The sequence below is a fragment of the Oceanobacter sp. 3_MG-2023 genome (genome assembly GCF_030688925.1).
Lineage (GTDB): Bacteria > Pseudomonadota > Gammaproteobacteria > Pseudomonadales > Oceanobacteraceae > Oceanobacter.
The window spans coordinates 57,672-115,342 of record NZ_JAUYVX010000001.1 but is presented as its reverse complement, the minus strand read 5'-3'; the positions used below and the strand labels follow the sequence as shown (position 1 = coordinate 115,342).

At 51.9% G+C, this 57,671-nt stretch carries 48 protein-coding genes and 9 tRNA genes (2 of these 57 cut by a window edge); 22 read left to right on the top strand and 35 right to left on the bottom strand.

Going from position 1 to position 57,671, the window contains the following annotated elements; genetic code table 11:
- Positions 1-1,502, top strand: the 3' portion of a protein-coding gene (locus Q8W32_RS00535) for an efflux RND transporter permease subunit (RefSeq protein WP_305413204.1). 1,750 nt of this gene lie to the left of the window's left edge; the window shows 1,502 of its 3,252 coding nt (coding positions 1,751-3,252); its start codon lies off the left edge, out of view; it ends in the stop codon at positions 1,500-1,502.
- Positions 1,503-1,729: 227 nt separating this feature from the next.
- Here Q8W32_RS00535 and Q8W32_RS00530 read toward each other — a convergent pair whose 3' ends face one another.
- On the bottom strand, positions 1,730-2,104 hold the full coding sequence (locus Q8W32_RS00530; protein ID WP_305413203.1) for a hypothetical protein: 375 nt from the start codon (positions 2,102-2,104) through the stop codon (positions 1,730-1,732).
- A gap of 130 nt (positions 2,105-2,234) precedes the next feature.
- Here Q8W32_RS00530 and Q8W32_RS00525 point away from each other — a divergent pair, with 130 nt between their 5' ends.
- A complete protein-coding gene (locus Q8W32_RS00525; protein WP_305413202.1) occupies positions 2,235-2,627 on the top strand; it encodes a DOPA 4,5-dioxygenase family protein in 393 nt (130 codons plus the stop codon).
- A gap of 78 nt (positions 2,628-2,705) precedes the next feature.
- On the opposite strand, the gene tmpT is transcribed toward Q8W32_RS00525, so the two are convergent.
- Positions 2,706-3,347 carry a thiopurine S-methyltransferase gene (tmpT, locus tag Q8W32_RS00520; protein ID WP_305413200.1) on the bottom strand — a complete coding sequence of 214 codons (642 nt, stop codon included), beginning with the start codon at positions 3,345-3,347 and terminating at the stop codon, positions 2,706-2,708.
- A 388-nt stretch (positions 3,348-3,735) separates the two neighbouring features.
- Between tmpT and Q8W32_RS00515 the strand changes: the two genes are divergently transcribed.
- From Q8W32_RS00515 to feaR, 3 genes are all read left to right on the top strand, one after another.
- Positions 3,736-5,418 carry a GMC family oxidoreductase gene (locus Q8W32_RS00515; protein ID WP_305413199.1) on the top strand — a complete coding sequence of 561 codons (1,683 nt, stop codon included), beginning with the start codon at positions 3,736-3,738 and terminating at the stop codon, positions 5,416-5,418.
- Positions 5,411-6,910: an aldehyde dehydrogenase family protein gene (locus Q8W32_RS00510; protein ID WP_303434326.1), complete on the top strand. Its 1,500-nt coding sequence runs from the start codon at positions 5,411-5,413 to the stop codon at positions 6,908-6,910. Before Q8W32_RS00515 ends, Q8W32_RS00510 begins: the two co-directional genes overlap by 8 nt.
- A 261-nt stretch (positions 6,911-7,171) precedes the next feature.
- Positions 7,172-8,119, top strand: a complete 948-nt coding sequence (gene feaR, locus Q8W32_RS00505) for a transcriptional regulator FeaR (RefSeq protein ID WP_305413197.1) — start codon at positions 7,172-7,174, stop codon at positions 8,117-8,119.
- Between the two features lie 249 nt (positions 8,120-8,368).
- On the opposite strand, the gene Q8W32_RS00500 is transcribed toward feaR, so the two are convergent.
- The 11 genes from Q8W32_RS00500 to Q8W32_RS00450 form a co-directional block, all read right to left on the bottom strand.
- Positions 8,369-9,553: an alpha-hydroxy acid oxidase gene (locus Q8W32_RS00500; RefSeq protein WP_305413195.1), complete on the bottom strand. Its 1,185-nt coding sequence runs from the start codon at positions 9,551-9,553 to the stop codon at positions 8,369-8,371.
- Between the two features lie 32 nt (positions 9,554-9,585).
- Positions 9,586-10,572, bottom strand: a complete 987-nt coding sequence (locus Q8W32_RS00495; RefSeq protein ID WP_305413194.1) for a dienelactone hydrolase family protein — start codon at positions 10,570-10,572, stop codon at positions 9,586-9,588.
- A 57-nt stretch (positions 10,573-10,629) separates the two neighbouring features.
- On the bottom strand, positions 10,630-11,853 hold the full coding sequence (locus tag Q8W32_RS00490; protein ID WP_305413193.1) for an OprD family outer membrane porin: 1,224 nt from the start codon (positions 11,851-11,853) through the stop codon (positions 10,630-10,632).
- A 219-nt stretch (positions 11,854-12,072) separates the two neighbouring features.
- Positions 12,073-12,570 (bottom strand): flavin reductase, encoded by a 498-nt coding sequence (locus Q8W32_RS00485; protein WP_305413192.1) that lies wholly within the window; start codon positions 12,568-12,570, stop codon positions 12,073-12,075.
- Between the two features lie 22 nt (positions 12,571-12,592).
- Positions 12,593-13,552 carry a PDR/VanB family oxidoreductase gene (locus Q8W32_RS00480; RefSeq protein WP_303434333.1) on the bottom strand — a complete coding sequence of 320 codons (960 nt, stop codon included), beginning with the start codon at positions 13,550-13,552 and terminating at the stop codon, positions 12,593-12,595.
- A gap of 126 nt (positions 13,553-13,678) precedes the next feature.
- The gene (locus Q8W32_RS00475) at positions 13,679-14,428 is read right to left on the bottom strand and encodes an SDR family NAD(P)-dependent oxidoreductase (RefSeq protein ID WP_305413190.1); all 750 of its coding nucleotides are present in this window, start codon (positions 14,426-14,428) and stop codon (positions 13,679-13,681) included.
- Between the two features lie 145 nt (positions 14,429-14,573).
- The gene (locus Q8W32_RS00470; protein WP_305413189.1) at positions 14,574-15,056 is read right to left on the bottom strand and encodes an aromatic-ring-hydroxylating dioxygenase subunit beta; all 483 of its coding nucleotides are present in this window, start codon (positions 15,054-15,056) and stop codon (positions 14,574-14,576) included.
- Positions 15,057-15,059: 3 nt separating this feature from the next.
- The gene (locus tag Q8W32_RS00465) at positions 15,060-16,373 is read right to left on the bottom strand and encodes an aromatic ring-hydroxylating dioxygenase subunit alpha (protein ID WP_305413188.1); all 1,314 of its coding nucleotides are present in this window, start codon (positions 16,371-16,373) and stop codon (positions 15,060-15,062) included.
- Between the two features lie 84 nt (positions 16,374-16,457).
- Positions 16,458-16,970 carry a nuclear transport factor 2 family protein gene (locus tag Q8W32_RS00460; RefSeq protein WP_303434340.1) on the bottom strand — a complete coding sequence of 171 codons (513 nt, stop codon included), beginning with the start codon at positions 16,968-16,970 and terminating at the stop codon, positions 16,458-16,460.
- A 10-nt stretch (positions 16,971-16,980) separates the two neighbouring features.
- A complete protein-coding gene (locus Q8W32_RS00455) occupies positions 16,981-17,343 on the bottom strand; it encodes an IacB protein (RefSeq protein WP_303434342.1) in 363 nt (120 codons plus the stop codon).
- A gap of 52 nt (positions 17,344-17,395) precedes the next feature.
- Positions 17,396-18,541 carry an acyl-CoA dehydrogenase family protein gene (locus tag Q8W32_RS00450; RefSeq protein ID WP_303434344.1) on the bottom strand — a complete coding sequence of 382 codons (1,146 nt, stop codon included), beginning with the start codon at positions 18,539-18,541 and terminating at the stop codon, positions 17,396-17,398.
- Positions 18,542-19,306: 765 nt separating this feature from the next.
- Between Q8W32_RS00450 and Q8W32_RS00445 the strand changes: the two genes are divergently transcribed.
- The 9 genes from Q8W32_RS00445 (at position 19,307) to Q8W32_RS00405 (ending at position 29,209) form a co-directional block, all read left to right on the top strand.
- The gene (locus Q8W32_RS00445) at positions 19,307-20,452 is read left to right on the top strand and encodes an ABC transporter substrate-binding protein (protein WP_305413187.1); all 1,146 of its coding nucleotides are present in this window, start codon (positions 19,307-19,309) and stop codon (positions 20,450-20,452) included.
- Positions 20,453-20,485: 33 nt separating this feature from the next.
- Positions 20,486-21,469, top strand: a complete 984-nt coding sequence (locus Q8W32_RS00440; RefSeq protein WP_305413186.1) for a TauD/TfdA family dioxygenase — start codon at positions 20,486-20,488, stop codon at positions 21,467-21,469.
- A 113-nt stretch (positions 21,470-21,582) separates the two neighbouring features.
- Positions 21,583-22,620: a branched-chain amino acid ABC transporter permease gene (locus Q8W32_RS00435; RefSeq protein ID WP_305413184.1), complete on the top strand. Its 1,038-nt coding sequence runs from the start codon at positions 21,583-21,585 to the stop codon at positions 22,618-22,620.
- Positions 22,617-24,449 (top strand): branched-chain amino acid ABC transporter ATP-binding protein/permease, encoded by a 1,833-nt coding sequence (locus Q8W32_RS00430; protein ID WP_305413183.1) that lies wholly within the window; start codon positions 22,617-22,619, stop codon positions 24,447-24,449. Before Q8W32_RS00435 ends, Q8W32_RS00430 begins: the two co-directional genes overlap by 4 nt.
- Positions 24,449-25,246: an ABC transporter ATP-binding protein gene (locus Q8W32_RS00425; protein ID WP_303434350.1), complete on the top strand. Its 798-nt coding sequence runs from the start codon at positions 24,449-24,451 to the stop codon at positions 25,244-25,246. The genes Q8W32_RS00430 and Q8W32_RS00425 overlap by 1 nt, the downstream gene beginning before the upstream one ends.
- Before the next feature lie 64 nt (positions 25,247-25,310).
- Positions 25,311-26,285, top strand: coding sequence for a ketopantoate reductase family protein (locus tag Q8W32_RS00420; RefSeq protein WP_303434351.1), 975 nt, complete (start codon positions 25,311-25,313; stop codon positions 26,283-26,285).
- Positions 26,286-26,350: 65 nt separating this feature from the next.
- Positions 26,351-27,112 (top strand): class II aldolase/adducin family protein, encoded by a 762-nt coding sequence (locus Q8W32_RS00415; RefSeq protein WP_305413182.1) that lies wholly within the window; start codon positions 26,351-26,353, stop codon positions 27,110-27,112.
- A 333-nt stretch (positions 27,113-27,445) separates the two neighbouring features.
- A complete protein-coding gene (locus Q8W32_RS00410; RefSeq protein WP_303434354.1) occupies positions 27,446-27,928 on the top strand; it encodes a MarR family winged helix-turn-helix transcriptional regulator in 483 nt (160 codons plus the stop codon).
- A 342-nt stretch (positions 27,929-28,270) separates the two neighbouring features.
- On the top strand, positions 28,271-29,209 hold the full coding sequence (locus Q8W32_RS00405) for a nucleoside recognition domain-containing protein (protein ID WP_303434355.1): 939 nt from the start codon (positions 28,271-28,273) through the stop codon (positions 29,207-29,209).
- 524 nt (positions 29,210-29,733) lie between these two features.
- On the opposite strand, the gene Q8W32_RS00400 is transcribed toward Q8W32_RS00405, so the two are convergent.
- Positions 29,734-32,643 carry a hypothetical protein gene (locus Q8W32_RS00400; protein WP_305413180.1) on the bottom strand — a complete coding sequence of 970 codons (2,910 nt, stop codon included), beginning with the start codon at positions 32,641-32,643 and terminating at the stop codon, positions 29,734-29,736.
- A 273-nt stretch (positions 32,644-32,916) separates the two neighbouring features.
- Here Q8W32_RS00400 and Q8W32_RS00395 point away from each other — a divergent pair, with 273 nt between their 5' ends.
- On the top strand, positions 32,917-33,786 hold the full coding sequence (locus Q8W32_RS00395) for a 6-carboxytetrahydropterin synthase (protein ID WP_305413179.1): 870 nt from the start codon (positions 32,917-32,919) through the stop codon (positions 33,784-33,786).
- Between the two features lie 81 nt (positions 33,787-33,867).
- Positions 33,868-34,227 carry a RidA family protein gene (locus Q8W32_RS00390; RefSeq protein WP_305413178.1) on the top strand — a complete coding sequence of 120 codons (360 nt, stop codon included), beginning with the start codon at positions 33,868-33,870 and terminating at the stop codon, positions 34,225-34,227.
- A gap of 16 nt (positions 34,228-34,243) precedes the next feature.
- Here the strand turns inward: Q8W32_RS00390 and Q8W32_RS00385 are convergent, their stop codons facing one another.
- Positions 34,244-34,807 carry a DedA family protein gene (locus Q8W32_RS00385; RefSeq protein ID WP_305413176.1) on the bottom strand — a complete coding sequence of 188 codons (564 nt, stop codon included), beginning with the start codon at positions 34,805-34,807 and terminating at the stop codon, positions 34,244-34,246.
- A 247-nt stretch (positions 34,808-35,054) separates the two neighbouring features.
- On the opposite strand from Q8W32_RS00385, the gene purB reads away from it, so the two are divergent.
- A complete protein-coding gene (purB, locus tag Q8W32_RS00380; protein ID WP_305413175.1) occupies positions 35,055-36,419 on the top strand; it encodes an adenylosuccinate lyase in 1,365 nt (454 codons plus the stop codon).
- Positions 36,420-36,538: 119 nt separating this feature from the next.
- Here purB and Q8W32_RS00375 read toward each other — a convergent pair whose 3' ends face one another.
- Entirely contained in the window at positions 36,539-37,525 is a 987-nt protein-coding gene (locus tag Q8W32_RS00375) for a cytochrome-c peroxidase (RefSeq protein WP_305413174.1), read from the bottom strand.
- 274 nt (positions 37,526-37,799) lie between these two features.
- On the opposite strand from Q8W32_RS00375, the gene Q8W32_RS00370 reads away from it, so the two are divergent.
- A complete protein-coding gene (locus Q8W32_RS00370; protein ID WP_305413172.1) occupies positions 37,800-38,957 on the top strand; it encodes a cupin domain-containing protein in 1,158 nt (385 codons plus the stop codon).
- 28 nt (positions 38,958-38,985) lie between these two features.
- A complete protein-coding gene (locus Q8W32_RS00365; protein ID WP_305413171.1) occupies positions 38,986-39,948 on the top strand; it encodes a GNAT family N-acetyltransferase in 963 nt (320 codons plus the stop codon).
- An 84-nt stretch (positions 39,949-40,032) separates the two neighbouring features.
- Here the strand turns inward: Q8W32_RS00365 and kdsB are convergent, their stop codons facing one another.
- From kdsB to Q8W32_RS00325, 8 genes are all read right to left on the bottom strand, one after another.
- Positions 40,033-40,806: a 3-deoxy-manno-octulosonate cytidylyltransferase gene (gene kdsB, locus Q8W32_RS00360; protein WP_305413170.1), complete on the bottom strand. Its 774-nt coding sequence runs from the start codon at positions 40,804-40,806 to the stop codon at positions 40,033-40,035.
- A 113-nt stretch (positions 40,807-40,919) separates the two neighbouring features.
- Positions 40,920-41,927 (bottom strand): NAD-dependent epimerase, encoded by a 1,008-nt coding sequence (locus Q8W32_RS00355; RefSeq protein ID WP_303434365.1) that lies wholly within the window; start codon positions 41,925-41,927, stop codon positions 40,920-40,922.
- Complete coding sequence (locus Q8W32_RS00350) at positions 41,924-42,493, bottom strand: HAD family hydrolase (RefSeq protein WP_305413168.1); 570 nt, start codon at positions 42,491-42,493, stop codon at positions 41,924-41,926. Before Q8W32_RS00350 ends, Q8W32_RS00355 begins: the two co-directional genes overlap by 4 nt.
- Positions 42,494-42,785: 292 nt before the next feature.
- Positions 42,786-42,861 (bottom strand) — tRNA-Glu (locus tag Q8W32_RS00345).
- Between the two features lie 15 nt (positions 42,862-42,876).
- A tRNA-Ala gene (locus Q8W32_RS00340) sits at positions 42,877-42,952 on the bottom strand.
- Positions 42,953-43,060: 108 nt separating this feature from the next.
- Positions 43,061-44,581: a glutamate--tRNA ligase gene (gene gltX / locus Q8W32_RS00335; protein WP_303434368.1), complete on the bottom strand. Its 1,521-nt coding sequence runs from the start codon at positions 44,579-44,581 to the stop codon at positions 43,061-43,063.
- Between the two features lie 95 nt (positions 44,582-44,676).
- The gene (locus Q8W32_RS00330) at positions 44,677-46,053 is read right to left on the bottom strand and encodes a hypothetical protein (RefSeq protein ID WP_305413165.1); all 1,377 of its coding nucleotides are present in this window, start codon (positions 46,051-46,053) and stop codon (positions 44,677-44,679) included.
- A 948-nt stretch (positions 46,054-47,001) separates the two neighbouring features.
- Positions 47,002-47,089, bottom strand: a tRNA-Ser gene (locus Q8W32_RS00325).
- 375 nt (positions 47,090-47,464) lie between these two features.
- Between Q8W32_RS00325 and Q8W32_RS00320 the strand changes: the two genes are divergently transcribed.
- Complete coding sequence (locus tag Q8W32_RS00320) at positions 47,465-48,925, top strand: adenylate/guanylate cyclase domain-containing protein (RefSeq protein ID WP_303434913.1); 1,461 nt, start codon at positions 47,465-47,467, stop codon at positions 48,923-48,925.
- A 30-nt stretch (positions 48,926-48,955) separates the two neighbouring features.
- On the opposite strand, the gene queF is transcribed toward Q8W32_RS00320, so the two are convergent.
- From queF to Q8W32_RS00305, 3 genes are read right to left on the bottom strand one after another with little or no spacing between them, the layout of a single operon-like run.
- Positions 48,956-49,780, bottom strand: a complete 825-nt coding sequence (gene queF / locus Q8W32_RS00315) for an NADPH-dependent 7-cyano-7-deazaguanine reductase QueF (protein ID WP_305413163.1) — start codon at positions 49,778-49,780, stop codon at positions 48,956-48,958.
- 5 nt (positions 49,781-49,785) lie between these two features.
- Entirely contained in the window at positions 49,786-50,562 is a 777-nt protein-coding gene (locus Q8W32_RS00310; protein WP_305413162.1) for an ABC transporter permease, read from the bottom strand.
- Complete coding sequence (locus Q8W32_RS00305) at positions 50,559-51,479, bottom strand: ABC transporter ATP-binding protein (RefSeq protein WP_303434909.1); 921 nt, start codon at positions 51,477-51,479, stop codon at positions 50,559-50,561. The genes Q8W32_RS00310 and Q8W32_RS00305 overlap by 4 nt, the downstream gene beginning before the upstream one ends.
- A gap of 26 nt (positions 51,480-51,505) precedes the next feature.
- Here Q8W32_RS00305 and Q8W32_RS00300 point away from each other — a divergent pair, with 26 nt between their 5' ends.
- On the top strand, positions 51,506-51,814 hold the full coding sequence (locus tag Q8W32_RS00300; RefSeq protein ID WP_303434908.1) for a PA2817 family protein: 309 nt from the start codon (positions 51,506-51,508) through the stop codon (positions 51,812-51,814).
- Positions 51,815-51,941: 127 nt separating this feature from the next.
- On the opposite strand, the gene Q8W32_RS00295 is transcribed toward Q8W32_RS00300, so the two are convergent.
- The 6 genes from Q8W32_RS00295 to Q8W32_RS00270 form a co-directional block, all read right to left on the bottom strand.
- Positions 51,942-52,017: transfer RNA gene (locus Q8W32_RS00295), tRNA-Gly, on the bottom strand.
- A 39-nt stretch (positions 52,018-52,056) separates the two neighbouring features.
- A tRNA-Glu gene (locus Q8W32_RS00290) sits at positions 52,057-52,132 on the bottom strand.
- 53 nt (positions 52,133-52,185) lie between these two features.
- Positions 52,186-52,261 (bottom strand) — tRNA-Gly (locus Q8W32_RS00285).
- Between the two features lie 45 nt (positions 52,262-52,306).
- Positions 52,307-52,382, bottom strand: a tRNA-Glu gene (locus Q8W32_RS00280).
- Between the two features lie 54 nt (positions 52,383-52,436).
- A tRNA-Gly gene (locus Q8W32_RS00275) sits at positions 52,437-52,512 on the bottom strand.
- A gap of 41 nt (positions 52,513-52,553) precedes the next feature.
- Positions 52,554-52,629 (bottom strand) — tRNA-Glu (locus Q8W32_RS00270).
- A gap of 552 nt (positions 52,630-53,181) precedes the next feature.
- Between Q8W32_RS00270 and Q8W32_RS00265 the strand changes: the two genes are divergently transcribed.
- Positions 53,182-54,399 carry a glycosyltransferase gene (locus Q8W32_RS00265; RefSeq protein ID WP_305413161.1) on the top strand — a complete coding sequence of 406 codons (1,218 nt, stop codon included), beginning with the start codon at positions 53,182-53,184 and terminating at the stop codon, positions 54,397-54,399.
- 260 nt (positions 54,400-54,659) lie between these two features.
- On the opposite strand, the gene Q8W32_RS00260 is transcribed toward Q8W32_RS00265, so the two are convergent.
- Positions 54,660-55,811: a glycosyltransferase family 2 protein gene (locus Q8W32_RS00260; protein WP_303434426.1), complete on the bottom strand. Its 1,152-nt coding sequence runs from the start codon at positions 55,809-55,811 to the stop codon at positions 54,660-54,662.
- Positions 55,812-55,814: 3 nt separating this feature from the next.
- Positions 55,815-57,671, bottom strand: the 3' portion of a protein-coding gene (locus Q8W32_RS00255; RefSeq protein ID WP_305413160.1) for a glycosyltransferase family 2 protein. 351 nt of this gene lie beyond the right edge of the window; the window shows 1,857 of its 2,208 coding nt (coding positions 352-2,208); its start codon lies off the right edge, out of view — the gene reads right to left on this strand; the stop codon is at positions 55,815-55,817.

Here is a 57,671-nt window from a genome sequence, read left to right as displayed (position 1 = left end):
AGTCAGAATTCCAGGTTGTCGTCGATATGCCTGAAGGCACCCCGGTTGAAGAAACCCTGATGGTTCTCGATGCCCTCGCCGATGAATTAATGACCGTGGAAGAAATCCGCGATGTACAACTGTATGCCGGTACCGCAGCCCCCATTAACTTCAACGGACTGATACGCCAGTATTACTTGCGCAGCTTGCCTAACCAGGGCGATATCCAGGTTAATCTGGTCGACAAGCACCATCGCGACCGTAAAAGCCATGACATTGCCCTGTCCGTACGAGAACCGCTGCAAGTCATTGGCGAGCGCCTGAACGCCAACGTCAAAATCATCGAAGTACCACCTGGCCCACCCGTGATGGCACCGATTGTGGCGGAAGTCTATGGCCCGGAATACAGCCGCCAGATCGAAGCCGCCAAGGCCTTGCGTGGCCAGTTTGAAACCACGGCCGATATCGTCGATGTCGATGACTACATTGAAGCCGACCAACAACAGTGGATCATTCGTATCGATCGCCAGCGCGCCGCCATGCTGGGAGTCGCACAAGCCAGCATCGTCCAGGCCATCAACACCGCATTGGGTGGCGAGGATGTCAGCTATTTACACACCCACACTGAAGAAGGAGATCTCTCCAGTGCCAACAGCAAATACCCGCTCCCCATTCGTCTTGAACTGAACGAAGGCGACAAGGTGGGCCTGAACCAGCTGTTGGTGATGAAAGTGAAAGCCGCCGATGGCAGCCTGGTTTCACTGGCTGACCTGGTCAGCATTCGTAAAACCATCGCCGACAAAACCATCTACCATAAAAACCTGCAACCGGTCGTTTTTGTCACTGCTGATATGGCCGGAGAACTCGACAGCCCGCTGTACGGCCTGTTTGGTATCTCGTTTGGCATGGAAGACGCCGGACTCAACTGGCAACAATGGTTTATTCAGCAACCACCGCTGACTGACGATATCAGCATGAAATGGGACGGCGAGTGGCAAATCACTTACGAAACCTTCCGCGATATGGGGATTGCCTATGGTGTCGGCATGATCCTGATTTACCTGCTGGTGGTCGGTCAGTTCCGCAGCTACCTGGTGCCGTTGATTATTATGGCTCCGATTCCACTGACAGTGATTGGTGTTATGCCGGGTCACGCCCTGTTTGGTGCCCAGTTCACCGCCACCTCCATGATCGGCATGATCGCCCTGGCAGGGATTATCGTGCGGAACTCCATCTTGCTGGTCGACTTTATCAATCAGCAACTAGAAGAAGGAATGCGCTTTGAAGAAGCCGTTGTAACTGCCGCAGCCGTGCGCTCCCGGCCGATTGTACTGACCGCTGTCGCAGCCATGATCGGGGCATTCTTTATTCTGGATGACCCGATCTTTAACGGCCTGGCGATCTCACTGATCTTCGGCATCATGGTCTCTACCCTGTTGACGCTGATCGTAATCCCGCTGCTGTATTTCTCGCTGATGCCTAAGAACCTGGGCGAAAAACTGCGGGGAGAAATGGCAGGCTGAGATCAGCCCACCGGCAAATAATGCAACCCGACAATCAGCCCCTCATCTGAGGGGCTGATTTATGTTCAGCAGAACCTCATGTCTCCTGATCCACCCAGCTGACCACCGGTGTATTGTCATTTCGCTGCATTCGTCGCCTTGCCCTGAACAACGGCAACACTCGCGCAGAGCCGTGCAGGATTAAATATATGCCCCCTTCAGGGCAATTTACATTTACCCAAGCCGCCTTATTTACTCTTCCAGATCTGCGCCACTGCCCGGTCACTGCCCAAAAAGCCGACAATCAGGCACACAATGCTAACGGTGAAAAAAACGATTCCTGGCAACAAACCACCCCAGATTGCCGCCTTGATGGCAACGTATAACGAACCGCTGGAAATCACCAGAAACAGGCAGCCAACGGCCAGCAGAATTTTACGAAAGGAAGGTTTATAGGCGTATTCACCGGTTCCTTTTTCAAACAGATTCAGAAGCGGGGCAAACAGTTTTCGTAATTGGGTTTTCATAAACGCGATGGCGCCCTGTGTCAGATAATCGGTGGCAAAGCCGGTGCGGTAAGGTTTCAGGCTACTCCGCTCACGAGACCAGCCAAGACTGACCATCGTTTGACCCGACCAAAAAGCGCTACAATATCAACCTTTACCGCCATAAACCAACACGGCACCCGGCTGCACTTGCCCAAGGTGTCTTTTCTTAATGCCCGTTGTCCGGGCTGTACAACAGGAATTCGACGTGACTCACTGGATCGATACTCGCCATATCAAGGGCTGGCATGCCCATGTCTATTTTGATGCCGCAACCCAAGGGCAAGCCCGCGAGCTGTGCCAGGCTCTGACGGAAGCATTGCCGGGTATCCAGCAGGGTCGCATGCATGAAAAAGCCGTTGGCCCACACCCGGACTGGAGCTGCCAGCTGGCTTTTGGCCATGATCTGATTGCCGATGTCCTTGGCTTTTTGAGCCTGAACCGCCAGGGCCTGACGGTGTTTATTCACCCGATTACCGGACAAGACCTGATCGATCACCGGGACAGGGCTATCTGGATGGGCGCAATACGCCCGCTCAAGCTGGAAAACTTGCCGGATTTTGGGGTTGTCTATGACCTGTTATCCGACTCCCCTGCCTGAGCCTAGCCCTCCTGCACTCTCTATGTAATGTAGCCAGAGCCAGTGCCAGTTTATAGCCAGTGGTCAGAACACCGCGGATCAAGACAGGGGCTGTAATATCCACACAGACTCTGTTGCACTCAGCCGGTTTTTCATAACGCCGTCAATCTCTTCGGTTTCCAGCAACAGCAGTCGATAATCCTGGTCGTAATGCTGATGCAGTTCTGCACGAGGCACAGAGAATGGCGGGCCTTTTCTTTTTTCCTGATCGTATTCGTAGCTCACCAGTAACTGCCTGGCCGTATCCGTCAACTGACGCAGGTGCTCACTGTAACGCTGGCGCAACGCCGGCGGTAACGCCACCAGTGCTGCGCGGTCATAGATGGCATCCACCTCACCCAGTACGTCGGCACTGAGGTCAAAGATATCCCCCACAAAAATATCCAGGCCATCGGCCTGATACTGCAACAAAGGCCCGATCTGACGAATCTCTGGCGTCACTCCCAGCTCTGCAAACAAGGCCTGAATCGCGCTTTCGTTTAACTCGGCACCGGCAACCTGCACGCCCTGCCCCAGCAGCCAGCCAATATCCAGTGTTTTGCCACACAAAGGCAGAAATACCCGCTGCTCTTCCTTTAGTGCCAACCGCTCGTAGTATTTGACCAGCACCGGGTTGGTCTCATTTTGGTGGAAACCAATTTCGCCGCGCTCCCATTTTGCATGCCAGAAACTTGCGTCCATTGTCTTACTCCAGAACTGATATATCGCATTGCCCGCCATCATACACGGTGGCGTGGAATTTCAGAGCGCCGGAACAGCAGGCCGAACACGTCCCGACCCTGGTCATAGCGCCTTCCACAATAACGACGTTCAAACCAGGTACGTCAAATGCCTGATACACCACTCGCACCACTCACGCCACTCACGCCCAATACCTGCGACATCGATTCCCGCCAATCTCAGCCAATGCCGGTTAATGCCGGTTAATGCCGTCGCCATGACACAAACCAGCGCATACACGGCACTGGGTGCCAAGAACCGCAACAGCCCAACAGCGTTTAATCAATGCAGCCATGAAGAAACCACCTGGTCTCTTCATAAGAATCATCAGCAAATGATCGAGGGACTCATGTCTGCTACTGAATACGACTACATCATCGCCGGAGCCGGATCGGCCGGTTGCATACTGGCCACCCGACTGATTGAAGCTGGCCAAAGCGTACTGCTGCTGGAAGCCGGTGAAAAAGACGACAGCATGTTTCATAAAATTCCAGCCACTGTGGTGAAAGTTTTCCAGCAAAAATCATGGCCTTACATGACCTTGCCGCAAGAGCATTGCGACAATCGGCAAATGTTAATCGCCCAGGGTAAAGTACTGGGTGGAGGCAGCTCGGTGAATGGCATGATCTACATTCGCGGCCAGCATCAGGACTACGATGACTGGGCAACCCAGTGGGGTTGCACCGGCTGGGGCTACACCGATGTACTGCCCTACTTCCGCAAAGGCGAAGCCAACGAAAGTCTGGGTGACCGGTATCATGGCGAAACCGGCCCGGTGCATATTGGCGAAAACCGCTACCGTCATCCGCTGACCCAGGCCTGTATCCGTGCTTGCGAACAAATGGGCCTGCCGTATACCAACGATTTTAACGGCGCATCCCAGGAAGGCACCGGTTTTTACCAGACCAACATCAAGAATGGCGAGCGCCAAAGCACCTCACAAACCTACCTGAAAAGCGTCAAGGACAACCCGCGGCTCAAGGTCGAAACCCACGCACTGGTCCACAAGGTTAACCTGACCAACAGCGTGATTGGCAACCGCGCCAGCGGTGTGATCTACTCAATCAAGGGTGGCGCGGCACAAACAGCAAATGCCAAAAAAGAAGTGATTATCAGCGCCGGTGCGTTTGGCAGCCCTAAAATCCTGATGCTCTCTGGCATTGGCCCCAACGAAAACCTCAGCAAGGTCGGTATCAAAACCGAGGTGGAATTGCCGGTTGGCAAGAACTTCCACGACCACCAGCACATGTCGATCAATGCCACCACCAAAGATCCGATTTCTATCTATGAAGAAGACAAGGGGCCTTCTGCCATCAAGCACATGCTGCAGTGGCTCTGGACCCGCTCTGGCTTGATGACGTCCAACATTCTGGAAGGTGGCGCGTTTATCGACTCCGAAGGCGTAGGTCGCCCGGATGTGCAATTCCACTTTTTGCCACTGCTCGACAACTTCGATAACACACCCGGAGAAAAACCAGAAGCCGAAGCCCATGGTGTCTCTATCAAGGTGGGTCATCTGCGCTCCAAATCCCGGGGCGAAGTACGCCTTGCCAGCAGTAACCCCAGTGATCTGGTCGAGATTGACGCCCAGGTGTTATCGCACCCGGACGATCTGAAAAACCAGGTTCGCGCCGTCAAGGTCGCACTAAAAGCCATGGAACAACCGGCACTCAAGCGCCTGATCAAACGCGTGATCGAACCCGACAACATTGCCATTGACGACGACAAGGGGCTTGAAAACTTTGTCCGCAAAAACATCAAGACGGTCTATCACCCAGGGGGTACCTGCAAGCTGGGCACCAACCCGCAAGACGCCGTTGTCGATCTGGAACTGCGTGTTCACGGCGTTCCCAACTTACGTGTGATCGATATGTCGATTTGCCCGCAAGTGCCCAGCGGCAACACCAACGCCGTTGCCATGATGATCGGTGAACGTGGTGCCGATCTGATTCTGAACCCCGGCCAGATCCTTGCCACGACCACCAGCCAGCTCACTACTCCAAGTACAAAAAAGGAACCCGCCCATGTCTGATATTCAACTGCTGCCAGAAACCCTCGCCTTTCTGGAACGTCAACACGGACAGTTCATCGATGGTAGCGCCGTGGCGCCTGCCGCCGGTACAGAAGTCATTGATATTACCAACCCGGCAACCGAGCAGGTTATTGGCCAGGTCACCAGCGCCTCGACCGACCAGCTGAACCAGGCGGTCGACAATGCCAAGGCCTGTTTCAAAAGCACCTGGGCCAACTTCAATCCCTACGCTCGCGGCCAGCTATTGAACAAACTGGCTGATCTGATCGAAGCCAATGCCGAACAGATTGCGCAGCTGGAAACCTTGTCCAGTGGTAAATCAATCAACCTGTCACGGATGTTTGAAGCCCAGCAAAGCGCCATTTTCCTGCGTTATTACGCTGGCTGGACCACCAAAATCACTGGCGACACGCTACAACCTTCGTTCCCGTCCATGGCCGGAGAGCAGTACAGCGCCTTTACCCGACGCGAACCCATCGGAGTGGTAGCCGCCATTGTGCCGTGGAACTTCCCGCTGATGATTGCCGTCTGGAAACTCGGCGCGGCGCTGGCCTGTGGTTGCACCGTGGTGTTGAAACCCAGTGAATTTACGCCACTCACCTGTCTGCGTCTGGCCGAACTGGCCAAAGAAGCGGGCTTGCCGGATGGCACGCTGAACGTGATTAATGGCAAAGGGGATGTTGGTGCGCAGCTGATCCAACACCCGGATATCGCCAAGGTGTCCTTTACCGGTTCGGTACCAACGGGCAAAAAAGTGAATCTGACAGCAGCAGCCGACCTGACCCGTTGCACCCTGGAACTGGGGGGCAAAAACACCGCCGCGCTATTAAAAGATGCGGATATCGACCGTGCAGTCGGTGGTTTGCTGCAAACCGGCTACATTCACCAGGGCCAGGTTTGTGCTGCGCCAGAACGTGTGTACGTCCACGCCTCGCGACTGGATGAACTGACCGCCAAACTCGGTGGCGCACTCAGTGCGGCACCGATGGGATCACCCCTGGATGAACAAGTGGTTTTTGGCCCGATTTCCAACAAGCCACAATATGAAAAAGTGTGTCATTACCTCGACATCGCCAACCAGGAAAGCCGCATTCTGACCGGTGGCAAGGCGGTACCAGGGCCGGTCAATGGCAAGGGGTATTTTGTTCAGCCCACCATCGTGCAAGTCAATAGCGCCAACGACACCCTGATGCAGGAAGAAACCTTCGGGCCTATCCTCAGCTTTATGGCGTATGAAGAAGAAGATGAACTGATCAGTCTGATCAACAACACCCCTTACGGCCTCGGCACCAGCTTGTGGACCAACAATCTGTCGGCCACCATGCGTATGATTCCACAAATTGAGTCCGGCACTGTCTGGGTCAATCTGCATACCATGGTGGACCCTGCGGTGCCTTTTGGTGGCGTCAAACACTCCGGTATTGGCCGTGAATTTGGCAGTGCGTTTATCGATGAGTACACAGAAACCAAATCGGTCATTATGGCGTATTAAGCTCTGATCCCGGTGTTGGTCTCTCCCATGACTCCCTGTCAGGCGCAGATGAGACCAACACCGGCCTGCGCGCCCATACCGTCCATGCTTATACCTTCCGCGCCATATCTGCCCCCTGATCCATCCTCCCGGCTTGCCGGACAGCTGCCTGCAGAAGTCGCTGTTTTCATTTCCTGTAGCCACTGTCTCGGGTTTTGAGCAGACTGGTTCAATTCTTGCTTTTTTAATTGAATATTCAAGTTTTAAAAAGTGAGATTTTGCATGCATCCACAATCTGACCTCGCGCATTGGGAATCTTCTGTACACGCAATTTGCGGCAATTTTTCGACCCACCCCCAGCGCCATATTCCTTTTTTGGGCAGCATCCAACTAAGCAATCTCGGCGGACTTGAAGTCGCTCATATAGAAACCAACGCCCATCGCGTTGAACGCGGCTATAAAGCCACCCAGGACGATCGCTACTGCTTTTTGATCCTGCAGACCGGGGGCGTCATGGGGTTCAGCGCCTGCAACGGTGAAGAGCTGGCCCTGAAGCCCGGAGAAATCGTTCTGATTGACTCTTCCTGGCGCTTCAACATGCTGCCACAAGGGCTGATCCAGCAAACGTCGGTGCACTTGCCACGCACACTGGTGCAGAACCTTTTACCGGGCAAACAGCCCTTTCACAAGCTATCCTCCAACGGCATCAGCACACAAATGTTACGCAATATGATGCAGCAATTACGTTACTCAAATACTCATTTTGGTGCAGCAGACAGCGAAGGTATGGCGTTACAACAGGCGCTGGCCTCCTTGCTGCAACCGGCACTAAACCTGCACGAACAAGCCCCTTCATCTTTGCGGGCACTGGCGGAACAGCATATTGTACGGCTCCTGCAAGATCATCGTTTGTCACCGGAACGGCTGGCCGATGAAATGCATATTTCCCGCCGCACTCTCTACCGGCTGTTTGAGTCCGAGGGTCAAAGTATTGCCCACCGCATCCTGACCTTGCGACTTGACCGCTGCAGCGCCGAACTGGAATGGCCTGGCAACGATGCCCTGTCGATCACGGATATTGCCTTCAAATGGGGGTTTTCAGATGTGTCGCAGTTTTCACGTGCTTTCAAGCGGGAACGCGGCATCTCGCCACGGGAATATCGGCAACTGTCACTGCAAGCCGCCAATATCGCTCAGGACACCAGCAGCCATGCGCCCGAGTTTTTTTAGCGGGAATGCTTGCGTCTTAACGCAGGGGTATCCCGCGATGCTTCCTGATAACAAGGCAGCCGGAAAAAGCCGGTAAAACCAATAAAAAAAACCAACCAAATGGCACCAATAAGCAGTATTGCTGTTGCAGTCATAACCTATGCTTCTCTGTTTTTTTATTATGGCTCCAGTCTGGCACAGACGTTCCCTACCGGTATGGCAAGACGCCATGTTTACGCCCGGCAAGGGCCGGATGGCTCAGATTGTCCTTTACTGCGAATCACCTTGTGCCAGTAACCAGCGACGATCCAGAGACGTAATGCCCCGGCATCCCATCAGGTTCAGCGATCGCCCGAGTTCTTCCTGAACAATCGTCAAGACCCGATCCACCCCGGCACCCCCATAAGCTGCCACGCCATACAAGGTGGTACGAGCCAGCAAAACGCCTTCAGCCCCTAACGCCAGCGCTTTGATAATATCGGTGCCACGCCGTACCCCACCGTCCAGCAACAGACTGATACGACCATCAACAACCGGTGCAATACGCGCCAGGGCGTCCAGACTGCTGCTTGCCCCATCAAGCTGGCGGCCACCATGATTGCTGACGACCACCCCATCCAGACCGAGGCTGATTGCCATCCGCGCATCGTCTGGATGCAGCACGCCTTTCAGAATCATCTTGCCGGGCCAGTTGGCACGAATCGCCGCCAACCGCTGCCAGTCCAGTCGGGTATCCAGTTGCTCGGCGATAAACTGCATGGCACCCAATGCCGTGCGCTCACCATCAGGCAAATAGGCATTCAGATTACCCATGGTCGGCAGGCCTGCGGGCACCATCACCCGCCACAACCAGCCAGGACGGGTCAAGACATTCAGCTTGTTGGCCAGGGTCAGCTGGCGTGGCGAAGCAAAATTGCGCCGGTCCCACTCACGATTACCAACCACCAGGGCATCACTGGTTACCACCAGCGTTGAGCATCCGGCTTTTAAGGCCCGCTGGAGCAAATCCTGCTCCAGCGACGGGTCTTTCAAGGCATAGAGTTGAAACCAGAGATCGGCATCCGGGACCTGCTGGCGAACCTGCTCCAGGGAGGCGTTGGCAACCGTACTGAGCGTAAAGGGCACGCCATGCGCAGTGGCTGCACGCGCCAGTTCGACATCCGCATTGGGCCACAACATGCCGTTAAAACCACTGGGGCCAATGGCCAGCGGCAGCTGGCTGGCCGAGCCAACCAGTGAGCCAGCCAATATGGGCGGGTCATTCGGAACCAATGTTTTGCTGTGCAAACGGTACTGCTGAAAAGCACTCCGGTTACATTGCAAAGTGCTTTCGTCTTCCGCGCCACCTTGCAGATATTCCCAGGCAAAACCAGGCAGCCGATGGCGGGCTACATGGGCCATTTCGGCCACACTGAGAATACGTTGCGGATCATAACCGCGGTAATACCGTCGCATGGTCGGCTTCCTGTCTGGTCTGGCCGGGGCGACTAGTGAGTCGCCACCCGTGCTGCAGGCACCGGCTCTTCAAGATCGAAGACCTGCGTGAAAAATTGCGGAAGCTTCAGCCGTACATCGCTGGCAGCAGCAGGGTTATAAACCCACGGCCCCGATGGCTGGACACACTCATCGCCCATGCGGAACATCCGGCCCGTTGCCTGATTCAGCAAGATGCCCTTGATGCCCTCCCGAATCGTGCAATCCCGTAATGAGCGTTCCAGGCCACTACGAACCTTTTCCGAGTGGACCAGGTCGAACGCATGTCCGGCATCCGGATAGCTGGTAATCTGGATATTGGCTCCGGTACTGGCGCTGCGACTGACGTAATCACGGCACTGGTCGACCGCATTCACCTGATCATTGGCACCGTGGTAAATCCGGATTGGTGCCTGTATCAGCTTGTCATCTTCACGATATTGAAAACTGCAATCAGGATAAAACGCCGCAATGGCAGCAAACGACAAGCCCGCCTGTCCGTACAAGGATTGCATCCGTTCCATGCCTGCGTACAGGGTCGCCTGCCCGGACTGCGTAAAGCCAATCAGTCCGATACGTTTGGGGTCAATACCCGGATATTTTGCCAGCTGTGCCAGCGCCGCGTAGGCATCCCGAATCAGCGCCATCCGCCGCAGACTGCTGGTGGACTCAATCCGGCCGTTGGTACTGTCGACCATAAAGGTGCCGATACCCCGTTGATTCAGTAACTCAACCCAGTCTTGCAGTTCGTAGGTATAGCCACTGGCACCGTACAGCAGGATCACCACCGGATTGTTGTCACCTGGTGGCAGTCTTAAAGCACCGACGATACCGGCCTGCTCGCCGCCCTTGCCCCGCAACAATTGCTGGTCGGACATGGTCACGGTCGTAAACGTTATGACATGAGAAGAAACTGCCGCCCGGACGCTGGTCGCATACAACACCAAACATCCCAGCAGCGTGATAGCCAGGCTCAGTCGCCTTGTTATTGATATAGCCATAGTGGTTCGCCACTGCCGGACTGTCTGTGGCAATCACAGCCAGCCCGGCATCAAGGCTCAGAAGTTAACAGTATAGGTAGTGGTTACCCGATACTCATCGTATCCAGCGGCAAAGCTGCGATCGATAAAGATACCGCGTACATCAAACGTCAGTCCTTTGAATGCACCTTCCTGCAGGCTGTAGGTCACGTACAGGTTTTTCTCGGTTTCATTTTCATCCGTCAAATCGCCCACATCAATGTCCGTACCCTTGATCATACGGGCGAACACTTTCAGGCCTGGCAAGGTGTCTTTGGCGTTATACATGTACACCAAACCAAGGGATTTTTCGTCTGGACGAACAAACGCCAGGTTTGACCACTGCACCAGATAAGGCTGCGGGATATAACCATTCAGGGTTGGGAAGAACTTGTCGTTGTTCATCTTCTGATAGTTAATCATCACCGCGTGATTACCCATGCTCAACGACTCACGTACACCAAATGCCTGGGTATCGTATTCGCCATTGCGGGCTTCACCGTCATCGCTGACGCGGAACAAACGCACGTCGGTGCGCGAACCCACATCGCCGAAGCGGGTTTTGTAGGTCAGGCCAGCGTACTGTTGCTTGTAGTAGTCGTTCAACGTCCCCAGGAAGTAGGTCACGTTCAACGCTTTGTTAACGTCATAGCTGGCACCAAAAAAGTCCAGGCCATCGGAACGTTCTTCATCGTTACCAAAGAAAATGGACATGCCTTCCTTGTCGGACGATTCACGGGTTACCACAGACCAGTAACGACCAGCGGTCAACGTCAGTCCGTCAATCTCCCTGGACTGCAGCATCGCACCTTCATAGATGGTATCCAGCTGACGGCTGGTGTCATCCCAGGCGATCGGCAGATGCGGACGATGATCACCAATGGTCAGTTCGCTTTTGGAGTATTTGGCCTTGAACGTGGCACCGGTACGGCCATAAGTGTCTGGCGCTTCACCGTCAGCGTGGATAGGCACAGAACCATCGTCACCATCGGCACTCATGATATAGGCCAACTGGGAAGACGCATCCAGACCCACCTGAATGGTCGTGTCGGTGTAACCGGAAGTGAACTGCAGGTCGCCACTTTGAGACCAGCTACCTACGTCGTCGGCATCAGTATCGTAGCTACGAGTCAGATAAAAGTTTTTCAGGTCCAGTTTAACGGTGCTGTCCGCAACAAAATCCGCCAGAGCGGTGGTTGGCAGAGCCAATCCCGTCACGGCTGACAGTACGATTCCGACTTTACACAGATTGCTTTGTTTCATTATATGTTCCCTTCTGCTTTTCATTGAGTACCAGTGACTGCTGGCGTGTGGTTGTACCGGCCACTCCTTCCCTTGCGGTGAAGAAACCGGCCTTACTCGCCTGGTAACAGAACGTCTTGCGCTCTGTCGCCCCCCTGTTGCCGACGCGGTCAAATCCCTGCCGCGTTCTTGTTATGGGTTACTCGATTACTGCACAAAAAATCGCAAGGTCACGTACACTCAAGACGCAACCGATTTGTCATTCAAGCAATGGTAAGCCCGGTTGAAATACACCAGACCGTCATCTGCATTACCGATGCGTACATCAGCAATGCGGCAATAAAATACGGTGTGGGAGCCCATTTCATGGCTCTCATGGATCACGCAATCGAAGTTCACCAGCGCTTCATCCAGTGCCGGAGCACCGGTTTTCAGACAGCTCCAGCGGTGCTTGGCAAAACGCTCTTCGCTGGTCAGTTCGCGGTTGGCAAAATCCCAGGAAACTCCCTGGTGCTCGCTGGTCAGCACGTTGACGCACAACGTCTTATTGGTTTTGAAATGTTCATGAGCGTAGGAATTGCGGTTCATGCAAACCAGCAAGGTCGGTGGCTCATCGGTGACACTGCTGACGGCGGTGGCGGTAAAGCCGAAGCGCCCGGCGTCACCATCGGTAGTGATAACGGTGACAGCTCCACCCAGCAACGACATGCCATTGCGGAATAATTGAATATCGACCATGGTATGGTTCCTCTAATGGTAGTTAGATGTCGAGTACTAGACGTGGGGATTTGGCGCGCGAACAACACAGCAGCATCTGGTCGTTGTCCTCTTTTTCTTCGTCGGTCAGGAACACATCGCGGTGATCCGGAATGCCTTCGATGACATCGCACAAACAGGTGCCACAGGTACCTTGCTCACACGATACCCTGACCTTCAGACCGGCTTCGGTCAGTGCCTGGGCAATGCTCTGGTTTTCGCCAACAGTCACGGTGATGTCACTGGCTTCGGCATACACTTCAAAGCTGCTGCCACCGGTTTCAACCTCGACCTGGAAAAATTCCTTGTGAATGCGTTCGTCGGCAAAGCCTTTGCTGGCGGCACTGGCCATCACCCATTCCATAAACCCGGCAGGGCCACAGGTGTACATATGGCTACTGTCATCGGCACCATCAAACACCCGATCCAGATCGACACCGGCACCGTCGTGTTCATCGTCAAAATGCAGGTGCACCCGATCGGCAAAAACGCTATTCAGCAGATCATCAACAAAGGCACAACTACTGCGCGAGCGACCGCAATACCACAAATCAAACGGCTTGCCTGCGGCGTGCAGGGCATACGCCATGGCGATCATCGGCGTCACACCGATACCACCACCAACAAGAATCGAACGACCGTCGGTAGCCGCCAACGGGAACAGGTTGCGAGGCGCGCTGATTTGCAGCTCGGTGCCTTCCAGCAACCGTTCGTGAACGGCGATCGAACCACCGCGGGAATTCGGGTCTTTCAAGACACCAACGCGATACGCACTGTTGTCGGCCGGGTCATTACACAGGGAATACTGACGAATCAGGTTATCACCCAGGTGCAGGTCAATATGGGCACCGGCTTCAAACGCCGGTAATGGCTGGCCTTGCGGGTCGACCAGCTCCAGGGCAACTACGCCTGCGGCGTGTTGTTCGCGCTTGCGAACCACGACGGTCAAGAGTTCGTCTGTCATACGCTATCTCCATCCGGTCAATACCGGCGTTTCTTCTACTGTGCAGCCACAAAGTGGCGGGCTGAATCGGGTGATCGTGCGGATTTATGCGGCGCCGTGGCGCTGACCGGAATCAGCGCCTGGCGACTACCGCATAAACAGGCCACCGTTCACATCCCAGGTCGTTCCCGTGGTGAAATAGGCTTCGGGGCGTGCCAGCTGCACGACCATGTCACCAATAAAGTCAGCATCACCAAGCTTGCCCGCCGGAATATTGGCCAGCAGGCCAGGCAAGCGCTCAGCAGGCACCAGCGCCTTCACCATGGGTGAATCGATCGGCCCTGGCGCAATGGCATTAACGGTGACGCCGCCAGCAGCAAGCTCTTTGGCAAACACCTTGGTCAGGGTCAGGATGCCGCCCTTGGACGCGGCATAATGGGCGCCGGTTGAGGTGCCGCCGTTTTGCCCGGCCAGCGACGACATATTGATCACGCGCCCATAACCCTGGCTGGCCATATAGCCGCCAATCACCTGACAACCGGCAAAGGTGCCGCCGAGGTTGATATTGACGACCTCATTAAATTCTTCGAGAGAGATATCCATCACTGGCGTCGCCCGGGTCACGGCGGCATTGTTTACCAGCACGTGCAAGGCACCCCATTGCTCCAGTACGGCAGCCAGGGCACTCTCGAAGTCGCCTTTGTTGGCCACATTGAGAACAACCGCCATGGCGGTATCGCCACTGGCATCCAGTTCGCGGGCGGCGGCTTGAGCGGCATCCAGGTTGATATCACTCAAAACGACGTTGTAACCCGCGCCATGCAGACGCCTGGCGATGTGGTTGCCCAGCCCCTGCGCGGCGCCAGTGACCAGTGCTACCTGTGTTGATACGGTCATGAATTTCTCCTCGGTACTGCTTGTTACTGTCGGTTGGTTGCTTGTTTACAAGCGACTGTCACACGGTTCTCAAATGGCTTTTAACGGCTTTAACAGCTTTAACGGCATCAAACGCAATCAGGGCGGCATGCCGCCCTGACAGCCGTTAGAAAATAAAGCTGACCGTGCGCAAGAAGCCGTCGGCATGCAGCAATTTCACCACTTTCCGATCAACCAGAAAGCCTTCATCCGTCGGAACCAGGCGGTATTCAATATTGGCTGGATAAGTCACCAACTTGCCGTGGCGCAGCTCGTTCAGCGTCATGGCACAACGGACAACCACAACGTCATCGCTGGCTTCCAGTACACGAATACGGGACATCATACGAACGGTGTAACCCACGGAATCAGCAGAAACCGATTCACCATTAATCAGGCGCGCGACTCGCATACGGCGCATGTCCGCATCGTCCAGAGCCAGGTTCAGGGTGTTGAGGTAATCGGTTTCATTCAGATCGGTCGGAACGATATACAGACCGCTGTCCGTCCACAGCGACAACCACTCCTGATAGCCTTTGTGATCCAGCAGGTCGGCTTCGTAGCCAATAAACTCGGTGACTTTGGCGAGTAATTCGGTATTGGATTTCATCGCTTACTTCTCCTCTGCCGGCGCAGTGTTGGTTGTGCTGCCAGCAGCCATCATTTTCTTGTATTGCTGATACGCACCACGCATACCGGTTTCAGAGCAGACGGCACCTTGTGGGTTACCATCAACCGAAGTCCGCAGCCTGGTCATGCCCCGGTTCACCAGAATCCAGCCATCTTTACCGGACTGAGAGCCCTTCTGTACCCGCTCCCATGCTTCGCCATCATCTGGCGTACCAAAGCCCATCGGGCCTTGAAAGTGTTCGTGCAAGCGCATGCGTTTGCGGTTAAACGCCTGAGGCGCACCTTCACCACCCAGTGCAACGTGCTGGATTTCGGTCTCGCCCACACTGACAGGACGCAGGACGCGGAAAAACGCCATGGAGCACGACACATTCGGGAACAGGTTGAGGTTGAAGCCGGTACCGTGTGCTGCACGCACCAGTTTTTTCACTTCATCTTCGGATTTGCCTTCTTCACGCAGCTCCGCTGCCAGAGCTTCGAAACGGGCAGGAATTGGCTGATCCAGGTCGGCTTCAAGATCCACCAGTTCAGGGATCATCACCATCACGCTGTGACCATGGCCGAGGTCTTCCACAAAACCCTCACCATCCAGGAAGTCGAAAATATCGGCTGTTGCATCGTCCAGAGAGCTGACGAAAGACTTGTGTACAATCGGGAAGTGGTACGCATCGGTGGTATTTTCGAGCTGGATTTTCCAGTTACCCGGGAAGTTGAAACGGTGTTCTCCCAGGACTTTCATTGGATAACCGCCGCCTTGTTTGGCAAACAGGTCGATCCATTTTTTGGCACCACCAAGGAAATCCACCAGCGGCTCAATGTCGTCATTGAAGGTGGCAAACACCATGCCCTGATAGGTTTCAAAGCGCAGGCTTTCCAGCGACATGTCTTTTTTGTCGAAAACGCCGTCGTATTCTTCAGGTTTTGGCAGTGCCCGCAGTGAACCGTCCAGGCCATAACCCCAACCATGATATGGACAGGTCAACGCCTTGGTTTTGCCTTTGCGGCCTTCACACACAGTGGCACCGCGGTGGCGACAGCGGTTTTGCAGCACGTGCAGATTGCCTTTGCGATCGCGGGTCAGAATCACTGGATGACGACCAACAAACGAGGTTTTGAAGCTGCCCGAATCCGGCACTTCACTTTCGTGGCCAACAAACACCCAGGTGTTGTTAAATACTTTATCCAGTTCTTCTTCGAAAATTTCCGGGTCGGAGTACAGTGACTTGTGGACACGTCCTTCTTCGACCATATCTGCCGCTTTCAGGCTGATATCTTGTAGTTCAATCAATTCACTCATTGTCGTCATCTCTGGTTGTTGGCCGGTGTGGCGCACGGTTCTATTGCCGGTTGCGTGGTCGTTATAGCTGCGGTCATGGCCGGGTTATTTTTCCGGCACTGGCAGCGGCTCGTCGCTTTGCCAATGATCCACCGGTCGGCTGAACAGATTCTCTGTCTGGAAATGGGCGATGCGCCAACGCCCTTCTTGTTGTTTAAAGCGCACATCCAGGCGGGCACTGTTAAGGTGCGATGCGCCGCTGGCAAAAGTGGAGGTTTGCAGCATGTTCCAGCTGGCATGCGCATGATCACGCTCCACCACGATCAGCTCGGAAGTCAGGAAATGAACGTTAAGAGCAAAATGCGGCGGCTCGGAAGCGTAACTTCCCAGCATGGTTACGATGGCATCACGGCCCTGAAAACCACCAAAGCTATTGGCGTAACGCTTGCCTTTGCCTTCCCAAACAGCGTCTTCAGTGAACAGGTCACCCAGCTCATCCATTGGGGTCTGCAACGACAACTCATCACACAGCGCCATATAGCGGTTGATGCAAGCCCGGATATCTCGCTCGCTTTCCAGTGCCTGCAAACGCTCTTTCAACACGTCAATTTCATTCATTCCGGCGACCTCAGCTGCGTTGTACGATCAGTTCACGACCGGTACGCGCTTCCACTTTGGCGTAACGCCACAGTTTGTAAGGCGTCTCTCCAACAGCGGTGCTGCGGAACAGGTTGCAGCAGGCAACGACGGTGTCGTAATCAGCCACATCGGCCATCAGGTAGGTTGTCCATGGGTAGCCGGATGATGGGCCAACCATGCTTTGGTCGTCGTCCATGTTGCCGATCACGGTCACACCATCCATGTCATGAATGCCGTTCCACATTTCACCAAAGGCAGCCCAAACATCGAGTTGCTCTTCTCTGGGGGCATCCATGAAATTCTGGTTGATACCCATGCAAAACAGTACGCGGAGGGGTTTTTTATCACTCATAATGTGTAGCTCCTGGCGGTTAATTCAGTCGGTTACGATGTTCTAACAGGTGTTACAAATAACCCGGATACGGGTCGTGTCCGAAGAAAATGGCACCAGCATTACGGAAAGTAATTGCGCCCATAAAGGCGTGTTGAGTCGCCATCATCGAATCCCGCAAAATGCGTGATAACGGGTGATCGGTATAGGTGCTGGTCATGCCTGCCACCTGATAGGCAATACGAACTGCCTCGGCACATTCATGGGTCAGGTGACTGGTTGCCAGACGGATCAGGCTGACCTGTTCACGGGACGGCTTTTCACCCCGCTGGATGGTCTCCCAGGTGTCTTCCGTCACTTCATAGAAAAAGGCTCGTGAAGAGCGCAATTTGGCTTCGGCCTTGGCAACTTCAATCTGGACATATTCACGCTCACCCAGATTCGGTGCACCGGTCACCGATTTACGTCCGGCAGCCATGGCCTGAACCACGTCAAGTGCTTCCCGAGCCAGGCCAGCCGTAGTGACAGACAGAACCTGGGCGGCAAATGACAGGCTTGGATATGCAAAGAAATCGGATTCGATATTGGGTTTGCCGCCACGAACGAACGTCCATTCTTCTGGTATAAATACATCATTGACGACCATGTCGTGGGAGCCGGTGCCAACCATGCCGATAACATCCCAGTTGGGTTCAATCGTCACCTGGTCGGCTGGCATGACTGCCATGCGTGGCAGCGGTTCGCCGGCATCAGGCTGGATACCAACACCGATCAAGGATGCCCCCATGGAGCCACTGCCAAACTTCCAGCGACCAGAGACCCGGTAACCACCCTCTACTTTTTGGGCCGGCTGCGTCGGGAAAATACCACCTGCAAATACCACATCCGGGCCTTCTGCCCACACCTTGTCGATCGTTTCTACCGGCAATGCCGCCAGGTAGGCCGGGTTCATACCAAAGCTGGCCACCCATCCGGCAGAACCATCAGCGGCCGCAATGGCTTCAACCATTTGCAAAAACTCGGTCGGGCTACGCTCATCACCACCCAAGGCTTTCGGCACCATGGCGCGATAAACACCAATACTGCGAAAACGCTCAACAATGTCTTGCGAAACGTACTGTTGGTCTTCGAATTCCTGGCGGCGCTGGCGTATGTCGGTCAGCAGTTCATCGAATGCAGGCCCTCCCCAGAGGGACTTGTCGATCTGATATCCAGCCATGATTCTCTGGTCTCCTGTTAATAATGGACTGAGCCAGTTGCTGACTCGACAGCCGCAAACAGACCTGGTGGAGTCTTCATGCTGCGTAACTGTTTATCCGTAAAAATTGGCCGAGATACACTCGTGCCCCGTTGCGTTTTTTTAAAATCGCCCAAAAACAGACACACTGTCAATTGAAATTTCAATTAAATTTCAATGCACAAAAATGGACGTGTTTTTTAATAATGCACTGATCTGGGTCAAAAATTCACACTGTTCAAAAAACACTCAATTAGTCAAAAAAATATCACTAAGTTATTGTTTTATATGAATTTTTTAATAAAAATCACAAGGAGATACAAAATAAATGAGTAGTTTATTCCCACTCAGGCCCCACAAATGAGCCTCCGACAAACATTCCATCTCCATTAATAAAGCAGCTAAAAAAAGAATTTATTAGATTATTTTTTAATTTGTTTGTGATCCAAAAAGGCAAAGCCAAAACCGCCAAAAAAACTTGAAAAGTCTAGTGTTTTCGGGGAATCCGGAGCGTTTCAAGGACGCAAAACCAACACCGTTGAGCCATGTTTAATGGGCTGGATTTACCGAACAATCGTACAGTCCAGACATGATGCCGATACGAAATTGGCACAGTCACTGCTAGGCTATCTCCAGTCAGTCGTTCCCAACGGGTTCGATTCATTACTCAGCCTGCAAGGCAACAAGGTTCCGTTAACCACGGTAACCACTCATTCAAAACAGCCTTGCACCTAAACGGAGATCATCATGCTGTCCAAGAAATTACTTCCTGTACTGCTGGTTGGCGCAACACTGGGGTTTAACGCGGCTCAAGCCGATATCAAGATTGGCGTAGTGACCTCTTCCAGCGGTCCAATTGCACTAGTCGGCATCCCTCAGAAGAATTCAGTGCCGCTACTGCCAAAACGCATCGCCGGTGAAAAAGTCACTTATATCCATTTGGATGACAGCAGCGATCCCAGCACTGCTGTTAAAGCGTTTAAAAAGCTGATTAATGATGACAAGGTTGACGCATTGATTGGTCCTAGCGGGACGGCCAGCGCAATGGGTGTGATCCAGTTTGCTGCTGAATCCGGCACCCCCATGCTGGCACCAACCGGTAGTGCAGCGGTTGTTCTTCCTATGACAGAACAAAAAAAGTGGGTCTTCAAGACCACTCAGAACGATGACCTGATTGCGAGTGCCTTAGTAGAGCAAATGCAAAAAAATGGCGTCAAAACCCTTGGCTTGATTGGGACTGCCGACCCTTACGGTGAAAACTGGGCCAAAGTAATGGGTGGTTTGACAGCCAAAGCAGGAATTAAAATCACAGCCACCGAGAGTTTCCAGCGCCAAGACACGTCAATCACCGGCCAAGCACTCAAAGTATTGATGGCAAACCCGGATGCCGTATTGATTGCCGCTCCTGGCAGCTCATCGGTTCTTCCACAAACCACACTGAAAGAACAAGGCTTCCGTGGCGCATTTTATCAAACCCACGGAGCTGCACTGGATCCCTTCTTGCGTCTGGGAGGCAAAGCAACCGAGGGCACTATTCTGGCTGCCAGCATGATGCTGGTACTTGACGAGGTACCTGAGAGCGCGTCTAAAGACATTGCTGCTGACTATATGGATTCATATGCCCGCATTTATGGCAACCATCCCGCAACTTTTGGCGCGAACGTCTACGATGCCGGACTGCTGCTTCAAAATGCCATTCCAGTAGCACTGAAAACAGCCAAGCCTGGCACCAAAGAATTCCGTGCTGCATTGCGTGATGCGCTGGAAAACACCAAAGAATTACCGGGAACCCAAGGTGTTTACAACATGACGCCTGAAGATCATAGCGGCTTTGATGAACGCGGCAGAGTAATGATTACCGTCAAAGACGGTGAGTGGAAATTACTGAAATAAGATTAGATCAAAGCAAACGCCGGAGAACGACACATGAGCATTATTCTGAATAAACCCATCACTGATCCTGTTGCCTGGAAAGGTCAGGAACTGATCCGAGATGATTCCTGGATTTTTCATCTATCTGATGAATCTCTGGCCGGCGTTGCAGAAGCCTTAGCCCTCTGCAAAGCCAGGGGAGCAAAGGTTCCGAATATAAATAAAGAAGACTTCCCCGTAGATGGACAATTAAAGGAAGATATTAAATTTTTCTGTGAAGAGCTGGAAAATGGTCGAGGATTCATGTTGATCCGAGGCCTTAACAAAATGGGGTATAACGAAGAAGATCTTGCCATTATCTATTATGGAATTGGCCTTCATATGGGCACCCCTGTCAGCCAGAACCCCAAAGGGGATATGCTTGGGAAAGTAACCAGCGTTGGTGATCCGAACCAACGAGATACCCGAGTTTATGAAACGAACTCTTATCTTCCTTACCATACCGATTTATCGGATGTCGTTGGTTTATTGTCTATCCGAAAGGCTAAAACCGGAGGGCTCAGCAGTTTGGTTAGTGCGGCAACGGTATACAACGAAGTTCTGACCAGGCATCCAGAATATATCGGCCTGCTATATCGACCATTGTACTTCAATCACCTAGGTGAAGAACTTCCAAGCTTGTCACCAATATTCAGCTATCACGATGGCAAACTCGCCTGCCGCTATCTCCGCAAATACATTGAGGATGGACAAGCTATCCGCAAGGTCAGCTTATCGAAAGTTGAAGTTGAAGTTCTTGATCTGATCGACTCGATTATTCATGACAATACAATTCGCATGGATATGATGCTCGAACCAGGTGATATCCAATTTGCTAACAACTATACCGTCATGCACTCCCGTACAAGTTTCGAGGATGATGATGACCCAGCACAAAAACGCCTTTTGTTGCGCCTATGGCTCAAAATGCCAAATGCCCGAATCCTTGCTCCAGAGTTTCCTGGCAGAAACGGTATCCAGGCAAGAGAGCCTGCTTAGTATCTGAGCCAGCTCCGGAAAAACGTATCGACAATACTTATTTCGATACGTTTTTAATACGTTGATTTAATGTACCGGCTGCCTTCTCATTTCCATTTCACTGGGACAAAATCATGAACTTGCAAATAGCCATCCTGCTTGGCCAGGACGGCGTAACCAATGGAGCCATCTATGCGTTATTGGCTCTGTCTATTATTTTAGTGTTTACCGTGACGCGGATTTTGCTGATTCCGCTGGGCGAATTTGTCACATTCGGCGCCCTGACGATGGCGTCTTTTCAAGCCGGTGAGCCGACAGCATTGATGTGGGTCTTGCTGGGACTGACCCTGCTCGATGGCACTTTGGATGCCTGGGCAATGCGTGAGCGCGGTTTTGATACACGCAAACTACAAATTATTGGACTGAAACTGGGTTACGCCGCTGGCCTGGTGATCCTGATGCACAGCCTGACACTGGATCAAATCCCGATGTTTGCCCAGGCTTTGCTGACCATGTTGCTGCTGGTACCTATCGGCCCGGTAATGTATCGGATTTTCTTCCAGCCGATCGCCTCAGCCCAACCACTGGTGTTATTGATTGTTTCAATCGCGGTACACGTTGCCATGGTGGGTGTTGGCTTGTTGCTGTTTGGCCCTGAAGGTGCCCGCACCCAGCCGTTCACAGATACTGCTCTGTCGCTGGGGCCGGTGATGCTGAAAAGCCAGACCCTGTGGGTAATCCTGGTGTCCATTATCCTGATCGTATCCCTGTTCCTTGCGTTTGAACGCACGCTGTATGGCAAGGCCTTACGAGCCACCGCAGTCAATCGGATGGGTGCCCGCCTGATGGGTATCTCTCCGGACTTCGCCGGTAAGGCAACCTTTGCCCTGGCCGCCTTTATTGGTGTGTCATCGGGTATTCTGATCGCCCCTATCACCACGCTGTATTTTGACTCCGGCTTTATCATCAGCCTGAAAGGTTTTGTCGGCGCCATTATTGGTGGCCTGGTGAGTTACCCGGTAGCAGCCATTGGTGCCGTCGCGGTCGGAATGGTAGAAGCTTTTTCCATGTTCTGGGCCAGCGCCTATAAAGAAATTATCGTCTTCACACTGATTATCCCATTCTTGCTGTGGCGTTCTCTAACCAGTCATCATGTGGAGGACGACGAATGAAATCCCTCAATTTCCAATTAAGCAATATCCAATCCCGTAGCATTCTGGTGGTTTTCCTGCTGCTGGTCGCCTTTGCCCCCATGATTATGCCGGTGTATCAAATCACCCTGATGAACTACATCGGCCTGTACGCATTGGTGGTGTTAGGTCTGGTCTTACTGACGGGTGTCGGAGGCATGACCAGTTTTGGTCAGGCGGCATTTGTTGGCCTCGGCTCTTACACCAGCGCTTATCTGACCGCGACCCAGCAGTTACCAAGCTGGCTTGAATGGGCATCCGGTTCGCCCTGGCTGGCCTTGCTGGCAGGCCTGATACTGACCGGCCTGGTAGCCTTGCTACTGGGTGCCATGACCCTGCGGTTGTCCGGACATTACCTGCCACTGGGCACCATTGCCTGGGGTATCTCTATCTACTACCTGTTCGGTACGCTGTCATCATTGGGAGGCCATTCCGGTATCAGTGATTTGCCTGCCATTGAACTGTTCGGCCTGACGCTGGATAAGGGAGAAAAGATTTTCTACCTGATCTGGGTCGTGCTGCTGGCTGCTATCTGGCTGGTACAGAACCTGCTGAACTCCCGTGAAGGCCGTGCCATTCGTGCCTTGAAAGGAGGTCAGTTGATGGCTGAGTCCATGGGCGTCAATACCTTCCGCTCAAAACTGGTGGCCTTTGTTATTTCTGCCTTGCTGGCATCTATATCTGGTTGGCTTTATGCCCATTATCAAAGCTTTGTAAACCCATCACCTTTTGGTTTGAAAATGGGTATCGACTACCTGTTTATGGCATTGCTTGGTGGTATCTCCTCGGTTTGGGGTGCCTTGCTGGGAGCTGGCGTTCTGACCATGATGAAACAATGGCTGCAAGACTGGCTGCCGGTGCTGCTCGGCAACGATGGCCAGTACGATCACATTGTATTTGGCTTGCTGATTGTCTTTATGATGCAGCGCTCTCCGGGCGGCCTGTGGCCCATCCTGATGAAGTGGGCACCGGTGGCTTTCAAACCCAAGCGTGATCTGCTCGCCGGTACCGACGCGTCACCAGAGCTGGCCCGCCGTACTCTGCCCAACTCAGGTGATCTGATTCTCGAAGCGCGCAACGTCACCCGTAAATTTGGTGGCCTGGTAGCCAATAACGAAATGAGCCTGCAAGTGCATGCCGGTGAGATTCTGGCGCTGATCGGCCCCAACGGCGCAGGTAAAAGCACCATGTTCAACCAGTTGTCGGCAGTTGATACGCCCACCTCCGGGGAAGTGCTGTTCCAGGGTAAAAGCCTGTCCGGCAGCAACTCCCGCGAAGTGGCCAAAATGGGCATGAGCCGCACCTTCCAGCACGTCAAATTGCTGCCCACCATGACGGTATTGGAAAACGTTGCCATTGGTGCCCACTTGCGTGGTGAAAACGGCGTCGTTCGCTCATCCCTGCATATGGAACGCCTGCAAGAAGGCAGCTTGCTCAAAGAAGCCGCTCGCCAGCTGGAACGGGTGGGTCTGGGTGACTACCTGAATGAAGAAGCCGGTAGCCTGGCCTTGGGACAACAGCGCATTCTCGAAATTGCCCGTGCCCTGTGTGCCGACCCTTGCTTGCTGCTGCTCGACGAACCCGCCGCCGGGTTGCGTTATCTGGAGAAGCAGGCACTGGCGGAACTGCTCACCCGACTGCGCGGTGAAGGCATGGCTATCCTGCTGGTCGAACACGATATGGACTTCGTTATGGGTCTGGTGGATCGCATTGTGGTCATGGAATTCGGTCAGAAAATTGCCGAAGGTCTGCCGGAAGAAATCCAGACCAATCCTGCTGTACTGGAAGCCTACCTGGGAGGAGCTGACTGATGTCTAACCCTGTATCGCATAACGTCACCAACAAGGTTGCCAACAACGTCGCCAACAAAGTGCTGGATGTTCAGGGGCTGCGCGTTTCTTACGGCAATGTCGAAGCCCTCACCGGCGTCGATGTTACCGTCGGTGAAGGCCAGATTGTTACCGTGATTGGCCCCAACGGTGCCGGTAAAACCACGCTGCTATCAGCCATCATGGGCATCCTGCCCTCCAAGGGAAACATGAACTTTGATGGCACGGTGTACACCGTGCCAGAAGTCGAGACCCTGGTCGGCAAAGGCCTCGGCCTGGTGCCGGAGAAACGCGAGCTGTTTGGCACCATGACCGTCGCCGACAACCTGTTGCTGGGAGCCTTTCAACGCTATCGCCGAGGCGATACCGGTTATGAAACCACCCAGTCAGAGGTTTACAGCCTTTTCCCTCGCCTGTGGGAGCGTCGTCACCAACTGGCAGCCACGCTGTCCGGAGGTGAGCGGCAGATGCTGGCTATCGGTCGCGCCTTGATGGCCAAACCCCGCTTGCTGATGCTGGACGAACCCAGCCTTGGTCTGGCACCACTGATCACCCGAGAGATCTTCCGCATCTTTGCCGACTTGCGGCGTCAGGGTGTATCGATCCTGCTGGTGGAACAAAACGCCCGTGCCGCGCTGAAAGTCGCCGATTACGCCTATGTTCTGGAAGGAGGTCAGGTTGCCATGCACGGCCCGGCCGCCGAACTGGCCAACGACTCACGCGTGATCGATGCCTATTTGGGTCTGGCCAGCAAGCATCAGGAATTGCTCTCCAGCTAACACCTGATAGTCTCAAGGCCCGCGCAGGCGGGCCACTCTATCCATTTTGAACGGGAAGTATGTTATGCGCATCTGTATTGCCGGTGCCGGCGCGATCGGCTGCACCCTCGCCGCTCGTATCGCGGCTTCCGGGCAGCCAGTGAATGTTCTGGCTCGTGGGGCAACCCTGCAGCAGCTGCAACACCACGGTATCCGACTGAACGATCTCGATGGCGAGCACACAGTCAGTGTCCACGCCAGCGAGTCTGCCGAAGCCCTGGGGCCGCAAGACCTGATCCTGGTATGCACCAAAGCCCCTGCTCTTGGTGCTGTGTTCGCTCAAATACAGCCGATGCTTCACCCCGACACCGTGGTGATTCCTGTGGTGAACGGTTTGCCCTGGTGGTATTTCCGAGGCATCGAAAGCCGGTTTGCCAACGACCCGATCAAGGCCATTGATCCCGACGGCGAGCTGAACCGGTTGGTACCTCAACAGCACCTGATTGGCTGCGTGGTGTTTATTACCGCCACCCGTACTGCCCCCGGCATCGTCAACGCGGCCAACCCGCACTTGATGATCATCGGAGAAATCACCCATCAGTTGACCGACCGTCTGGAACGCATCCGGCAACTGATCGAACACGCCGGTATCGAAGCCCGCAGCACAGACAATATTCGCGACCAGATCTGGACCAAGGTCATCGCCAACCTGACCTCCAACCCATTGTCGGTCATCAGTGGTGCCACGCTGGAGCAACTCTACTCCGATCCGCAGCTGCAACCACTGGTGCGACGCGTATTGGACGAAACCTTGCTTGCCGCCGCATCCCACGGTGCCCGGGTTCGTTTTGACCCACAATCCATTATGGAAATGGGCACCGGCATGGGCGCCATCAAAACCTCCATGCTGCAAGACTTCGAAGCCGGAGCACCACTGGAGCTGGCCACCATCGGCCACGCAGTCGTAGAGGTTGCCGAAAAAACCGGCATCGATATGCCCACCACACGCCATATATTGGCGTTGGCCGAGTTTTTGTCCCAACAGCAGCGTAACGCTTGATCCACCGATAGCCATCAACAGCTATCTGAATATTAACGACCGTAGAATCACGAAGGAAATATGTTATGAAGCAGCAAATGATCCGCCCAGACAACATCAGCGACAGCGAATGGGATCTGCGTGTCAAACTGGCTCACTGCTACCATCTGATCGATTTTTTTGGCTGGACTGAGTCCATTTTTAACCATATTTCAGCCCGCTTGATGGATCAGGATGACTGTTACCTGGTAAACCCGTTTGGCCTCAACTACACCGAAATCACCCCGGCCAACCTGATCAAGGTAGGTGTCGACGGCAACAAGCTGGATGATTCCCCTTACGACGCCAACCCCGCAGGTTTTGCCTTGCATGGCGCTATCCATGGCGCCCGTGATGACATCCACTGCGTGATTCATACCCACACCAATGAAGTGTCTGCCATCGCCCAGAAAAAAATCGGCTTTACCCACAACGATTTTTACGGTGCCCAGCTGTTTGGTCGCGTTGGCTACCACGCCTTTGAAGGCATCACCCTGTTTCCGGAAGAGCGTAGCCGCATGCTCGACAGCCTTGGTGACAGACACATACTGGTCTTGCGTAACCATGGCATCGCCGTGGGCGAAATGGATATCGAACGCACCCTGTTCTTGCTTTGGACTGTCCAGCGCGCTGCCGAGATTCAAGTCACCGCCGGGGCACTGGGAGGTGAAGACAACCTGCTGGAAGAGTCCATCAGTCAGCGCTGTGCCGACCTGACCCAGATGCTGATCAAAGACAGTGGCTTTGCCAAAAAATTCTTCGACGCCATGGTTCGTAAAATGGAAGCCGAAAAAGGCCCAAGCTGGTAATACCCCCAGCCTGGCCTCACCGTTTTGAAAGCACCACCACAGAGTCGTCTTCTTTTTATCCGGTTTCTCATAACCAATAGCTGCCGGATAAAAAGGAAGCACTCTGTTTACCTCCCTCCTTCCTTTATCGGTGGTGGTGCTTTCTTTTTTTACCACACGTCTGGCCCTGCCAAAGCCACCATGGCAGCAGGTGCCAACCCGACAAAGTCATGACCGTGCACAGTATGCTCGGGGACTGTCGGGTTTCGCTTCCAGATTCATTGACTGTTCATGTAAAACTTTTGTACAGTTTCTGGCGAATTTATGCCCCCGAACCTCTGCCCGAGAGCAAGAATGACCAAACCGACCCGATCACCCCGCAGTCAGCGTTACAATCCTGCCAGCGAAGACTTCCACAAAGAAGATTTCCCGTTTTACTGGCTCGCCCGGGTTCATGGCCGTTATGTACTGGCGATGGAAAAGGCCTTGAAAAAAATCAAACTGGATATTCCACGCTGGCGTATCCTCTTTATCCTCAAGGAAGAAGGCACCTCGAGCATTTCTGAAATCGCCATTCATGCCGTTGCCAAATTGCCCACCGTTACCAAAACCGTCTACCGCATGAAAGACGATGGCCTGGTCGATACCCGCCAAAAATGCGACGATGGCCGAGTCACCGAAGTAACCATCACCGAAGAAGGTCGCCAGGCAATTGAAAATATCCAACTGGTCACTCACGACCTGTTCCGCGAAAGCTTCAAAGGCATGAGCGAAGCCCAGATCCAGCGCCTGAACAAATTACTGGAAACCCTGTTCCACAACTTGCCAGAGCATTAATTGCTTGTAATGACGCCTGTCGTGAGCCTTGTATTGACACCTGGTTGTAAACGTCGACATTACCCGTCACTGAACAGACACTGAGAGAATATTTTCCGCTATTAGCCGTGACCGCCGCCAAAGCCGTCACGGATACGCCATCCACGCGAACCAACCTCTCAGATCAACCTGCCAAGCCGCCCCAGCGCCAGCCCATAAAAATAATCTCCTACTATCAGCCACTACATATCGACGACCTGCTTTCGGTACGATAGCCTGCCGTCGCTTTGATATAACCGCCAGTCGCAGGCGCTACCTGCTTTTTATTACTGCGACCGGTCAATCGCCATTCAGGAACAGCCCATGGATCAGATCGCCACCACGATACTCAGCTCTGGCAAATCCGCCGTCGAACTGGCGTTATTCGTCTTACTGCCCATTATGATTGTGATGCTCAGCCTGATGCGCTGGATGGAAGCCACCGGCTGGCTTAACCGGATCGTCTCGATTACCGCCCCCCTGCTCAAGCCGTTCGGCCTGACAGGCCTTGGCGTCTTCGCCCTGATTCAGGTCATGATGGTGAGCTTCGCCGCTCCGCTGGCCACACTGGCCGTAATGGCCCGCACCGGCTCTGCGCCGCGCCATATCGCCGCCACCCTCGCCATGGTGCTGGCACTGGCCCAGGCCAATGTGGTGTTCCCGATGGCCGCTGCCGGATTGAATATCCCCGTCACACTGCTTATTGCACTGGGAGGTGGACTGGTCGCCGCCGCAGCCACCTACTACCTCTTTGGTCGCCACCTCAGCCTGCAAGAACTCAACCACGAACAAGACCTGATGCCCGAGACCGAACCCCCGCGCGGCATGATGGCCGTGATACGCCGCGCAGGCAGCGACGCCTGGGAAATTGCCATTGGTGCCTTGCCGTTACTCGTCGTCGCCCTGGTCGCCGTTAACCTGGTGCGACTGACCGGGGTCATCGAATTACTGGAGTCCGCCATGGCACCGCTCTTCCTGATGCTTGGCTACCCACCCGAAACCCTGGTTCTGGCCATTACCAAATACATTGCTGGCGGCACCGCCATGATGGGGATCGCCATGGACCAGATCGCCAATGGCGTTATCAGCCCACAACAAATCAACCTGCTGGCTGGATTACTGCTCTGCCCCCTCGATGTTGCCGGCGTTGCGATATTGCTATCCGCCGGCAAACCCGTCGCCGCCGTCGCCAAACCCGCAATTTATGGCGCCCTGATTGGCGTTGCGTTTCGGGTTGTATGCCATGCCGTGGTGTATATGTAGTTAGCGCCAATAACCCAAAACCACTCAGAAACACCACACTCACGCCCGCGACATGGCCGCCGCTATTTTCTGAGCGGCCTGTGCGGTAGTGAACCAAGGGGTTGCCTGGGCAGGTTTCAAGATATTTTTCTGAGCTGCCTGTGCGGCAGTGAACATGGAGCGTTTACGTTTGTTCCAGGCGCTTTTTTTCTGAGCTGCCTGTACGGCAGTGAACTGCAACAGAATAACAATATTCTTTTGTTGCTAAAGAGCTTCCTTGCTTTTATCTGTTTTCACCCTATTTTTCAGATGAATCCAAAACCCTTTAAAATCAAAGACTTGGAATGCAGGTACAAAAAAAGAGTCAGAACCAGGGGGCGTCGCAGTACTGCTTAACCCATATAAACACATACGCCCTCCCAGACGCTTGGCCGCATCGGGAAAACTGATACCAATGTCACCTGGAACAGTTTGGCTGCTGGTATGGTCAGTCGGAATAGCCAGCTACCCACACAGAAGGTGGGTAGCTGATTCAAGACCAGAGGTTATTGCAAGGTCTCGAAGGTGCCGTCGATATAGCGAACGATCCAGGTGCCATTTTCTTTGACAATACGTCCGTACACCACATCACGGTAGTTCAGGTAGAAAGTTGAGTCGTCGAAACTGTAGCTTTCATCCCACTCCGCTTCGTTAGATATCACGCAGAGTTCGTAGTCGCCTTCGTCGTTCACCAAGTAGGTGTACGGCAATGGGTCCACATCGTTGGAGGCATTCAGGTAGACCGTCAAGGTGCTGTCTACCGTGTCAGTGGTGCCATCGTCCAGCGACAGCGAGACGCCATCTTTGTAGATCGACAGGCTGCCGGTGGTCTCAAAGGTATAGTCGGTGCGATAGTTGAGGACGATACGATCAAGATCCGAACCACTGCCGATTGTTACATAACCGTTGCTTGAGGTGCTGCTGTAGTCATGGGATAGAGCTGCCGAGATGTGGTAGTCATCGCTGGTGGGGGCGTTGACGTATATATCCAGCAAGGTATCTGGCTGGTCATCCAGTTCCAGCGAGGTTTGCAGGCGGAGTGTGTTCAGCCCCAGGACCATCGGGTCATAGAGAGTACCATCCATTGATTCACCACTGGTGGCGAGGTCGTCCAGTACCAGGCAGCCGTTGCTGTCGGAGCTGTTGGCAGCCCACTCAACAAAGTAGGTGCCCCGCCCATCAATGGAGATACGCGACAGCGCACCGCTGGCCCACAGGTCGTTGACGTAATCGGTGAAATCAGCTTCGCCATAATAACGGCTGGTTGGTTCACAGGTGTCCACTTCCCAACTGCTGCCGTTTTGCTCCAGGTAACACTCTTCGGTGTCGTAGGTGTAAATCAGCTCATCTTCATCGTCGTCATCATCGGCATCGTATTCGTCTTCACGCTCGACGGTTGGATACAGGCGATAACGTATTGACTCTCCCAGCGGGATATAAATATCGAGGTATTCCACTTCTTCGCCACTGATGGTTTCAGTACCGGTGGCATAGCTCAGCAGGTCACTGGAGACAGAGCCTTTGGTGAAGTCTGTGCCGCTGTTCGGGGTAAAGAAGCCAGTAAAAGGAGCAAACACTTCGTCCGGATAATATTCGGAGGCGTTGGAAGCCGCAGCACCAATATACAGGTCGGCGTATTCGTCATCGTCGTCGTCATCCCCGCTGATTTCGTCGGATACCCGGCTGTCCATCACCACGGTATCGATATTGAAGCGCAGTTCTGAGGAATCATCTTGCGGATCACGTACGCCCCGATAGAACAGGCGGAAATAACCGTCAAATTCCAGTTCGTCATCGGTGCCTTCGGTGGTCTGGTCATAAAACTCGAAGTCGCCCCAGCGCAATTCATAGCCAATGATCTCGTTACTGCTGCTATCGGCCAGTTCTGAGACTTCATCGGTGAAATACACCCGTACCGCTGACGGCCGTTCGATGTCGTTATCATCGTCGTCGTCTTCATAATAGTGGTCGACGTTGAAGATCAGATCATTTTGCTGATAGGTTCCGACAATCAGTACGTCGATGGCATGGGAAGAGTCTGGCTCGTCATCGTCGTCGGTGGTGTTTACATCCGCGACCCGCTGGCTGACGGTAATATCACCATCGTTAAGCTTGAGTATGCCGGAAGATGCATCGTAGCTGTCGATACTGGTCAACCAGGTCATGCTGCTGTCTTGCGATGGACAACCGGCGCTCAGGTAACAGCTGGTGTAAAGTTCATAGGTATCCAAATAGGCATCAAGCAAGGCCTGGAATTCATCAGCGTTGTCTTCGCCGATGGCCTTGACCATATCCACGTAGGCATCGGCATCTTCCCGATAGCCGTCTTCAAAGAAGCTGTCTTCATAGGTGCGCAGGGTCTCGATAAAGGCCTTGGTACGCTGCAAGCCCAGTTCAAAGTCTTCGTAATCATCGGAGCCAACCAGGTTTTCGATCGTCTCGGGGATAATATCGGTCAGCTCGTCGTCTTCCAGTTCGGCAATATCGGCATCCAGCGTGGCGATAACCGTGGCAACATAGGTTGCTGCGGTGGTATCGGAAACCTCCAGAGCATCCAGGTTATCCCGTGCCAACTGCAGCAGTTCTGCCAGACTTACGGTCTGGCTGTCGCCGCTCTGCAACCACTGGCCGTCGTTACTGACCAGGTCGGCCCCTACGTCGGCTGCCAGCGTGTCTTCTCCGTCATAGCTCTCTTCCAGATGACTCCAGGCTGCAACCAATGCGCCGTACCGAATCTGGTCCAGCATGGTGGCCTGACTGTCATTCCAGTTATCTATCCGGGTAAGGTCTGCCGGGCGAGTGACCTGGATATCATCCACTCCAATCAAGCGCGACAACTGGGAAACCGATTGCACCACGGACCAGGCGGAGTAATAACCTGTTACGTCCCATTCACCAGTTGACTCAACGTATTGACGTTCGTACGCCAGTGTTGCTGCCAGGTCGGTAAAGGGTGTCAGGCGAACCCGTTCGTCTTCGTTCAGGTCATAGGCCACCGTACGCCACATTTCACCCACCGCACTGTAGCTTTCACCAAAGGCCACGGTGGTCTCGCCGTCAACACAGCCGTCCATCCATTGGCACAGGCGCGAGGTTGCCGTCACATCAAAGTCGGTGTCTTCAACCTTGCCTATCAGAGTGAATTGCTGGACTTCTTCCGCTGAGATCGTAATGGTGACTTCACTGTCTTCTTCCAGATCGTATTCTGCATAGCTCAGGCGGCTTTCGCTATCGACCGATACCTGACCGCCCTCGGTGATTGAGGTAGACCAAATATAAGCATCCTCAAAATCGCCCTGGTTGACCCAGACCTTGACTGACACGGTGGAACTTGAGCTGCTGCTGTCGGAACATCCAGATAAACCAGCTACCGCCAGCAGAGCTCCCGCCAACATCCCGCTATAACGCTTGTACATACGTAATCTGACCCTAACTTGTCTGACCAGGCTCGATGGTTGAAACTGACATCACGGCCAATCCCAGCGCCCGAGCCGAAAAATGGCTGTCATCATAGCAGGCTTTGGCCACTCCAACAGACCCGCCCTAACCCAGAATTGTCAGTATTTATCGATTCCAGACAGTGAATTGTCAGCAGCCACAACAAGGAGCTGGCAATGACTGTACCGCGAAGGATGCAGAGCGCGTTGCACTCGGCTAAAATGCCCGGCCAATTTGAGGTGACGCCATCTATGCAACTGTTCGTAAACCAGCTTACCAATGTCGATTTCAGCTACCTGGACGCCCAGCGCGGCCTGGTTGGAGAAACCTGGCTTGCCTCTGTCATACTGGACGGCATTCTGGACGAGCAAGGCATGGTCTGCGACTTTGGCATCGTCAAACAGACGCTGCGTTACTGGCTTGATGAACAGCTGGATCACCGCTTGCTGGTACCGGCACACTCTGACCGTCTCGAGTACCGTTGCCACGATGGCCGCATCACCCTGACCTGGCACGCAGATCAGGGAGATATCGAACTGGACTGCCCGGCAGATGCCGTCACACTGATCACTACAGACTGTATTACCGCCACCAGCACTTCGGCCTGGTGTCGCGAACAGCTCAAGGCCAGCTTCCCGGTCAACGTCGACCAACTGACACTGACCTTTGAACCAGAGCGTATCGACTCGGCGTTTTACCACTACAGCCACGGCCTTAAAAAGCACAACGGCAACTGCCAGCGTATCGCTCACGGCCATCGCTCACGGATCGAGATTTTCTGTAATGGTGAACGTTCGGACGAACTGGAACAGCAATGGGCGCAGCGCTGGCGGGATATTTATATCGGCACCAGCGCCGACCTTGTCGCCAACCAGGAAGAAGGTGAAGGTACCGGGCAGCACAAGGGCCGTTATCACTTTGCCTACGACGCCCCGCAAGGGCATTTTGAGCTGACCTTGCCGCAGTCACAGTGTTACCTGATAAACACAGATACCACCGTTGAGCTGATTGCCGAGCACCTTGCCAGCACCATTGCCACCGGTTTGCCCGGCCAGCACATTCTGGTACGCGCCTATGAAGGCATCAACAAGGGGGCGATCGCCCAGCGTCCGCAGGCCTGACAGCCACTCCGGCCAACCACCCGCCCATCGCTTATACCTCACCGCCGATAGACTGATCGGCGCTATCCAGGAGCCATAAATATGTCAGAGATTGAACGCATCCAAAGTACGGAACGCATGAGCCGCATCGTCAAACATAACCACACGGTTTATCTGTGTGGCCAAACCGCAGGCGACATTGACTGGGATATCAAGGAACAAACCCGTCGCTGCCTGCTCAAGATCGATAACCTGCTGCAAGAAGCGGGCAGCGGTCGCGACAAACTGCTGTCCGTGACGATTTACATCCGCGACATGAAAGACTTTGCCGCCATGAATTCCGTCTACGATGGCTGGATTGCAACCGTTGAAAAACCCGCGCGCGCCTGCGTTGAAGCCCGTCTGGCACGGGCAGAGATTCTGGTTGAGTTCAGTGTTATCGCGGCGCAACAACTGCCCTAACGACCGTTTCAGGCGTTCAGGCACCGTTCGCCATATTCTGCCGGATCTTGCGCTGACCCAACACAAAGACAGCCAGCGCCACCGGCAGTAACCACCAGAGCCAGTCGTGCATCTGTTCAGCGTACTGACTGCCCAGCCAGTACGCCACACCAAACAATCCCGCCGCCCACACCACAATCGACACCACATTGGCCACCGTAAAGGTAAGCCCGGGCACCCGTGCCAGACCGCAGGCGATATAGCCAAACGTGCGTAACCCCGGCATACAGCGAATCAGCACCAACTGGTGCCAGGGCGCTTGCTGCAACGGCGTCACCTGACGGCGGATCATATCGTGCTGGAATTTCTGCGCCAGCCAGGGCCAGACCAGCGCCCCGCGGCCCATCAGGTACAGCGCTGAATCCCCGATAAACATGCCACCACAGGTGGCAAGAAAGGCAACCTCCGGCTGCATCCGCCCACTGGCTGCCAGCATCGCTGCTCCGATAATGGCGAGGTCTTCCAGCATAAAAGTCGACACAATCACCATCAGTACCAACCAGGACGGATCGTGCGATACCGCCAGCATCGAATCGAGCATAAAAACAGACACACCTCAAACAGACACAGACAAAACCGGCGCCAGGCCAGCCCTTGAACGGCGGCATTCTATCACCATGAACCAGGCCATTTGCCGCTCCGGTATAAAAACTTCCGCCAACAGCTGAGAAATAACGGTTTTTCCGGTAGACTTTCGCGCCTTTTTCAACAACAAGGTAACGGCTGGCCAGCGCTTGATGCCATCGCCCCCTTGTCTTCAGCAATCTGAACTCCAGCGAGAAATGTCTATGGAACTGTCTGCACTTACAGCAATTTCACCAATCGATGGCCGCTACGGCAGCAAGACGTCGGCACTGCGCCCGATATTCTCTGAATTTGGATTGATCCGTGCGCGGGTTGAGGTGGAAATTCGCTGGTTGCAACGTCTGGCAGCTCACGAAGCCATTACCGAAGTACCGGCTTTCAGTGACAGCGCCAACGCCCTGCTTGACGGTATTGTTGCGAACTTCAGTGAAGACGATGCGCTGCGTATCAAAGCCATCGAAGCCACCACCAACCACGACGTCAAAGCGGTCGAATATTTCCTCAAGGAACAGATCGCCGACAACGCCGAGCTGAATGCTGTCACCGAATTCGTACACTTCGCCTGCACCTCGGAAGACATCAACAACCTGTCTCATGCCCTGATGCTGAAAGCCGGTCGCGCTTTGATCAGTACCGAAATGCAAGCAATTGCCAACGCCATCCGCGCTTTGGCCCATGAGCATGCCGCCGTGCCGATGCTGTCTCGTACCCATGGACAAACCGCTTCGCCGACGACGCTGGGCAAGGAAATGGCCAACGTTGTCGCCCGTATGGAACGTCAGATCAGCCAACTGGACCAGGTACCACTGCTGGGTAAAATCAACGGTGCGGTAGGTAACTACAATGCCCACTTCAGCGCCTACCCGGATGTAGACTGGCAAGCCAACGCTGACGCTTTTGTAACGTCTCTGGGGCTGACGTTCAACCCTTACACCACCCAGATTGAACCCCACGACTACATTGCCGAGCTGTTCGACACCATCGCCCGCTTCAACACCATTCTGATTGATTTTGATCGTGATATCTGGAGCTATATTTCATTGGGCTACTTCAAGCAGCGCACCATCGCGGGTGAAGTGGGTTCCTCGACCATGCCGCACAAGGTTAACCCGATCGACTTCGAAAACTCCGAAGGCAACCTGGGTATCGCCAACGCCATTTTTGGTCATCTGGCCGCCAAACTGCCGATCTCTCGCTGGCAGCGCGACCTGACCGACTCCACGGTATTGCGCAACATGGGGGTAGGTTCTGGTTATAGTCTGATTGCTTACGCCGCCAGTATGAAAGGCATCAGCAAGCTGGAAGTGAATGCACCACGTATCGCAGCTGACCTCGACAATGCCTGGGAAGTTCTGGCAGAACCAATCCAGACAGTGATGCGTCGTTATGGCATCGAACAGCCATACGAAAAACTGAAAGCCTTCACGCGCGGCAAAGCCATTACCCAGGATGCCATGGGCGACTTTATTGCCAGCCTTGAGTTGCCAGCAGCGGTGAAAGCAGAACTGAATGCCATGACGCCAGCCAGTTATATTGGCAACGCGGAGGCGCAAGCCAAGGCGGTCTGATAAACGCTGGGCTACTCCGGTAACCCGGGTAGCCAGAAAGACAACGGCGAGTCAGATTCATGACTCGCCGTTGCGCTACATCGCCTAAAACCCCACCGTCTTAAACCCAACGCCAGCCGTTAATCAAAGGGTTGTGGACGTGGCGTGCTGTCGGTGGATGGCGGCAAGATCGGCAACATAAAGGATGGTTGCTCGCCAGTCAGTGTTTTCAGGAAAGCCACTATCTGGGCATTTTCTGTATCACTGAAATGACGCCCCAGTTGCAAGCGCCCCATGATATCCACTGCCTCTGTCAGCGTGGCCGCTTCACCATCATGGAAGTATGGATAGGTCAGCTCGACATTACGTAATGTCGGCACTTTGAACTTGAAACGATCAATATCCTTACCCGTCACAGCCGCAACGCCTTCGGCCGGGTTATTGGTTTGATAAGCCTCTATCAGCCCCATTTTCTGGAACGAATTCCCTCCAACCGCAGGGCCATTATGACAAGCGACACAGCCAGAATCCTTGAACAAGGTGTAACCGGCTTTTTCATCACTGCTCAGCGCATTTTTATCTCCCCGCAACCACTGGTCAAAACGGGAATTGGGCGTTACCAGCGTTTTTTCAAATTCGGCAATCGCTGTAGTCACCTGATCGATGGTTAATTGACTGGTACCGAATACCTGCTTGAATTCTGCAACGTACTGGGGAATGGACTGCAAGACATCCACCGCCAGTGTATGGGTAAATGCCATTTCTCCCGGATTGGCAATCGGCCCACCGGCCTGCTCTTTCAGGTCGGCCGCCCGGCCATCCCAGAATTGGGCAATATTCATCCCCGAGTTAAGCACCGTAGGTGAATTGATCGGACCCTGCTGCCAGTTGTGGCCAATGGAGGTTTTCAGGTTATCCGTACCGCCCATACTCAAGTTGTGGCAAGAGTTACAGGATATAAACCCGGATTTTGACAACCGGGGATCAAAATAGAGTTTTTTACCTAACTCCACTTGCGCCTGCTTGACGTCTTTTACAGCTTCCAAGGGCTGTATTGGCCCTACAGCCTGGGCTGTAGCGACACAGCCAAGCATTACCAGCGATACCACTAACTGATATTTTTTCATTATGTATCTCTCCCTGAGCGTCACCACGTTGATGTCGTAACCGGCTTTGTTGTAACTGCTGTTATAGTTATGAATGCCCGGTTCATTGACAACCAGCTAATGAATCGGAACTTGAGAAAGATCAAAGAGGTAGCACAGTTCTTCGAGTCAAGTCCGTCAAAAAACAGGCTCCTTGCATCTGGCTGACAAAGCTCAAACAATACGCAGCTTGGACATTCATTATTTTGCGAACCCGTGAATGCCATGGGTTCGCCCTGGTCAGGAACACTCTTTTATGCATCTCCTTGGTGATCTTTCGGTTGCAGTATTCCTGCGTGATTACTGGCAAAAAAAACCGGTTGTTATTCGTCAGGCCTGGCCCGGATTCCAGCCTCTGCTGGCAGCCGATGAGCTGGCTGGCCTGTCACTGGAGTCTGAAATCGAGTCCCGACTGGTGATGGAAAATGGCCCTGCCGGCCCCTGGGAAATTCGCAAAGGGCCGTTCGACGAAGCCGCTTTTGCAGACCTGCCAGACAGCCACTGGACGTTACTGGTACAGGCTGTGGATCACTGGATTCCGGAAGCGGCCGATTTGCTGGAGCATTTTCGCTTTCTGCCGGGCTGGCGTGTCGACGACCTGATGATCAGCTACGCCGTGGATGGCGGCAGTGTTGGCCCTCATTACGACCAGTACGACGTCTTTTTATTACAGGCCGAAGGTCAGCGAGAATGGCGTATTGGCCAGATGTGCAACGATGAATCCCCGATTATACAAGGACCGATGATACGGGTTCTGGCCGGGTTTGAAGAAACCGACCGCTGGGTGCTGGATCCGGGCGATATGCTGTACCTGCCGCCACAGCTGGCCCATTACGGCATCGCCCAGGGCGAGTGCCAAACCTATTCGATCGGCTTCCGTGCCCCCAGTGTCGCCGAACTGGCGCAGTTTGCACTGGATCAGGTATTAAGCAACAGCAGCGAAGATCAACGTTACACCGATGCCGATTACACTGCTCAGGAAGGCAATCCGGGCGAAATATCCGCCGCTGCCAAAACGCGTCTGGCCAAACTCCTGCAAGACATGCTGATGCAACCGGATCATCTGGGAGACATTCTTGGCACTTTAATGACAGAACCCAAATACCCGGAGCATCAATCCGAACGATTGAATGATGACGACTGGGAAGCATGGCGCAGCCAGCATCGGCAACTACCCGATTTACGCAAAAGTGAGCATGCTCGCTTTGCCTATCAGAAAACTGCCAGCGGCCTGGTATTTTACGCCCAGGGGAAAACATCAGTACTCGATAACGACGACCTGGAACTGGCGCAATTACTCAGCAGCCGCAACCAATATCCCCGTGAGCAGATGGCCGATGTCCCCTGCTCCAGACAAGGCTATGAACTACTGCGCCACCTCTGGTTACAACAACTGATTTATCAGGTTGAATGATGCCGATACTAATAAGAAGGAGACAACCATGAGCATTCGTATGGTGCGTACTAACTGGGCTGACCACCAGCAAGGCATCCGGGATGTCCGAGACCGGGTCTATATTCAGGAGCAACAAATTCCACCGGAGGAAGAATGGGATGAAGCCGCAGACCAGGTCGCTCACTATGTGGTCGCCCAGGATGGTGATCGCACTATCGGCTGCATTCGCCTGTTCGATGACGGTCATTTTGGCCGCTTGGCTGTCTTGCCGGAATACCGTTCAGCGGGTATTGGCCAACAGCTGGTTGAAGAGGTCAAGGCATTGGCAGAATCGATGTCCATGCCTCTCTTGCTGGCCAGTGCACAATGCACCGCCATGAGCTTTTATTGGCAACTCGGCTTCTATAACGATGGTCACTTTTACCTCGATGCAGGCATTCCTCATCTGGATATTGCCTTGCCTCTGAACACCAGCCTCCCACCGGAAGATTATCAATACGCCTACCGCATCGGTCAGGACAACAACCGGCACACACTTAGCAGTGCCTGCGAGGTTTTGGGATTTTTACTGACCCAACTGTCCCAGCAACCCACTTCTGTCATGCTGGCCTTGTCTGATCCAGAAAATCCCTACTGGCATCATCCCTTGCTGATTTCAGCATTGGTCAAATATTTACGCCAAGGAAAACACCGGGCCATCCATTTGGTTATCCGGCACGACAACCACATTACGGACTTACCACTGTTCACCATGGCACGCCGAGTGGACAGCAAGGTTAAAGTCATGGTCAATAGTGATGTCGATCAGACCCAGGGCGTATTCGGGCGAGAAAGCTGGTTTGCTGAAGATCAATCCCAAACCGGGTCGGAAGCGAGCCAGAGGGCGCGCCCTATGCAACTGCAAGCGAATGCCGCCGATGCCAGAACGACCTGGACAATCCAGCAAGCTTTGACAAACAGCTTTAACAGCGGCAACCCCAGCAAAGAGTTACCGCTACGACACTTGTAATCGAATGGTGATTGTTCGCCGCACGGGTATTGGCAAATAGTGCCAGGGGCGGCGACACCACCCCGTCAGGTAACCTGAAGAGAGTTAGTCGGCAGCCATGGCTGCCAACAACTGCTCAACCCGAGCAACATCGCTTGGCGTATCGATACCATGTCCCGGTGGCTCATCAATCACCGACAGATGAATACGGACGCCATACCAGAGCGCCCGGAGTTGCTCCAGTGACTCAGCACCTTCCAGCGCGCAAGGTTCCATCGAGGTGTATTGCTTCAGGAACGAAACCCGATAGCCGTACATGCCCAAGTGGCGATATAAAGGCAGCTTGGTGGTCATTACTCCGGGATTGGCCTTGTAGCCATCGCGGTCCCAGGGAATACTGGCGCGGCTGAAGTACATGGCAAACCCGGCACGATCCAGCACGACCTTGACGACGTTGGTATCAAATGCATCGTCATCATCATGAATCGGCGTGCACAATGAGCTCATGCCCGCTTCCGGACGATCCAGCAAGCTCGCCGCAGTTTTTTCAATCAACTGCTGGGGAATCAACGGCTCATCCCCTTGCAGGTTGACAATCACATCCTGATCTTCCCAGCCCCGCACCCGGGCGACCTCTGCAATGCGCTCAGTGCCATTTTCATGGTCCACCGAGGTCATGACCACATCGGCTCCAAACCCACGGGCTACATCAGCGATACGGTCATCATCAGTCGCGACCACGATGTCTTTAATGCCGGTCTCCAATGCGCGCTCATACACATGCTGGATCATGGGTTTACCGGCCAATTCAATCAGAGGTTTACCCGGTAAGCGGCTGGAAGCGTAGCGTGCTGGAATAACGATTTTGTAGTTTTTCATAACCTCAATCCGAGAGACCTGTGTCCAATACGTGCGTCAATTGTCTGCTGGCGCGAAAAGCACTAACCCTGAAATGGGCATCCACTGTGTGATCTGCCCTGGCAGCTGTCACATCACAAACCGTGATACTGACGATACCAGCCCACAAACCGCTCCATGCCATCGACCAGGCGCGTATTCGGAGCAAAATCCACGGCGGCAATCAAGTCATCGACCTCAGCATGGGTGGCCACAACATCACCAGGCTGCATGTCCATATAGTTGATCTTGGCCTTCACGCCCAGTGCATTTTCCAGTGTGGAGATAAATTCACCCAGCTCGATGCTGTTGTGATTGCCGATGTTATAAATTTTATAGGGTGCCGTGCTACAGCTTTTATCGCCGCTTTCCACCGTCCAGCCGTCAACGCCTGTGGGGATACGCTCAGTCACTCGCACCACGCCTTCAACGATATCATCGATATAGGTGAAGTCCCGCCGCATCTTGCCGTAGTTATAAACATTGATGGGATTGCCCGCCAGAATGTTTTTGGTAAAGCCCCAGGCGGCCATATCCGGTCGTCCCCATGGGCCATACACAGTAAAAAAGCGCAATCCGGTAATCGGCAGGCCATATAAATGAGCGTAGGTATGCGCCATCAATTCGTTGGATTTTTTGGTGGCGGCATACAAGGAGACAGGATGATCAACACTGTCCGAAGTGGCAAACGGCAGCTTGCTGTTCAGACCATACACCGAGCTTGAGGACGCAAACACCAGATGCGGCGTTTGTTGATGCCGACAGGCTTCCAGTATATTGACAAATCCCACCAGGTTGCTGGCAACGTAGACATCAGGATGATCAATGGAATAACGCACCCCGGCCTGAGCCGCCAAATGCACCACCCGATCAAACTGGTGACTGTCAAACAGGTTGGTCATGGCAGCCTTGTCGGCCAGGTCCATTTTGACGAAGGTAAAACCATCTTGTTCGCCGACCCACGCAAGGCGCGCACGTTTCAGAGCAACATCGTAATAATCATTGAGATTATCGATTCCGACAACCTCATACCCTTTTGCCATCAGGCGCCTGGCCACATACGACCCGATAAAACCAGCAACGCCGGTTACCAGAGCTTTCATCCTTTCTGTTCCTCAAATTCAGGCAGCATCGCCTTGATATAGGCATCTTCCAGTGGCATTTGACTGCCAAGGATCAGATCAGCCACTTCTCGCGCCACACCACAGCCTCCAGCGGCCTGTGTGACGTGTGCAGCACGCTGCTGCACCATCCAGAACGCGTCGGCCGGAGCCATTGGCAGGCCGACCCGGGTCATGACTTTCAGATCGATCACATCATCACCGACATAACAGACCTGACCCGGAGTAATCCCCAACTGCGACATAACCTCTTCCAGGCAAGGCCATTTGTCTTTGCTGCCAGGGTAAAAATGCCGAACCCCCAGGTCTCGGGCACGTCTCGCCAAGGCATCAGAGCTTTTGGCAGAAATGATCGCTGTGGCAATTGCAAATTTCTCGAGCAGCTTGATGCCCACACCATCTTTGACATTAAAGTGCTTTACCAGCTCACCATCACCACTGTAGGTCAGCGTGCCATTGGTTAACACACCGTCAACATCAAATACCACCAGTTTGATCATGGCGGCTCGCTGCTGCAGTGCTTCCGGCAAGGGATTGGTCCAGGACATGAAAATTCCTCTGTGCAAGTATCTTGTCGCCCACTGGTTGATCACACAGTATCAGGTACCAGAACGGCGAACTGGTGGGCATTGTACCTTGCTGTCATTGTCAGTGCACATAAGCCGGTCAGCGGCCAGCCACGATCACTAACAGATGGTAGACACACCAACCGCCAACACGCCTGATTTGGCTTTTGGCCCAGTCGGCAGATGCAAGCGTGAAGGGGTAAAATTATATTCGCCAAATGACAGGCACAAAAAAAGCGGCTATCTGCCGCTTTCTTCTGATGCCAAATAGAGTTGGCATCCCCAAGGGGATTCGAACCCCTGTTGCCGCCGTGAAAGGGCAGTGTCCTAGGCCTCTAGACGATGGGGACATATTTTTTGAGATTTGGTGGAGCCTAGCGGGATCGAACCGCTGACCTCAACACTGCCAGTGTTGCGCTCTCCCAGCTGAGCTAAGGCCCCGTCTCAAAACGTGTGCGCATCTTACTTAGAGACCCTGTGGCCGTCAACTACTTTTTTAAAATAAATGTAAAAATAATCACTTGGCCTGATACGCAGGCCGTTACCAGCTTATTCGGCAGCCGCACGCTCAAGCAGAACCTGATCAATCGCACGCGCAATCCCGAAGTAATCCTTTTCCATTTTCTTCAGCCGCTTCTTGCCCACACCACCCAGCACATCAATCGCCACACGCAAACGCGCCCGACTCATATCCGGCCCGAGCAAGGTCATTGAATCCAGTACCGATATAGTCGAGGAGGTGCCCGCAATGGCAATAAAAAACGGAAACAGAAAATCACGGACTTTCAGATCCAGCTGCCCAGCCAGAGCAAACAAGCGCTGTTCAATTTCAGGCTTGTCCCAATGACGAATGGCTTCCAGCTGCCACAACCCAAACTGCAGGGTCTGCAACCGTTTTTCATCATCGTAAGCCTTGTGATCAAACTGCTCAGCAGTCAGCGCAGGCAAGCCAGACAAAAAATGCCCTGCCAGCGGCACAACATCCGAGAACACATCAACACGAGGCTGAACATGGGGCACCAGCGGCAGCATGTTTTCAGCACGCAAGCCCCAATTGGCGAATTGCTCACAAAAGGCCTCCGGTGACAAACCACGCAGCCACAGACTGTTCAGCCAGCGTAATTTATCGACATCAAATACCGGCCCACCCAAAGAGACACGCTTGATATCAAAATTGGCAAACATCTCATCACGACTGAACTGTTCACGCTCATCCGGCATCGACCAGCCCATACGCCCCAGATAATTCAGCAGCGCTTCCGGCATAAACCCCATGCGCTCATAAAACATGATAGAGGTTGGGTTTTTACGCTTGCTCAGCTTGGTTTTATCCGGATTGCGCAACAACGGCATATGACACAGCTGCGGCATTTCCCAACCAAAGTACTCATACAGCAGCTTGTGCTTGGGAGCAGAACTGATCCACTCTTCACCCCGAATCACATGGGTAATGGCCATCAAATGGTCATCGACTACGTTCGCCAGATGATACGTAGGCATACCATCGGATTTCAGCAAGATCTGCGCATCCACCTGTGCCAGGTCGAGTTCAATCGGGCCACGCAGCATGTCATTGACGACACAAATGCCGGCTTCCGGTACTCGCATACGCACAACAAAAGGAGCATTGTCTGCCTCACGGCGCGCCACTTCATCCGCAGGCAGTTCCAGGTCGGAGGCTTTTAATGCTGTATTTTTACCCTCGGCTTCACGCTGAATGCGCAAGTCATTCAACTCTGCTGCCGTGCGGTAACATTTGAATGCACAGCCTTTATCCAGCAGCTGCTGTACATGATCGAGGTAAATATCGCGACGCTCACTTTGGCGGTATGGCCCATGAGGGCCGCCCACATCCGGGCCTTCATCCCATTCCATCCCTAACCAGCGCAGGCTGTCGAGAATGGCCTGTTCGGACTCCGGCGAGCTGCGCTGCTGATCCGTATCTTCAATACGCAATAAAAACTGACCACCATGCTGGCGGGCAAATGCAAGATTGAAGAGTGCAATATAAGCGGTGCCAACGTGCGGATCGCCAGTTGGAGAAGGCGCAACTCGGGTGCGGACTGTCATGATGTCTCTCAAAACCAGATGAATTCAGCCCGGGATTATAGAGAAATAGACAGCAACTGGCACGGACTGTCGATCAATTCAGCCACGCCAAACCACTAAACCACAGAGACCTGGCGAGGTTCGGGATCGATAGACGCCAAGCATTCACCAACACAGTCACTCTGCAGATACGACGTGACCTTCTCCGCGATTCCGTGACATGCCTGTGTTATTCCATCTTCCACATAAAAATCACCGGCAACCAAGGCTTCTTGCTTCAGCCACTCGAGATAGCCACGCCGTATCGACAGCTCTGCCACATAATGGCAAGTCCAGAAGTGATCAAAATCCGGCTGCCCGTTGGCACACACCGCCAACACCGGATTGGCGTAAACAGCCTTGCCAATCACCAGCAAGGGAATACCGTGGTGAATGGCCGACAAACCAGAAGTGCTATTGATCGTAATCATACCGGCCGCATGGCGAGCCAATAACCCCAATGACCCGGTATCAATAATATCCACCCGATCGCCAACGCCCAGCCGTTGCGCCTCCTCGGCGATAAACGACAAGTAATCACAGTGGCCTCGCTCCAGAGGATGTATTTTGAAGACAAGGCGGGTATTTAAAGGCGCGGTGACTGCGAACGACCTCATAGAGGAAGAGATCAACCGCATTGAATTCCAGCCAAGCGCGGCTGCTTGCATATTAGAGTCCGCAGAAACTTGCAGTGGTACCAGAAAAAAATGCTTGTCCCAATGCTCAAGTAATCGCTGGATCGTGGCAAAATTATTTCCCTGGCCAGCCAAACGCCGATACGCATTCCGTCCCCAACGAAAACACTCTTCCCACCAGTGAAAGCGGCGATGAAAGAGCTGTTTTTGAGCACCAATACTCAAAAAAGTGCGAATGCCATAATACATCGCCCCATAACGGCTCATTTTTCCGAAACTTTTGTATGGCACTCCCACTTCCGTCGTTCTTTCTTGCGGAGAAAAAAACACATCAGGCGTCACACCAGCCAATGGCGAACTGGCATTATTACCACCCTCTTCCATCGTCACAAAACCAGGTCGGATATACCCCTCTTCAAGCGACAACACCCGGATACCCAAACGCTCCGCCAACTGCCGGGCAATACGATGAGCCGGACGCTCGGACCCAAACAAGATAATGACATCAGGACGAGAAACGTGAAGGTATTTTCTTAACCAACGGCGCCATTCAATAAACCCGCCACTGAAATAAATGCGATTCTTACGGCAGGAATACAGCAAGTCCGCCGGATTAAAACAAACCCGGTTGACATCCATACCTTCAGACGTCAAATAACGCTGCAATCGCTTGAAAAATGGCCCAACAGGCCCTTGCAGTAGCAATACCTTGCCGTTATCGGAAGCCGCTTTACTGCTCGGATGACTTTTTTTGGATAATGACTCAGCTTGCATCAATGCCTGATGCAAGTGTGATGCGTCATCCGTAACAACCTTCATTGACCTGGCTCCATACCAACCATCTCATTGCTCAAGTATCCATTCGTGGCACAAACACAAACAGCACATTCAAAAATACGCACCAACCCAACCAGGTCATCAACCAAACCAAGAGCCTGCCAGGTAGAGCGACAGCCTGCTTCGGCTTCTCCCAAATGGTGTCGTTCATACATTAAAAAGAGCATTTGCCATCCAAATCAACACGTTACCTGTCGTATTCCGTATTAGCTGTCAGAGTGACAAGCAATTATCATGCAACAATCCGGACATCATCAACAATGATCGACAAAATACCAAACCGATTTCAGAACTGATCTCACTGGAATTTGATGATACAGCATCTCGAAACACAGTACCGCGTGCCAGGTTCAAAAATCACACAAACAAGTTGTTATCCCCAATACTACTATCCGAATTTTTCACCCAACATACTTCCGCACGCTCAACATACCCCGTCACCCCCGAATTTCACAACCAGACCTCCAAGCGACACCCAAACAGACCAGCTTGATCACGGCCATGATCCAGTCAACCAGCCAGAACACAGCGCCCAGATGAATCCCGGCAAGCGGACAAAATCAGATGATTGATCCAACAGAAACTCAAGCCAGCAAAATGCCTGTTCGAGCGTTACGAATACAGCTCAGAATAGAAAAAAGAAGGGAATACAACAGATCACTTATTAAACGACTTCCAGGTCACTGCCCCGGGATAGAAGATAAATACTTCCACCAACCTGAAAAGCCCTTTCCAGAATTAACGGGATATTTGTAACGTCCCTGATCAGTATCCAGTGCAGCAAACAACTTTTGACCAAATGCGGAGACACCAATCCAGAAGGCACCACCTGCACACAAAAACAACGTATTCAGGATGACAGGATGATGAGTAACTTGCCGAACAAAAAAAGCCCCAGCTATTAAAAGCTAAGGGCTCTTTATTGAATAATGGCGGTGAGGGAGGGATTCGAACCCTCGATACCTTGCGGTATACACACTTTCCAGGCGTGCTCCTTCAGCCACTCGGACACCTCACCTTACGTCAGGAACTTACCCCCAACAGAGGCCGCGCAATATACTGATCTACACCTAGCGCGTCAACCAAAAATTGTTGTTTATTGGCAGCCGCTCTTAAGTCACCCACAACATCCAGCACTCACCCCTCCACTCAAGCCCCTTGGCCAAGCCGGCAACACCCCATCTCGCAATCCCGAAATGGGCCAGATTTGATGCAACCAAGTTCTGCTTGGCTTTGTCATCTTTTCTTCATAACCTCAAGACATATATCAACCAGCACCATTTTCATCACGGACTCTCCTTGATGCAGCTCACATTTACCGCTATACAGGCGATAGTAATTCATTTTATTCAGATTCAGGGTGGCGGCAGCCGAAAGTACCCATGGCAGAACTATGAGCGATTTAGTCGAAAACATTGATACAGCCCCCCGAACCACCCCCTACCCAGATTACATTGCGCGCATACTGGGCTACGGGACGGGCGCAGTGACGATTGCTGCCGGTATTTTCATCCACTACTGGCCTGAAAATTTTTGGACCGCCTTGGCATTCTGCCTGGTCTACCCACACCTGGTCGAAGTCATTGAGCGTCGCACTCCCTGGAATCGCGATACGGCTCTCACTTTCTGGACACAAATAGATGCCGCCATTACCGGCCTATTACTGGGACTCATTCACGCGCCCATTGAACTGACTCTCCCCGCCTTGCTAATGCTGAATACCAGTCTGATTCTGACAGGCAGCAAGGCCAGCTGGCTGTCTGGCGTATTGATTTCTGCAACCAGCATGATGGCTTCTTATCTCTGGCTCAGCTCATGGCAGGCCGATCTTATACCTAACACCCTGGTTATTGTTTGTGGTGTAGCAACCGCGATTTTTTTTGCTGCCCTGGCACTGTTCGCCAGACGCCAGAGCAACCAGATTGGCGCCATGCAGTATCGCCTGAAAAGCCAGATAGACCGCTTTCAGGAATTATCGACCCAGGTATCCCGATACGTCGCTCCGCAAGTAAGAGAATCTATTTTTAATGGTAAACGCGAAGCCAAGCTTGAGACGCAACGCAAAAAGCTGGTTATCTTTTTTTCTGATATCGTTGGCTTTTCTTCCTTGTCAGAACAAATGGAAGCCGAGCCTCTCACCGATCTACTGAATGGTTACCTGACTGACATGTCCGAAATCGCCATGAAGTATGGCGGCACCATCGACAAATTTATTGGTGATGGCATTATGATTTTTTTTGGCGACCCGAACACCAAAGGCGTCAAACGGGATGCCCTGGCATGTGTTGCCATGGCCATTGAAATGCGCCGCCATATGCTCAAGCTGAGAAAACACTGGACCGAACAAGGAATGACGACGCCATTACAAATCCGCATGGGCATCAATACCGGCTATTGCACCGTTGGTAACTTTGGCACCGAAAGCCGCATGGATTACACCATCGTTGGCAAAGAGGTAAACCTGGCCAGCCGACTTGAAAGTGCGGCTGATGCCGGAGAAATCCTTATCTCTCACGATACATTCTCATTGGTTAAAGACAAAATCATCTGTCGACAACGAGGAACTGCCATGGTGAAAGGGTTCCGTGATCCGGTACCGCTTTATCAGGTAGTCGATTACCGCCGGGATCTCGGCGCCAACTCCGGCTTTATGAATCATGAAACCGAAGGTTTTTCACTGTACCTGGAATCCGAGAAAGTACGTGATAGTGAGCGCAGCAAGGTCGCTGAAGCACTGGAACAGGCAGCCAGTAAACTAAGAAACCAGGTCAAAACCCGCGCCCCAGAACGACAAGCCCCGACCGCCCAGCAGCGTGCGGCCAAAGTCGCCGCACAGATGAAATCATCAAAATAAGCAACCGCCCCCAGACAACCTGCGCACCTCTTACTGACGAACGGTTCGGAAATTTTCCAGCGATACACCTTCAAGCGATGAGCGTACCGGGTTGATATCCAACCCTCCCCTGCGCACATAACGAGCACAAACGATCAAAGATTCAGGGTGGCAGAAGCGGTTGATATCCTGGAATATCTGCTCCACACATTGCTCATGAAAGCCCTGGTGCTGCCTCATCGACACCACATAAGCGAGAAAGGATTCAGGTACAATCACAGGGCCGCGATAATATACATACACGCTCCCCCAGTCTGGCTGCCCCGTCACCGGACAATTCGACTTCAGCAAGTGAGAGCACAACCAGCCATCAAATTCGCCATCTGCCGTCGCCAACAACGTACCATCGGGCTGATAGGCTGTAATAGTCACGTCCAGATCATCAACACACAGGGCTGTCGGTGCCGTGCCAAAGTCCAGTACATCCGGCAATGCCGTTAATTCAACCGTGACCGCACATCCCGCGACCGCCGATAAATCAGCCGCCATCCGGGCCTGGACATCCGCAGGAGAGTCAAACCGAGTCTGGTTATAGGAATTCAGATATAACTTGAAGGACTTGGATTCAATCAGGTTGGCACCTGTAGCCGGAATCCGAAACTCCCCCATCGCCACCACAGGCTTACCTTTTGCGTTCAGCCATGACAATTCATACGCATTCCAGATATCTTCACCATACACAGGCACAAAATTCCCCCCGACCAGACGGGAGCGGCCTTCCGCCCGAGGAATAGCAAACAATAAAGAGGCGTCATATTCATCCTTGTAAACAGACGACTTTCCCAGCGGGTTTAATTCAGAATCAATCGTTGCCATAACCTTTATTGCCTCATGCCAGTGCCGCGTTTGAGCAACCACAAACTATAGCTGCTCAGAATTACGATAAACACACCCATCATTAAAAATGAAAACACTACATCAACATCCGACACACCCAGAATGCCATAACGAAAGGTATTCACCATATATAAAATCGGATTCAGTTGGGATACCCACTGCCAATGCTCTGGCAGCAAACTGATCGAGTAAAAAACACCCCCCAGATACGTCAACGGTGTAATCACAAAAGTGGGAACAATCGCGATATCATCAAAAGTACGGGCATGCACCCCATTAATAAAGCCACCCAGTGAAAACAGCACCGCCGACAGCAAAACAATGCCGACCACAACGCCGATGTGATGAATCGTCAAATCGGTAAAATACAACGACAACAGAGTCACAATGACGCCCACCATAACTCCCCTGGCGACTCCCCCTGAGACAAACCCCAGCAGAATGGTGGCAGGATGAACCGGAGCCACCATCAATTCCTCGATACTCTGCTGGAATTTATTACTGAAAAACGATGAGGCCACATTGCCATACGCATTGGTAATCACACTCATCATAATCAGACCTGGCACGATAAAGGACATATAGTCCACGCCACCCATTTCGCCGATCCGGGAGCCGATCAGATTACCAAAAATCACAAAATACAAGGTCATCGTAATTGCAGGCGGCACCAGGGTTTGCTGCCAGATCCGCGTAAAACGGCGAACTTCTTTAACCACGATCGTCTTTAATGCCACCCACTGCACGGCCAAATGATTCATTGGTTATCTCCTTGCACCAGATCCACAAACAACTCTTCCAGACGATTGGATTTGGGCCGCATACTACGTACCAGACACCCCTTGGCAGACAAGGCCTCAAACACGCTATTGATACTCTGACCCTCCTTGACAACCACCTCGATGGTATCCTCTCCCACAACCCGGACAACCCATCCGGCCAGCTGCAAATCGGCAGGAGCTTGCGACATCAGGTCAAACACAAAGGTCTCAGACTTCATATTGGCCAGCAATGCACGAACACTGGTGCAGCGAACAATCTCCCCGCGATTGATAATCGCAATATTGCGACACAGTTGCTCCGCTTCTTCCAGGTAATGCGTAGTCAGAATAATGGTCGTGCCCGCTTCATTCAGCGCCTTCATAAAGGTCCACATCGAACGCCGCAGTTCAATATCAACCCCGGCGGTTGGCTCATCCAGAATCAGCACCTTGGGTTTGTGCACCAACGCACGAGCAATCATCAAGCGCCGCTTCATCCCACCAGACAACATCCTGGATGGCTCATCACGCTTATCCCACAGGTCCAGCTCTTTCAGCAGATATTCAGCGCTTGTTCGCGCTTCACGCCGACTCAGTCCAAAATATCCGGCCTGCGTGACCACAACATCTTCAACCTTTTCAAACTGGTTAAAATTAAACTCTTGCGGTACAACCCCCAAATTGAGACGGGCGCCAAATGACTGCTTATTGACGTCAAAGCCCATCACTTCAGCCAAGCCAGCCGTTTTTTGCACCAACCCCGATAAAATACCTAACGTGGTAGACTTGCCCGCACCATTCGGGCCCAGCAGGGCAAAAAAGTCCCCCTGCTCCACACTCAAATCAATCCCTTTGAGCGCCTGGAAACCATTGTCATACACTTTGGATAAGCCCTGAACTTTCAGTGCCGGAACCATACAAATCAACCTGTTTGAGAAAATACATGAGCGAACAACCGAACCACATCCGCTTGCTGCAAACACTAAAAAGCCGCTTGGCAGCGGCTAGTGAAAGCGAAGTCATCAGTACTGATATGATACACCAGCTTGAGTCTTTAATTGATCAGCTGACGCAACAGTCTGAAACAGCTTATGAAGATACCCGTCAATGGCTCAACAATCTGATGATGCACACTCCACAACTCGCCCCTGTTATTGATCGAGAACTGCTGTGGATCTTCGGTGGCGATTGCCTGCACTACCTAACCGATGAAGAAATAGACCAGTTTCAGCAACAGGATGAAGCACAATAAGGAAGCCGGGATACAACAGCTCAAGTGCGCCAATCACACCTGCACTTGAGCGGCGCTAAAACGCAGGTTTTTCGGCAAAAATACAATAAAAAAAGCCGACTCATTTCTGAATCGGCTTTTTAGAATCTGGAGCGGGAAACGAGATTCGAACTCGCGACCCCGACCTTGGCAAGGTCGTGCTCTACCAACTGAGCTATTCCCGCTTATCTCTTACATACTACTCTATCATAATATCAAGAGAGTGGCATCCCCAAGGGGATTCGAACCCCTGTTGCCGCCGTGAAAGGGCAGTGTCCTAGGCCTCTAGACGATGGGGACACAAAAAAACCAACAACTCACTACATTATCCATTTTGTGCGCTACACAAAAAATGGAGCGGGAAACGAGATTCGAACTCGCGACCCCGACCTTGGCAAGGTCGTGCTCTACCAACTGAGCTATTCCCGCATGACGCCTCTCTTGGTTGTCATACTCAAAGAGCATTCAAGAGAATGGCATCCCCAAGGGGATTCGAACCCCTGTTGCCGCCGTGAAAGGGCAGTGTCCTAGGCCTCTAGACGATGGGGACACAAAATCAATAACACCTTCATTCAGATCATTTACCCAGCACCAGGCTGATAAATGGAGCGGGAAACGAGATTCGAACTCGCGACCCCGACCTTGGCAAGGTCGTGCTCTACCAACTGAGCTATTCCCGCCTGTACCACCACTTGATCTACTAAAATGCACATCAAGAATATGGCATCCCCAAGGGGATTCGAACCCCTGTTGCCGCCGTGAAAGGGCAGTGTCCTAGGCCTCTAGACGATGGGGACGTCTCTGAAGTGGTGCGCATTTTACTTACCTTATTTTTTAATGCAAGCCCCTATCGAAAACAATTAGGCGCGACAGGTAGCTGCCAAGCTCATTGATGAGCCATAGAAACATACTTACACCACATCTACGCGGAGTTATAATGCCTTGACAATAACGGCGAGAAGCTTTGGTTGATGTTACTGGTATTTTTCAACATAATTGCAGGCAACAACGCTCTGAGTAACATACAACTCATCATACTCACCTTGAACACACTAGCAGGGCCCTTCTGAACACGTTGCCACTACCTACCGAAGCCTGCACCAACTCTGCATCGGAAGATGCTGAGCAGGCAGCCTTCAGGAAAGGAGTCACTCCCCAGCCCTGACAGGAGTAAATTTGGAAGTCATTTCATGCCTTAAAGAACGGCTACAAACAAAACTGGCACGCTTCAACCGACTCAGTATGTCAATACAAACCATGGAAATTCTGAATTACAGTTCCACTGCTCTACCAAACACCAATCCTTCTATATACCATAGAAATATTTTAGCTTTAATGCAGTGAATTAAATGGAAATTGCCAAGCAGAAAGAAACCATTCTTTATGTAAGTTTTTCGAAAAGAGGTCAATATTACGCCAATGATGCCTCGGCTCGATATCGCTGCATCTATCAAGCCATGAAAAACTCGGCCAATGGCATTAAAAGTGACATAATTCATATGTCAGAAATAAAAAAAATCTCTCTGAAAAATTATTCAAAGATAATATTTCATCGCCCAAGAATATCAAGAAAACTGATTAAAGTTATAAAAAATATTTACAATCTTGGTATTACGGCAGAAGCTGATTTTGATGATCTATTATTTAGACCAGACTTGGCCTATTCCTCTCCAATGGTTCTCTGCAACAAAGAAAGCTTGGCGTCAGCAAAAAAGAATGCGCGGCGCTCCAAAGCTGCGCTACTGTTATTCCATCGTTGCCACATGTCAACTACAGAGCTCATCAAGGCAGCAAAAGAAATTCATCCACAATGCCTCTACTATTTCACACCAAACCAGATACCATCTTTCGAAAAACCGGTTCAAAACAATTCTATCAAAGACAGATTCAACAACAAAATAATTCGATATTTTCCAGGAACAGCTAACCATACCAGCAACTTCAAAGTAATAGAATCTGCTTTAGAAAACTGGATTAAAAAAAATTCAGATACAAAACTGCATATCATCGGAGATATTGGAATACCTCCAACATTAGAAAATCTAGACCGAGTATCTACAACTAAAAAACTACCTTATAACGAGCTAAGCCAGTATATTGACAGCAGCTGGATAACCATTGCTCCATTATTAAAAAACCCGTTTAACAACTGCAAAAGTGCCTTGAAATTCTGGGAGAGCGCAGCCCTTGGAGTACCAGTCGTAGCCTCCCAAAATCCAGATTTCGACAGATATTTTTGCGATGGATTAAAACTATTCAACAGTCAGGACGAATTTGAATTGGCACTAAAGACTCTCAGCAACAAAAAACAATATCACCAAGCATCTCTGAGCGCATTACAGGCCTCTGAAAATGCGTATTTCTATTGTCCTGATGATATAGTCAAAAAATTTGACAGCGACACCTCCATTCGCAGCTTCAACAAGTTAAACACCAGAAAAGAAAACCACCATCGCTATAAAAAACAACAAAAAAAATTCAAAAAACTTATTCGATCACCAAAACAGTTTTTCAAAGATTCAACTCTGAATCCGTTCAGAAGTTCCAGAAGAAAATCCGCAACTTGAGCTGTCAGAATAAGCTGATATTAAACCCAAACAAAGAGAAGAAAAACAACTGTAACAGTGGCGGCCTGATTAATGATTTATCGGACAAGCATATTGAAAATACTGCGATCATCTACAACAAAATAACACCTACGTATACCAAAAAATGAAAAACCGGCCATAGCCGGTTTTCTTAAGGTAAATCTGTGATTTTACTAGCAATTGATTTTTAAACTTAAAAAACAATTAAAACACCCACTTATTATCTTCAAAATCACAATTCATCCGCCCCAAACATAAAAATCAGTTCCTTTTACCCTAACCGTAAAACTATCCAGATCAGTATCTTTTGGTACTGGATACTTAAATCCTGACATCATTATATCTGTCATGTTTTTTTCTACGAGATCTGGGCGTTTTATATTTAGATTACACTCTTCTTCTTCGTCATTATAAGCTATCACAAGCACTATGTCGGCCATTGAATCAGAAATCACCCAACCCGCAATATTTTCAGCGGACTTATCAATAGCAAACTGAATATACGAGTAATAATGAGTTTTCTCTGCCAATTCTTTAATCAGAAAAGATATCCCAGTACGAATAGATAAAGAGTGTTTAAACAGATCAAATGATATAGCCTGATTCAAATCATGCTCTTTAAAATATGCCAATCCTTTCTCTCGAGTCGCTGAGCCTGCACCGGATCCTTTTCGGCTTTTCTTATCGAAGTGTTCTTTATACGATTTAACAACAAAGTGAGCGACGTAAAGTTTTTTATTATTAATATTTACCGTAAATGGAGATGGTTGATCAATCACATTAGCAGATCGTTCTAACATTGCTGATGAAAAAACTGCACGTTCAATGTTCTCATTATAAAAAGAGCCCGATGTAATAGCACAATGATGTATCCGCATATCACCAATAAGGTCACATTTAACCAGTGTTTTTATATGAGAATTCCGAGGCTCATTAACCCTGGAGCAGCGACTGAACCTTTCAACAACTAGCCCTTGCCCAGGCAATTTTCGACCAGATGATCCAAATATTCTCCAATTTAATACAAACCCAGCGAAATCATCATTATTTTCCGCTCGTTTTATCCAGTCTTTTAAACCCTTACCAGTTTCATTAACCAAAAACTCATCGGCATCCAGAAACAAAAAGTAATCATAGTCTTTTGAATACTCTTTTATAATTCTGTCATATGCTGGTTTTTGAACACCAATTTCTTGAGAAACACGCGGATGATGGATACGATGTATAATCCCCGCCTGATCCAATGCTTCCAGCAACTCGCTGCTACCATCATCACTGACATTATCAGCAATAAAAAAATCATCTACACCGAGCACATAGCGATGATACGCAATCCACTCCAGTATATATTCTGCTTCATTTTTAAGAATTGAAACTATTGCAACCTTCATCTATCACGCCCCTAGCAAAGATATATCGGTATAATCGAATCGGCAACCATAAAGGGACTTTTCACCAATCAATGAAAGATTATTATTATAAAATTCATCTGTTTTAAGACGGTCTCCCCATTTATTCTGCATAAACTCAACCTCACTGGCAAAACGCTGCTGTTTCTCCGGAGTATCTTCGTATCCCCGACTCAAAGACTCATGATGATACAAAAGTACATGGGGAGTCCAGATATTTCGGTAACCGGAAAAATGCACTTTGGCGCAAAAGTCTACATCATTGAAGGCGACAGCAAGATGATCCTCATCAAACCCTTCCACCTCATCAAAAACGGTTTTTTTCACCGCAAGACATGCAGCCGTCACCGCGCTGGTCTGCCGAACGACTGCTAACTGTGCATCTTCACCCGGAGAATCCTGGGGTAGCAGCTTGAATTGATGCCCTGCAACACCTCCTGATCCCAAAAGAATGCCAGCATGCTGAATCAGCCCATTGCTGTACAGTAACTTTCCGCCCACGCAACCCACCCCGGGACGCATGGCATGGGCAACAAGCTCTTCAAGCCAGGCACCGTCAATCACCTCTACATCATTATTCAACAGAACAACAACGTCACCCTGAGCATATCGAACGGCATAATTATTAATCGCAGAATAGTTAAATGGGTGAGGATACTCCAGCAGTCTCACCATTCCTTTTGAATCAAGTTCTTTGAAATACGCAATATCCTTTGGATCATCAGAATTATTATCGACAAGGATTATTTCAAAATTCTTATGCGTTGTTTTCTCATATATAGACTCAACTGCACAACGAACCAGATCGCCACCATTTTTTGTTGGCATTATAATAGATACCTTGATATCGGGGCGCCTTTTCCATATCACCCGATATGTATTTGGAACATCACCAGGTTCCACGCTATCAACCAAAGTATTACTGGAAAGTACATCCGATACCGCTTTCAAACCAGATACAGCAGTATAACTTTTCTGATCGGATGCCAAGGCTGTAGAGCCTTCAACCATACGCCAATGATATAAAATAAATGGAATATGAATAACACCTTTCCGATTCCAGTTAATGGCATCAAGGCACCGCAAAACAAGATCGTGATCCTGACTCCCTTCAACTCCTTTTCTAAGCCCTCCAACACGACGCACCAAATCCGTTCGAATCACAGACATATGCGACATATAATTTTGAGCCAATATTCGCTCAGGATCAAAACCAGACTTGAAATGGGGATCTATTCGACGCCCCAAAGCGTCTATTTTATCTTCGTCCGAATAAAAAATATCCGCCTCAGGATTCCTGACAATTTCATCTGCGACAACCTCCAGAGCATACGGCGATAATTCATCATCATGATCCATAAATACAATATAATCACCTGTTGCCAATGCTAGTGCATCATTGGTTGCGACAGAGATATGACCATTTTGCTCCCGAAAAACGACTTTGACCCGATTATCTTGGCTTTGAAGGTCAACCATCATTTCCTTCAACTCATCCAAACCAGAGCAATCATCTGCCAAACACAGCTCCAATTTCTGATAGCTCTGCGATAGCACCGATTGCACACATCGACGAAATAATTCCAGGTCCGGTTTATACACCGGAATCACCACAGACAACATTGGCATATCAGTATCTGATGCCAGCGTATTACATTGCTCCAATCGTTTTTGAACGAGTCCACCCTCTACCAGGGCCATCCACTCTGAATACCCGGAAAATTTGAGTTTAAATATTTCATTATATTCTGACATGCCACCCGACAATTTTCTGGATGCCAATTTTTTGTCAATCAAGCGCTTGGCATTAGAAGAGCTTAGCTTCACCATAGAGAAGTGCTC

Excerpts from the sequence above, each read along its gene's own strand:
- Q8W32_RS00530 (WP_305413203.1), bottom strand. The coding sequence starts at position 2,104 with ATGGTCAGTCTTGGCTGGTCTCGTGAGCGGAGTAGCCTGAAACCTTAC.
- tmpT (WP_305413200.1), bottom strand. The coding sequence starts at position 3,347 with ATGGACGCAAGTTTCTGGCATGCAAAATGGGAGCGCGGCGAAATTGGT.
- Q8W32_RS00515 (WP_305413199.1), top strand. The coding sequence starts at position 3,736 with ATGTCTGCTACTGAATACGACTACATCATCGCCGGAGCCGGATCGGCC.
- Q8W32_RS00510 (WP_303434326.1), top strand. The coding sequence starts at position 5,411 with ATGTCTGATATTCAACTGCTGCCAGAAACCCTCGCCTTTCTGGAACGT.
- feaR (WP_305413197.1), top strand. The coding sequence starts at position 7,172 with ATGCATCCACAATCTGACCTCGCGCATTGGGAATCTTCTGTACACGCA.
- Q8W32_RS00500 (WP_305413195.1), bottom strand. The coding sequence starts at position 9,553 with ATGCGACGGTATTACCGCGGTTATGATCCGCAACGTATTCTCAGTGTG.
- Q8W32_RS00495 (WP_305413194.1), bottom strand. The coding sequence starts at position 10,572 with ATGGCTATATCAATAACAAGGCGACTGAGCCTGGCTATCACGCTGCTG.
- Q8W32_RS00490 (WP_305413193.1), bottom strand. The coding sequence starts at position 11,853 with ATGAAACAAAGCAATCTGTGTAAAGTCGGAATCGTACTGTCAGCCGTG.
- Q8W32_RS00485 (WP_305413192.1), bottom strand. The coding sequence starts at position 12,570 with ATGGTCGATATTCAATTATTCCGCAATGGCATGTCGTTGCTGGGTGGA.
- Q8W32_RS00480 (WP_303434333.1), bottom strand. The coding sequence starts at position 13,552 with ATGACAGACGAACTCTTGACCGTCGTGGTTCGCAAGCGCGAACAACAC.
- Q8W32_RS00475 (WP_305413190.1), bottom strand. The coding sequence starts at position 14,428 with ATGACCGTATCAACACAGGTAGCACTGGTCACTGGCGCCGCGCAGGGG.
- Q8W32_RS00470 (WP_305413189.1), bottom strand. The coding sequence starts at position 15,056 with ATGAAATCCAATACCGAATTACTCGCCAAAGTCACCGAGTTTATTGGC.
- Q8W32_RS00465 (WP_305413188.1), bottom strand. The coding sequence starts at position 16,373 with ATGAGTGAATTGATTGAACTACAAGATATCAGCCTGAAAGCGGCAGAT.
- Q8W32_RS00460 (WP_303434340.1), bottom strand. The coding sequence starts at position 16,970 with ATGAATGAAATTGACGTGTTGAAAGAGCGTTTGCAGGCACTGGAAAGC.
- Q8W32_RS00455 (WP_303434342.1), bottom strand. The coding sequence starts at position 17,343 with ATGAGTGATAAAAAACCCCTCCGCGTACTGTTTTGCATGGGTATCAAC.
- Q8W32_RS00450 (WP_303434344.1), bottom strand. The coding sequence starts at position 18,541 with ATGGCTGGATATCAGATCGACAAGTCCCTCTGGGGAGGGCCTGCATTC.
- Q8W32_RS00445 (WP_305413187.1), top strand. The coding sequence starts at position 19,307 with ATGCTGTCCAAGAAATTACTTCCTGTACTGCTGGTTGGCGCAACACTG.
- Q8W32_RS00440 (WP_305413186.1), top strand. The coding sequence starts at position 20,486 with ATGAGCATTATTCTGAATAAACCCATCACTGATCCTGTTGCCTGGAAA.
- Q8W32_RS00435 (WP_305413184.1), top strand. The coding sequence starts at position 21,583 with ATGAACTTGCAAATAGCCATCCTGCTTGGCCAGGACGGCGTAACCAAT.
- Q8W32_RS00430 (WP_305413183.1), top strand. The coding sequence starts at position 22,617 with ATGAAATCCCTCAATTTCCAATTAAGCAATATCCAATCCCGTAGCATT.
- Q8W32_RS00425 (WP_303434350.1), top strand. The coding sequence starts at position 24,449 with ATGTCTAACCCTGTATCGCATAACGTCACCAACAAGGTTGCCAACAAC.
- Q8W32_RS00420 (WP_303434351.1), top strand. The coding sequence starts at position 25,311 with ATGCGCATCTGTATTGCCGGTGCCGGCGCGATCGGCTGCACCCTCGCC.
- Q8W32_RS00415 (WP_305413182.1), top strand. The coding sequence starts at position 26,351 with ATGAAGCAGCAAATGATCCGCCCAGACAACATCAGCGACAGCGAATGG.
- Q8W32_RS00410 (WP_303434354.1), top strand. The coding sequence starts at position 27,446 with ATGACCAAACCGACCCGATCACCCCGCAGTCAGCGTTACAATCCTGCC.
- Q8W32_RS00405 (WP_303434355.1), top strand. The coding sequence starts at position 28,271 with ATGGATCAGATCGCCACCACGATACTCAGCTCTGGCAAATCCGCCGTC.
- Q8W32_RS00400 (WP_305413180.1), bottom strand. The coding sequence starts at position 32,643 with ATGTACAAGCGTTATAGCGGGATGTTGGCGGGAGCTCTGCTGGCGGTA.
- Q8W32_RS00395 (WP_305413179.1), top strand. The coding sequence starts at position 32,917 with ATGCAACTGTTCGTAAACCAGCTTACCAATGTCGATTTCAGCTACCTG.
- Q8W32_RS00390 (WP_305413178.1), top strand. The coding sequence starts at position 33,868 with ATGTCAGAGATTGAACGCATCCAAAGTACGGAACGCATGAGCCGCATC.
- Q8W32_RS00385 (WP_305413176.1), bottom strand. The coding sequence starts at position 34,807 with ATGCTCGATTCGATGCTGGCGGTATCGCACGATCCGTCCTGGTTGGTA.
- purB (WP_305413175.1), top strand. The coding sequence starts at position 35,055 with ATGGAACTGTCTGCACTTACAGCAATTTCACCAATCGATGGCCGCTAC.
- Q8W32_RS00375 (WP_305413174.1), bottom strand. The coding sequence starts at position 37,525 with ATGAAAAAATATCAGTTAGTGGTATCGCTGGTAATGCTTGGCTGTGTC.
- Q8W32_RS00370 (WP_305413172.1), top strand. The coding sequence starts at position 37,800 with ATGCATCTCCTTGGTGATCTTTCGGTTGCAGTATTCCTGCGTGATTAC.
- Q8W32_RS00365 (WP_305413171.1), top strand. The coding sequence starts at position 38,986 with ATGAGCATTCGTATGGTGCGTACTAACTGGGCTGACCACCAGCAAGGC.
- kdsB (WP_305413170.1), bottom strand. The coding sequence starts at position 40,806 with ATGAAAAACTACAAAATCGTTATTCCAGCACGCTACGCTTCCAGCCGC.
- Q8W32_RS00355 (WP_303434365.1), bottom strand. The coding sequence starts at position 41,927 with ATGAAAGCTCTGGTAACCGGCGTTGCTGGTTTTATCGGGTCGTATGTG.
- Q8W32_RS00350 (WP_305413168.1), bottom strand. The coding sequence starts at position 42,493 with ATGTCCTGGACCAATCCCTTGCCGGAAGCACTGCAGCAGCGAGCCGCC.
- gltX (WP_303434368.1), bottom strand. The coding sequence starts at position 44,581 with ATGACAGTCCGCACCCGAGTTGCGCCTTCTCCAACTGGCGATCCGCAC.
- Q8W32_RS00330 (WP_305413165.1), bottom strand. The coding sequence starts at position 46,053 with ATGAAGGTTGTTACGGATGACGCATCACACTTGCATCAGGCATTGATG.
- Q8W32_RS00320 (WP_303434913.1), top strand. The coding sequence starts at position 47,465 with ATGAGCGATTTAGTCGAAAACATTGATACAGCCCCCCGAACCACCCCC.
- queF (WP_305413163.1), bottom strand. The coding sequence starts at position 49,780 with ATGGCAACGATTGATTCTGAATTAAACCCGCTGGGAAAGTCGTCTGTT.
- Q8W32_RS00310 (WP_305413162.1), bottom strand. The coding sequence starts at position 50,562 with ATGAATCATTTGGCCGTGCAGTGGGTGGCATTAAAGACGATCGTGGTT.
- Q8W32_RS00305 (WP_303434909.1), bottom strand. The coding sequence starts at position 51,479 with ATGGTTCCGGCACTGAAAGTTCAGGGCTTATCCAAAGTGTATGACAAT.
- Q8W32_RS00300 (WP_303434908.1), top strand. The coding sequence starts at position 51,506 with ATGAGCGAACAACCGAACCACATCCGCTTGCTGCAAACACTAAAAAGC.
- Q8W32_RS00265 (WP_305413161.1), top strand. The coding sequence starts at position 53,182 with ATGGAAATTGCCAAGCAGAAAGAAACCATTCTTTATGTAAGTTTTTCG.
- Q8W32_RS00260 (WP_303434426.1), bottom strand. The coding sequence starts at position 55,811 with ATGAAGGTTGCAATAGTTTCAATTCTTAAAAATGAAGCAGAATATATA.